Source organism: Bradyrhizobium sp. KZN70725 (assembly GCF_055264925.1).
In genome coordinates, this window is record NZ_JBUYWT010000055.1 from 1 (window position 1) to 53805 (window position 53805).

At 64.3% G+C, this 53805-nt stretch carries 56 protein-coding genes, 1 tRNA gene, 2 pseudogenes and 2 riboswitches; of the genes and pseudogenes, 32 read left to right on the top strand and 27 right to left on the bottom strand.

Annotated elements, in window-relative coordinates; translation table 11 throughout:
• A pseudogene (locus ACZBJS_RS34005) lies at positions 1 to 93 on the top strand (IS5/IS1182 family transposase); the annotation flags it as partial.
• A 125-nt stretch (positions 94 to 218) separates the two neighbouring features.
• Here the strand turns inward: ACZBJS_RS34005 and ACZBJS_RS34010 are convergent.
• Both ACZBJS_RS34010 and ACZBJS_RS34015 read right to left on the bottom strand, forming a co-directional pair.
• A complete protein-coding gene (locus ACZBJS_RS34010; RefSeq protein WP_141341161.1) occupies positions 219 to 734 on the bottom strand; it encodes a hypothetical protein in 516 nt (171 codons plus the stop codon).
• 155 nt (positions 735 to 889) lie between these two features.
• On the bottom strand, positions 890 to 1204 hold the full coding sequence (locus ACZBJS_RS34015; protein WP_057019070.1) for a hypothetical protein: 315 nt from the start codon (positions 1202 to 1204) through the stop codon (positions 890 to 892).
• 87 nt (positions 1205 to 1291) lie between these two features.
• Here ACZBJS_RS34015 and ACZBJS_RS34020 point away from each other — a divergent pair, with 87 nt between their 5' ends.
• The gene (locus tag ACZBJS_RS34020) at positions 1292 to 1561 is read left to right on the top strand and encodes a hypothetical protein (protein WP_316398887.1); all 270 of its coding nucleotides are present in this window, start codon (positions 1292 to 1294) and stop codon (positions 1559 to 1561) included.
• A 4-nt stretch (positions 1562 to 1565) separates the two neighbouring features.
• On the opposite strand, the gene ACZBJS_RS34025 is transcribed toward ACZBJS_RS34020, so the two are convergent.
• Entirely contained in the window at positions 1566 to 2096 is a 531-nt protein-coding gene (locus ACZBJS_RS34025; protein WP_316398886.1) for a gamma carbonic anhydrase family protein, read from the bottom strand.
• A gap of 192 nt (positions 2097 to 2288) precedes the next feature.
• Positions 2289 to 2618, bottom strand: a complete 330-nt coding sequence (locus ACZBJS_RS34030; RefSeq protein ID WP_028336117.1) for a DUF6949 family protein — start codon at positions 2616 to 2618, stop codon at positions 2289 to 2291.
• A gap of 219 nt (positions 2619 to 2837) precedes the next feature.
• Between ACZBJS_RS34030 and ACZBJS_RS34035 the strand changes: the two genes are divergently transcribed.
• Positions 2838 to 3548, top strand: coding sequence for a hypothetical protein (locus ACZBJS_RS34035; protein WP_316398885.1), 711 nt, complete (start codon positions 2838 to 2840; stop codon positions 3546 to 3548).
• A gap of 118 nt (positions 3549 to 3666) precedes the next feature.
• Here the strand turns inward: ACZBJS_RS34035 and ACZBJS_RS34040 are convergent, their stop codons facing one another.
• Positions 3667 to 3879, bottom strand: a complete 213-nt coding sequence (locus tag ACZBJS_RS34040; RefSeq protein WP_021077729.1) for a DUF3126 family protein — start codon at positions 3877 to 3879, stop codon at positions 3667 to 3669.
• A 193-nt stretch (positions 3880 to 4072) separates the two neighbouring features.
• The gene (gene cysE / locus ACZBJS_RS34045) at positions 4073 to 4900 is read right to left on the bottom strand and encodes a serine O-acetyltransferase (RefSeq protein ID WP_076830155.1); all 828 of its coding nucleotides are present in this window, start codon (positions 4898 to 4900) and stop codon (positions 4073 to 4075) included.
• 196 nt (positions 4901 to 5096) lie between these two features.
• Here cysE and ACZBJS_RS34050 point away from each other — a divergent pair.
• A pseudogene (locus ACZBJS_RS34050) lies at positions 5097 to 6473 on the top strand (hypothetical protein); the annotation flags it as partial.
• Positions 6474 to 6476: 3 nt separating this feature from the next.
• On the opposite strand, the gene ACZBJS_RS34055 reads toward ACZBJS_RS34050, so the two are convergent.
• Together ACZBJS_RS34055 and ACZBJS_RS34060 are read right to left on the bottom strand one after the other, a co-directional pair.
• A complete protein-coding gene (locus ACZBJS_RS34055) occupies positions 6477 to 7229 on the bottom strand; it encodes an alpha/beta fold hydrolase (RefSeq protein ID WP_076830251.1) in 753 nt (250 codons plus the stop codon).
• A 58-nt stretch (positions 7230 to 7287) separates the two neighbouring features.
• Positions 7288 to 8421 (bottom strand): hypothetical protein, encoded by a 1134-nt coding sequence (locus ACZBJS_RS34060; RefSeq protein ID WP_316398884.1) that lies wholly within the window; start codon positions 8419 to 8421, stop codon positions 7288 to 7290.
• 234 nt (positions 8422 to 8655) lie between these two features.
• Here ACZBJS_RS34060 and ACZBJS_RS34065 point away from each other — a divergent pair, with 234 nt between their 5' ends.
• Complete coding sequence (locus ACZBJS_RS34065; protein WP_018272338.1) at positions 8656 to 8901, top strand: zinc-finger domain-containing protein; 246 nt, start codon at positions 8656 to 8658, stop codon at positions 8899 to 8901.
• Between the two features lie 7 nt (positions 8902 to 8908).
• Positions 8909 to 10111, top strand: a complete 1203-nt coding sequence (locus ACZBJS_RS34070; protein ID WP_316398883.1) for an FAD-dependent monooxygenase — start codon at positions 8909 to 8911, stop codon at positions 10109 to 10111.
• 39 nt (positions 10112 to 10150) lie between these two features.
• On the opposite strand, the gene ACZBJS_RS34075 is transcribed toward ACZBJS_RS34070, so the two are convergent.
• On the bottom strand, positions 10151 to 10585 hold the full coding sequence (locus ACZBJS_RS34075; RefSeq protein WP_016843796.1) for a hypothetical protein: 435 nt from the start codon (positions 10583 to 10585) through the stop codon (positions 10151 to 10153).
• Positions 10586 to 10809: 224 nt separating this feature from the next.
• On the opposite strand from ACZBJS_RS34075, the gene ACZBJS_RS34080 reads away from it, so the two are divergent.
• Together ACZBJS_RS34080 and ACZBJS_RS34085 are read left to right on the top strand one after the other, a co-directional pair.
• Positions 10810 to 10896, top strand: a tRNA-Leu gene (locus ACZBJS_RS34080).
• Between the two features lie 168 nt (positions 10897 to 11064).
• Positions 11065 to 11385: a hypothetical protein gene (locus ACZBJS_RS34085; protein WP_316398882.1), complete on the top strand. Its 321-nt coding sequence runs from the start codon at positions 11065 to 11067 to the stop codon at positions 11383 to 11385.
• A 277-nt stretch (positions 11386 to 11662) separates the two neighbouring features.
• On the opposite strand, the gene ACZBJS_RS34090 is transcribed toward ACZBJS_RS34085, so the two are convergent.
• Positions 11663 to 13282, bottom strand: a complete 1620-nt coding sequence (locus ACZBJS_RS34090; protein WP_057019080.1) for an ABC transporter substrate-binding protein — start codon at positions 13280 to 13282, stop codon at positions 11663 to 11665.
• A gap of 265 nt (positions 13283 to 13547) precedes the next feature.
• Between ACZBJS_RS34090 and ACZBJS_RS34095 the strand changes: the two genes are divergently transcribed.
• The 10 genes from ACZBJS_RS34095 to ACZBJS_RS34140 all read left to right on the top strand — a co-directional run bounded on the left by ACZBJS_RS34095 (position 13548) and on the right by ACZBJS_RS34140 (position 26240).
• The gene (locus tag ACZBJS_RS34095; protein ID WP_026192961.1) at positions 13548 to 14678 is read left to right on the top strand and encodes a M20/M25/M40 family metallo-hydrolase; all 1131 of its coding nucleotides are present in this window, start codon (positions 13548 to 13550) and stop codon (positions 14676 to 14678) included.
• A gap of 92 nt (positions 14679 to 14770) precedes the next feature.
• Positions 14771 to 14877, top strand: a riboswitch (glycine riboswitch).
• Between the two features lie 3 nt (positions 14878 to 14880).
• Positions 14881 to 14995, top strand: a riboswitch (glycine riboswitch).
• A 65-nt stretch (positions 14996 to 15060) separates the two neighbouring features.
• Entirely contained in the window at positions 15061 to 16419 is a 1359-nt protein-coding gene (locus ACZBJS_RS34100) for a D-amino acid dehydrogenase (protein ID WP_141341168.1), read from the top strand.
• A gap of 160 nt (positions 16420 to 16579) precedes the next feature.
• Complete coding sequence (locus ACZBJS_RS34105) at positions 16580 to 17521, top strand: ABC transporter permease (protein ID WP_028336105.1); 942 nt, start codon at positions 16580 to 16582, stop codon at positions 17519 to 17521.
• A gap of 3 nt (positions 17522 to 17524) precedes the next feature.
• Positions 17525 to 18412 carry an ABC transporter permease gene (locus tag ACZBJS_RS34110; protein ID WP_229190462.1) on the top strand — a complete coding sequence of 296 codons (888 nt, stop codon included), beginning with the start codon at positions 17525 to 17527 and terminating at the stop codon, positions 18410 to 18412.
• Positions 18413 to 18553: 141 nt separating this feature from the next.
• Positions 18554 to 20203: an ABC transporter ATP-binding protein gene (locus tag ACZBJS_RS34115; RefSeq protein ID WP_253639501.1), complete on the top strand. Its 1650-nt coding sequence runs from the start codon at positions 18554 to 18556 to the stop codon at positions 20201 to 20203.
• 211 nt (positions 20204 to 20414) lie between these two features.
• Entirely contained in the window at positions 20415 to 21935 is a 1521-nt protein-coding gene (locus ACZBJS_RS34120; RefSeq protein ID WP_316398881.1) for a M81 family metallopeptidase, read from the top strand.
• A 6-nt stretch (positions 21936 to 21941) separates the two neighbouring features.
• Positions 21942 to 23114 carry a M20 aminoacylase family protein gene (locus ACZBJS_RS34125; protein ID WP_016846360.1) on the top strand — a complete coding sequence of 391 codons (1173 nt, stop codon included), beginning with the start codon at positions 21942 to 21944 and terminating at the stop codon, positions 23112 to 23114.
• Positions 23107 to 24525 carry an amidase gene (locus tag ACZBJS_RS34130; RefSeq protein ID WP_316398880.1) on the top strand — a complete coding sequence of 473 codons (1419 nt, stop codon included), beginning with the start codon at positions 23107 to 23109 and terminating at the stop codon, positions 24523 to 24525. The genes ACZBJS_RS34125 and ACZBJS_RS34130 overlap by 8 nt, the downstream gene beginning before the upstream one ends.
• A gap of 141 nt (positions 24526 to 24666) precedes the next feature.
• Positions 24667 to 25557, top strand: coding sequence for a crotonase/enoyl-CoA hydratase family protein (locus tag ACZBJS_RS34135; protein WP_316398879.1), 891 nt, complete (start codon positions 24667 to 24669; stop codon positions 25555 to 25557).
• Positions 25554 to 26240 (top strand): alpha/beta hydrolase, encoded by a 687-nt coding sequence (locus tag ACZBJS_RS34140; RefSeq protein ID WP_316398878.1) that lies wholly within the window; start codon positions 25554 to 25556, stop codon positions 26238 to 26240. Before ACZBJS_RS34135 ends, ACZBJS_RS34140 begins: the two co-directional genes overlap by 4 nt.
• Here ACZBJS_RS34140 and ACZBJS_RS34145 read toward each other — a convergent pair.
• The 4 genes from ACZBJS_RS34145 to ACZBJS_RS34160 all read right to left on the bottom strand — a co-directional run bounded on the left by ACZBJS_RS34145 (position 26237) and on the right by ACZBJS_RS34160 (position 29685).
• Positions 26237 to 27163 carry a ketopantoate reductase family protein gene (locus ACZBJS_RS34145; RefSeq protein WP_316398877.1) on the bottom strand — a complete coding sequence of 309 codons (927 nt, stop codon included), beginning with the start codon at positions 27161 to 27163 and terminating at the stop codon, positions 26237 to 26239. The two genes, ACZBJS_RS34140 and ACZBJS_RS34145, sit on opposite strands and share 4 nt — an antisense overlap.
• 129 nt (positions 27164 to 27292) lie before the next feature.
• Positions 27293 to 28270 carry an NADPH:quinone oxidoreductase family protein gene (locus tag ACZBJS_RS34150; protein ID WP_316398876.1) on the bottom strand — a complete coding sequence of 326 codons (978 nt, stop codon included), beginning with the start codon at positions 28268 to 28270 and terminating at the stop codon, positions 27293 to 27295.
• On the bottom strand, positions 28270 to 28881 hold the full coding sequence (locus ACZBJS_RS34155; RefSeq protein WP_316398875.1) for a 2-hydroxychromene-2-carboxylate isomerase: 612 nt from the start codon (positions 28879 to 28881) through the stop codon (positions 28270 to 28272). The genes ACZBJS_RS34150 and ACZBJS_RS34155 overlap by 1 nt, the downstream gene beginning before the upstream one ends.
• Before the next feature lie 99 nt (positions 28882 to 28980).
• Positions 28981 to 29685 carry a glutathione binding-like protein gene (locus ACZBJS_RS34160; protein ID WP_316398874.1) on the bottom strand — a complete coding sequence of 235 codons (705 nt, stop codon included), beginning with the start codon at positions 29683 to 29685 and terminating at the stop codon, positions 28981 to 28983.
• A 99-nt stretch (positions 29686 to 29784) separates the two neighbouring features.
• Here ACZBJS_RS34160 and ACZBJS_RS34165 point away from each other — a divergent pair, with 99 nt between their 5' ends.
• Entirely contained in the window at positions 29785 to 30807 is a 1023-nt protein-coding gene (locus ACZBJS_RS34165; protein WP_316398873.1) for a methionine synthase, read from the top strand.
• A gap of 16 nt (positions 30808 to 30823) precedes the next feature.
• On the opposite strand, the gene ACZBJS_RS34170 is transcribed toward ACZBJS_RS34165, so the two are convergent.
• From ACZBJS_RS34170 to ACZBJS_RS34180, 3 genes are all read right to left on the bottom strand, one after another.
• Entirely contained in the window at positions 30824 to 31447 is a 624-nt protein-coding gene (locus ACZBJS_RS34170) for a hypothetical protein (protein WP_057019091.1), read from the bottom strand.
• A 153-nt stretch (positions 31448 to 31600) separates the two neighbouring features.
• Positions 31601 to 32128, bottom strand: a complete 528-nt coding sequence (gene gpt, locus ACZBJS_RS34175; RefSeq protein ID WP_057019092.1) for a xanthine phosphoribosyltransferase — start codon at positions 32126 to 32128, stop codon at positions 31601 to 31603.
• A gap of 6 nt (positions 32129 to 32134) precedes the next feature.
• Entirely contained in the window at positions 32135 to 32887 is a 753-nt protein-coding gene (locus tag ACZBJS_RS34180) for a competence/damage-inducible protein A (protein WP_057019093.1), read from the bottom strand.
• A gap of 225 nt (positions 32888 to 33112) precedes the next feature.
• Here ACZBJS_RS34180 and ACZBJS_RS34185 point away from each other — a divergent pair, with 225 nt between their 5' ends.
• The 4 genes from ACZBJS_RS34185 to ACZBJS_RS34200 all read left to right on the top strand — a co-directional run bounded on the left by ACZBJS_RS34185 (position 33113) and on the right by ACZBJS_RS34200 (position 37285).
• Complete coding sequence (locus ACZBJS_RS34185; RefSeq protein WP_168856780.1) at positions 33113 to 34531, top strand: circularly permuted type 2 ATP-grasp protein; 1419 nt, start codon at positions 33113 to 33115, stop codon at positions 34529 to 34531.
• A 170-nt stretch (positions 34532 to 34701) separates the two neighbouring features.
• On the top strand, positions 34702 to 35646 hold the full coding sequence (locus ACZBJS_RS34190) for an alpha-E domain-containing protein (RefSeq protein ID WP_016846373.1): 945 nt from the start codon (positions 34702 to 34704) through the stop codon (positions 35644 to 35646).
• Positions 35647 to 35829: 183 nt separating this feature from the next.
• On the top strand, positions 35830 to 36672 hold the full coding sequence (locus ACZBJS_RS34195; RefSeq protein WP_168858053.1) for a transglutaminase family protein: 843 nt from the start codon (positions 35830 to 35832) through the stop codon (positions 36670 to 36672).
• Positions 36673 to 36859: 187 nt separating this feature from the next.
• Positions 36860 to 37285: a carboxymuconolactone decarboxylase family protein gene (locus ACZBJS_RS34200; protein ID WP_076830207.1), complete on the top strand. Its 426-nt coding sequence runs from the start codon at positions 36860 to 36862 to the stop codon at positions 37283 to 37285.
• Between the two features lie 30 nt (positions 37286 to 37315).
• Here ACZBJS_RS34200 and ACZBJS_RS34205 read toward each other — a convergent pair whose 3' ends face one another.
• The 3 genes from ACZBJS_RS34205 to pdhA are packed head-to-tail and all read right to left on the bottom strand — an operon-like array spanning position 37316 to position 40453.
• Entirely contained in the window at positions 37316 to 38413 is a 1098-nt protein-coding gene (locus tag ACZBJS_RS34205) for a dihydrolipoamide acetyltransferase family protein (protein ID WP_057019098.1), read from the bottom strand.
• Positions 38414 to 38433: 20 nt separating this feature from the next.
• The gene (locus ACZBJS_RS34210) at positions 38434 to 39414 is read right to left on the bottom strand and encodes an alpha-ketoacid dehydrogenase subunit beta (RefSeq protein WP_316398310.1); all 981 of its coding nucleotides are present in this window, start codon (positions 39412 to 39414) and stop codon (positions 38434 to 38436) included.
• Entirely contained in the window at positions 39407 to 40453 is a 1047-nt protein-coding gene (gene pdhA, locus ACZBJS_RS34215) for a pyruvate dehydrogenase (acetyl-transferring) E1 component subunit alpha (protein ID WP_082653940.1), read from the bottom strand. Before pdhA ends, ACZBJS_RS34210 begins: the two co-directional genes overlap by 8 nt.
• Positions 40454 to 40674: 221 nt before the next feature.
• Here pdhA and ACZBJS_RS34220 point away from each other — a divergent pair, with 221 nt between their 5' ends.
• Positions 40675 to 40893, top strand: a complete 219-nt coding sequence (locus tag ACZBJS_RS34220) for a hypothetical protein (RefSeq protein WP_057019099.1) — start codon at positions 40675 to 40677, stop codon at positions 40891 to 40893.
• Positions 40894 to 41245: 352 nt separating this feature from the next.
• Positions 41246 to 41539 carry a GYD domain-containing protein gene (locus tag ACZBJS_RS34225; RefSeq protein WP_026192964.1) on the top strand — a complete coding sequence of 98 codons (294 nt, stop codon included), beginning with the start codon at positions 41246 to 41248 and terminating at the stop codon, positions 41537 to 41539.
• A gap of 188 nt (positions 41540 to 41727) precedes the next feature.
• On the opposite strand, the gene ACZBJS_RS34230 is transcribed toward ACZBJS_RS34225, so the two are convergent.
• Complete coding sequence (locus tag ACZBJS_RS34230) at positions 41728 to 43338, bottom strand: ABC transporter substrate-binding protein (RefSeq protein ID WP_463439802.1); 1611 nt, start codon at positions 43336 to 43338, stop codon at positions 41728 to 41730.
• A gap of 300 nt (positions 43339 to 43638) precedes the next feature.
• On the opposite strand from ACZBJS_RS34230, the gene ACZBJS_RS34235 reads away from it, so the two are divergent.
• Both ACZBJS_RS34235 and ACZBJS_RS34240 read left to right on the top strand, forming a co-directional pair.
• A complete protein-coding gene (locus ACZBJS_RS34235) occupies positions 43639 to 44400 on the top strand; it encodes a proteasome-type protease (protein WP_057019101.1) in 762 nt (253 codons plus the stop codon).
• Between the two features lie 12 nt (positions 44401 to 44412).
• Positions 44413 to 45174, top strand: a complete 762-nt coding sequence (locus ACZBJS_RS34240; protein ID WP_316398308.1) for an SDR family oxidoreductase — start codon at positions 44413 to 44415, stop codon at positions 45172 to 45174.
• 345 nt (positions 45175 to 45519) lie between these two features.
• On the opposite strand, the gene ACZBJS_RS34245 is transcribed toward ACZBJS_RS34240, so the two are convergent.
• Entirely contained in the window at positions 45520 to 46743 is a 1224-nt protein-coding gene (locus tag ACZBJS_RS34245) for an MFS transporter (RefSeq protein ID WP_316398307.1), read from the bottom strand.
• A gap of 116 nt (positions 46744 to 46859) precedes the next feature.
• Here ACZBJS_RS34245 and ACZBJS_RS34250 point away from each other — a divergent pair, with 116 nt between their 5' ends.
• The gene (locus ACZBJS_RS34250; RefSeq protein WP_316398311.1) at positions 46860 to 48116 is read left to right on the top strand and encodes a NupC/NupG family nucleoside CNT transporter; all 1257 of its coding nucleotides are present in this window, start codon (positions 46860 to 46862) and stop codon (positions 48114 to 48116) included.
• Between the two features lie 107 nt (positions 48117 to 48223).
• On the opposite strand, the gene ACZBJS_RS34255 is transcribed toward ACZBJS_RS34250, so the two are convergent.
• Entirely contained in the window at positions 48224 to 48454 is a 231-nt protein-coding gene (locus ACZBJS_RS34255) for an MGMT family protein (protein ID WP_076830218.1), read from the bottom strand.
• 348 nt (positions 48455 to 48802) lie between these two features.
• Here ACZBJS_RS34255 and ACZBJS_RS34260 point away from each other — a divergent pair, with 348 nt between their 5' ends.
• Positions 48803 to 49075 (top strand): hypothetical protein, encoded by a 273-nt coding sequence (locus ACZBJS_RS34260; protein WP_316398306.1) that lies wholly within the window; start codon positions 48803 to 48805, stop codon positions 49073 to 49075.
• 48 nt (positions 49076 to 49123) lie between these two features.
• Here the strand turns inward: ACZBJS_RS34260 and ACZBJS_RS34265 are convergent, their stop codons facing one another.
• Together ACZBJS_RS34265 and ACZBJS_RS34270 are read right to left on the bottom strand one after the other, a co-directional pair.
• A complete protein-coding gene (locus ACZBJS_RS34265) occupies positions 49124 to 49534 on the bottom strand; it encodes a response regulator (protein WP_463439803.1) in 411 nt (136 codons plus the stop codon).
• A 5-nt stretch (positions 49535 to 49539) separates the two neighbouring features.
• Entirely contained in the window at positions 49540 to 49929 is a 390-nt protein-coding gene (locus ACZBJS_RS34270) for a response regulator (protein WP_316398304.1), read from the bottom strand.
• Positions 49930 to 50153: 224 nt separating this feature from the next.
• On the opposite strand from ACZBJS_RS34270, the gene ACZBJS_RS34275 reads away from it, so the two are divergent.
• Entirely contained in the window at positions 50154 to 51281 is a 1128-nt protein-coding gene (locus ACZBJS_RS34275) for an HWE histidine kinase domain-containing protein (RefSeq protein WP_463439804.1), read from the top strand.
• Positions 51282 to 51595: 314 nt separating this feature from the next.
• Here ACZBJS_RS34275 and ACZBJS_RS34280 read toward each other — a convergent pair whose 3' ends face one another.
• A complete protein-coding gene (locus ACZBJS_RS34280) occupies positions 51596 to 52162 on the bottom strand; it encodes a cupin domain-containing protein (RefSeq protein ID WP_057019108.1) in 567 nt (188 codons plus the stop codon).
• A gap of 99 nt (positions 52163 to 52261) precedes the next feature.
• Positions 52262 to 52552: an usg protein gene (locus ACZBJS_RS34285; RefSeq protein ID WP_026192965.1), complete on the bottom strand. Its 291-nt coding sequence runs from the start codon at positions 52550 to 52552 to the stop codon at positions 52262 to 52264.
• Between the two features lie 395 nt (positions 52553 to 52947).
• Here ACZBJS_RS34285 and groES point away from each other — a divergent pair, with 395 nt between their 5' ends.
• The gene (groES, locus tag ACZBJS_RS34290) at positions 52948 to 53262 is read left to right on the top strand and encodes a co-chaperone GroES (RefSeq protein ID WP_021077770.1); all 315 of its coding nucleotides are present in this window, start codon (positions 52948 to 52950) and stop codon (positions 53260 to 53262) included.
• A gap of 45 nt (positions 53263 to 53307) precedes the next feature.
• On the top strand, positions 53308 to 53805 hold a 498-nt coding region (locus tag ACZBJS_RS34295; protein WP_463439805.1), incomplete at its 3' end, for a TCP-1/cpn60 chaperonin family protein.

Sequence of the window (53805 nt, forward strand, 5' to 3'; positions counted from 1 at the left end):
CAGTTCCGCCGCGTCGCAACCCGCTTCGAAAAGACCGCCCGAAATTACCTGGCCGTCGTTACTCTCGCAGCCATCGTCTTATGGATGCGATAAATGTCCACACCACCTAGTGCGCGACAGACAACGCGGCGGCCGGGCATCGAAACGCCGGCCGCGCCGATCATTGCAAGACCATCAGCATGGCGAGCGAACGGACCGGCCATGCGCGAGCGAATGGCTCAATTGCAAACCTGCACCGGCCGAACGCGCCAGCCATACGGTGTCATCACGCCGCGGCGCACGACGTAACAGCCGCCGTAACCGTAGCCGTAGCCATCGTCATAGCCGTAGCCGGCGTAGTATGGATTGCCGTAGTAGCCGTCATAGTAATCGTAGGCGCCATAGCCCAGCCCGAAGCCGACCGCTGCCGCCGCGAGCGGATAGCCCCAGCCGCCGCCCCAGCCGCGCCGATAGTAACCGCCGTTCCAGCCGCCACCACGCCAGCCTCCGCCGTGCCAGCCGCGGCCGGCCCAACCGCCGCCGCCGATCGCAGCCGACCGGAAGCCACCGCCTCCGCCCATCGCCCGGAATGCAGCGCCGCCGCCGTGGAAGCCGCCAAATCCGCCACCGCCGCGGAAGCCGCCGCCACCATGAAAGCCGCCGCCACCGAAGCCACCGCGTGCCGACGCAGCATCGACGGTGAACAGACCGACCGAGGCCGTCGCCAGCAAGGCAATCATCGTTTTACGCAACATTACCCGTTACTCCTCTTTTCAAAGGCTTTGTTTTCAAGCCTCCTCCGCCGCGTCCTGCGTATGCTAGCTCAATCTAGGACCGCGGTTTCTACCGCGCGCCTATGTCGCGCTCACATCTGCGCGACCCGCGTTCATCAAAGCACGGCCTTCAGAAGTTAACAGCCGCGGCAGATGCCTTTCGTACGGCGCTCGACTTTTTCGTTCTCGTCGGCGATGGCCTTGTCGACGCTCTCGGTCGTCGTTGCCGATCCGGTGGTAACGCCTCTGCCGGTATTGGGGCCGCCGGAGGATTGCGCGGTCCCGGCGCTGTTGGTCCCGGCCGGCGGCGACGTGGCTTGCGGCGATGTCGGGCTGGCTGACGAAGGGCTGCCGGTCCCGGCGCCGCTCCCGGTACCTTGGGCGACGGTAACCGCGGGCGTCAGCACAATCGCGATTGTCGCGAGCGCGGTGGTGACAGATAATTTGCGCATGGCAATTCTCCCTTGCGGACGTCAACGAGTCCGCAAAACGCCGGTTCCCGCAGGCGTTGGAGCAATACAGTTTGGGAGCAATGCAATTTGCGCAAGCTGATCGAGTTTGACGACGACACTTTCGACAAGCTGAAGCAACTCGGGCGCGACCGGATGGCGACCTTGCAGGAGCTCGCCGACGAAGCTTTCGCCGACCTGCTCAAGAAGCACGGCATTCCGATCGACCTGAAGGATGCACTGCGCAAGAGCGCAAGACTTCAGGAGGCAACGAGACTACAGGCAACGAGACCGCAAGACGCAGCGAAGCCTCGCACCGCCGCACCGAACGCCGCGCGCAAGCGCGGCCGCAAGCGCTGAGGCCTCAGCCGATCTTCTTCAGTCCCGTTTTGTATTGCGGGCCCCTGATGGCGTAGGACTTCGCCGGCCGCGACAGCGCTTCGGCCTGCGCCGCGTCAAGCGTACGCACCACACGCGCGGGCGCACCGATGATCAGGGAATTTTCCGGAAACTCCTTGCCCTCGGTGATGACGGAGCCGGCACCGACCACGCTGCCGCGCCGGATCCGCGCGCCGTTCATCACGATCGATCCCATCCCGATCAGCACGCCGTCTTCCAGCGTGCAGCCGTGCACGATCGCATTGTGGCCGATGGTGACGTTGTTGCCGATGCTGAGGGGAAAGCCGGGATCGACGTGCAGGGTGGAATTGTCCTGGACGTTGGAGCCCTCGCCGATCTCGATCCACTCATTGTCGCCGCGCAGCACGGCGCCGAACCAGACGCTCGCGGCGGACTTGAGGCGGACCTTGCCGATTACCACGGCATTGTCGGCGATGAAGTAGCTGCCGTCGGGGGGAAGATCGGGCGCCTGCCCGTCGAGTTCGTAGATCGCCATTGAGGTCTCCCTGGAGCGTTTTCGAGCGAAGTGGACACCGGTTCGCGTGAAGAAAACGCGTCGAAACGAAAATCCAGAGCTTCGGCTTCTGATTCAATCAGAACCGAAGCCCTGATCGCAGGAGACCTTGGCACGACGGCCGACATGGTTTCAAGCAAGCGCGACCGTGATCGGCCGCGGATCATGATCGGATCAGGCCAGCACGCCCGCAGCGCGCAGCGTCATCACGAAGAAGGTGCCCGACATCAGGCTCCAGAAGCCGGAGATGACGGTTGCCATCATCACGAATTCGAAGCGGCGGCGCTCGATGCGCGCCCCGCGCAGCGTGTTGCGCATGATGATGAACGGTGCGGCGAAGACGAGGAACGGGACCGCGGCGAAGGTCTTCGGCGCCGCGCCCTCCTGCAGCAGACCGAAACCGGCCGGGCGCTCCGCCATCGCCTGGTAACCGTTGGCCAGCGCGCCCGCGAGCGCGAAACCGATCAAGAGCGAGAACAGGGAATTCAAGGTATCGGGCGACATCGGAACTTCCGCTACGCAACAGGCCACCCGCCCTGCTTCGCAGAATTGGCAGCCTGCCGCCACATCATCCTTAAGGAAAGGTTAACCGGACACATCAGGCGCGGCGTTTGCGCATGGCCATTCGGTCCCGGATTCCATTGGAATCGTACGGAAATTCCCCGCTACGTGGCATATTCGGCAGATGATTCGGCCACTCCCGACCTGATCTCAGCCTCGCTCATGACGCTTCTCTCGACCGCCCAGCATCTCGCCCGCGACACCCGCCGCAACCCGCGCGCGCATCTCGTTCCGATCATCGCCTCGGCGGTGATCGCGGCGGGCGCGGTCGCGCTTGTCGCCTATCTGCTGTGGCCGACCTACACGACCATCCCGCCGAGCGATCCGTCGCGGCTGCCGGTGAGCGTCGGCGGCACGCTGTTCAACGTGCCGACGATGGCGGTGCGCATGAAGATCCAGCGCCACTCCGGGCCGCAGGAGCGCGTCGATCTGAGCTTCCTCTATCCGTCGCTGGACGCGCCCGCCGCGCCGAAGCACTACAGCGCCGATACGGTCGATGACAAGGTGCAGCCGATCGACAGGATCTTCGTATCGATCGCGGCGCACCACGATTCACTCGCGCCGGACATGCGCCTGCGCACGATCTATCCGCGCTATCTCGACGAGCGCGCAAACATTGATGACGGCCTGACGGCGCGCGCGTTCCGCGACGGCACGCCCTATGGCGGCGAGGACCTGTTCACCGCGAGCGAGCCGCAGCTGACCGCGCGCTGCACGCGCGACACCTCGACGCCCGGCATGTGCCTGAGTGAGCGGCGCATCGACGGCGCCGACCTGATCTTTCGCTTTCCGCGCAGCTGGCTCGCGCAGTGGCGCGACATCGCCACCGCGATGAACCGTCTCTCCGCGCAGATGCACAACGCGAAGGGATGACACTGTCATTGCAAGCGGAGCGACGTGTCCGCGAAGGATGGTCGCTCCAGCGCAAAATCGCTCTGCAATTTTGTCGCGAGTTCGTCGTAACGACGTGTGAAGGCGAGGCTGTTCCGCCTTACTCGGCCAGATCCTCTTCCAGGATGGCCATCTGGAACTGGAACGAGCGATCATCGTCCTCGTCGTCGACGAACAGCACGCCGATGAACTCCTCGCCGATATAGACCTCGGCCGAGTCGTCCTTCTTGGGCCGCGGCACCACGCGGATCTTGGGATTGCTGAACACGCGTTTGAGATACGCGTCGAGCTTCCTGACTTCCTGAACGTCCACGGCCGTCTCCAATCGGGTCGATGATTTTCGGGGGAGTTTTAGGACGAGACGGCAAAGATCGCCAGAGCCTTTTCAGGCTTTGGCGACGTGATGTTGCGCACACGACTCTCGTTTTGTGCTTTGTGGCGTTTTCTTCACGCGAACCGGCGCCCACTTCGGTCAGGAACGCGCCGCGATCAGAAAGCGAGTGAAATCAAAGCCCGATCGCGCCGAGCATCTGGTCCATGGTGCGCGACGGCTCGGCACAGCCGGCCTCGCCGACGATTTTCGCCGGCACGCCCGCGACCGTGACGTTGTGCGGCACCGGCTTGACCACGACCGAGCCGGCCGCGATGCGCGCGCAATGACCGATCTCGATATTGCCGAGGATCTTGGCGCCGGCGCCGATCAGCACGCCGTGGCGGATCTTCGGATGGCGATCCTCGTTCTCCTTGCCGGTGCCGCCGAGCGTGACGCCATGCAGGATCGAGACATCGTCCTCGATGACCGCCGTCTCGCCGCAGACGAAACCGGTGGCATGATCGAGGAAGATGCCGCGGCCGATCCTGGCGGCCGGGTTGATGTCGGTCTGGAACACGGCCGAGGAGCGGCTCTGCAGGTAGAAGGCAAAATCCTTGCGGCCCTTCTGATAGAGCCAGTGCGCGAGACGGTGGGTCTGCAGCGCGTGAAAGCCCTTGAAGTAGAGCAAGGGATCGATGAAGCGCGAGGTCGCCGGATCGCGGTCATAGACGGCGACGAGATCGGCGCGGAACGCGTTGCCGATATCGGGCTCATCGCGCAGTGCCTCGCCATAGGTCTGGCGGATCAAGTCGCCCGACAGCGCGGCGTGATCGAGCCGCTCGGCAATGCGATGGACCACCGAATCTTCCAGCCGCTCATGATGCAGCACGGTCGCATAGATGAAGGATGCGAGTTCCGGCTCGCGCCGCAGGATGTCCTCCGCCTCGCCGCGGATTCGATCCCAGATCGGATCGAGCGCCGCAAGCTTGCCTCCCTGCGGATTGACCTGATGAACTGCCATAGCTGCTCTCGCAATTCGGTTGTTCTGATGTGCGTTATAGCACGATGGACCCAGCGCGTCCCGGGATGGCTCAGTACGGTAAACCCCAGCCGAACACCCCCGGGCCGGCGTCTAGGGGAATTGGTCGGGATTTTGCCGAAATCAAGCCGTGCTTCTGCAACTATTGGCGGATTTCGTCCCCCGTGTGGTTTTGGGCATGGTCGGCCCCAATAAAAGGGGGAAAATCATCAATACCCGGAGTTTAGGTGCCCGCCTGACCGATGCACGGTCGGTCTGGATCGCGACCATTGCCATCCCCCTCCTGCTGCTCGCCCCTGCCTTCTGGAACGGCTATCCGCTGCTCCAATGGGATACCGGCGGCTATCTGGCGCGCTGGTATGAGGGTTACCTGGTGCCGAGCCGGTCCACGGTATTCGGCATCTACCTCCATGTCGGCGAGACATCGGATTTCTGGCTCAACCTCGGCATCCAGACCCTGGCGACGCTGTGGATCCTGCAACTGACGCTGCGCGTGCTCGGCCTCGCCCGGCCGGTCCGGCTGATCGCGATCTGCCTCGCGCTGATCGCAACCACCGCCTTGCCCTGGCTGGACAGCATGCTGCTGACCGACATCTTCGCCGGCCTTTCGGTGCTCGCGCTCTTCATCCTGATCCTGCACGGCGAACGGATCTCGACGCTGGAGAAGGCGGTGCTGTTCGGGTTCATCGCGTTCTCGGCCGCCACGCACAGCGCGACGCTGGCGGTGCTGCTCGGCCTGTGCTGCGTCGGCTGGATGCTGCGTCCATGGCTCGGGCAGCGCATCCCGTTCGCGGGCCTCGTGCAAGGCAGCCTGACCACCGTCGCCGGCGCGGCGATGCTGCTGGCGGCGAACTTTGCGCTGTCCGGACAGCTGGCCTGGACGCCCGGCGGCTATGGCGTCGCCTTCGGCCGCATGCTGCAGGATGGCATCGTCGCGCAATACCTGCACGATCATTGCGCGACGGAGAAGCTAAAGCTCTGCCCCTATCGCAACGAGTTGCCGCCGACCGCGGACGACTTCCTGTGGGGCCACAGCATGTTCAACACGCTCGGCCGCTTCAAGGGACTGAATGACGAGATGGGCACCATCGTGCTGCGCTCGCTGGCCGAATATCCGGAATGGCAGGCAAAGGCGGCGCTGACGGCAACCGCCGACCAGCTCATGCACGTCGCGACCGGTGAAGGCACCAATGGCTGGATCCCGCATACCTACGGCATCATCGAGCGCTACATTCCCAAACAGGTCCGGCCGATGCGCGCGGCGCGGCAGCAACGCTGGCATCTCGACTTCACCGCGATCAACCGCATCCACGTGCCGGTCGCGCTGGGCTCGATGCTCCTGGTCGTCATCCTGTTCGGCCGCGGCCTGTGGCAGCGGCGGCTCGACGATCTGACGCTGCTGGCGGGCACGGTCACGCTCGCCCTGCTCGGCAATGCCTTTGTCTGCGGCGTGATCTCGGGACCGCACGACCGCTACGGCGCGCGCATGGTGTGGGTCGCGACCTTCGTGGTGCTGATCGCGGCCGCGCGCGCCTTCGCCAGGGATGAAGCCGACGATCTATTTTCGCCGCGACAGGAAATCGGTGACCCCGGTCTTGTAGACCTTGTCGCCGACCGCCCGCATGTGATCGCGGTTCGGAATGTCGAGCACCTCCGAACCCGGAATGATCCGGCCGAGCGCTGACGCCGAGCCCGCAATCTCGTCCTTGCTGCCGACCGCGATCAGAACCGGCACGCGGATGCCGGCCGCCTCCTCGCGCGTCATCAGGCGGCGCGAGCCGCGCAGGCAGGCGGCGAGCGCGCGGCGGTCGGAGCGGGTCTGATCGGCAAAGGCGCGGAAGGTACGGCCGACCGGGTCGGTGACATCGTCGAGCGACGGCGCCTCCAGCGCCAGCGCGACCGCCTCGCCGGGGCCGCCGCCCTCGATCAGTCCGATGCCGATCCCGCCAAGGATCGCCGAGCGCACCCGATCGGAATTCTCTCGCGCCAGGATCGCGGTCATCCGCGAGCCCAGCGAATAGCCCATGATGTCGGCGCGCGCGATTCCGAGATGGTCCATCAGCGCAATCACGTCGCCGGCCATGGTCGCGATCTCGTACTGCGCGGCATCGTAGAGCTTGGCGGATTCGCCGTGGCCACGATTATCGAGCGCGATCACCCGACGGCCGGCCTTGACGAGATCGGACACCCAGGTCGGGTAGATCCAGTTGACGTTCTTGCTCGAGGCAAAGCCGTGCACCAGCACGATCGGTTCGCCCGCGCCTTCGTCGATAAAGGCAATTTCAACATCGCCGTGATGGAAACTCGGCATCATCCATTCCGTTTGTTCTTGGGATTTGCGATTGGCGATCGGACAGGCGACCGCAAGCCTAACCCTGGGCGGGCATACTCGCCAAGGTAGCCTGAGCGGCCATCTGCTGCTTCAGGCGCAGCGCCTTGCTTCGTCTGAGCCACCAGGCGGTGGCCCGTTCGGTGGTGGCCTTGATCGACGACAGGAAGCCGAACAGCGCCAGCAGCGCGCCGAACAGCCACATGGTGAGATTGAATGCGCCGGCCGCCAGCAGCAGCGCGCCGCGGCCGAGCAGCTTCAGGATCGCGCGGGTCTGGCCGCCCTTGACCTCGGCTATCCGCGCCGCCCGCGCGATCTCCCTCGGATTCTCGGCGACCTTCAGCGTATCCCGCGCAGCGCGAACCCCGGCCGCCTCGCCGATGCGCCCGACGTCCTTGGCGACGCGCACCAGCGCGCCGGCCTTCTCGGCGCGGAAGGCCGCGCGGATCGCGGTTGCGGTTTGCACCGGCCGCAGCACCGAGCCGGATGCGACCGCCTCGCGCAGCGCCGGCTGGTCGACCACCTCGCGGGTCGAACGCCCGGCCCATTCGATCATCCCCTCGCTCAGCCGTCCGGCCTTGCGCGTATCCTTGACCAGCGTCAGCCCGGCGCGCAGCGGCCCGGCGCCGCCGACCGACACATAGGTGGCCGCGGTCACCGCGAGCCCGGCGGCCGCGAGGCCGAGCACCAGCTGGTCGGTGTCCTCGCCCATCACGAGGTGCTTGCCCTCGCGCACGACGTCCCGGACATCACCGAATACGAACAGGTCGCCGGCGACCGTGCCGGACAGGCTTGCGACATCGTCGGCATTGCCGGTCACCAGGCCGGTGGCGAACCCCTTGGCGTAATGCATGCTGGATGATTGCTCGGCGCGCGCGTCATCGACGCGCTTGGTGAGATCGTCACCAAGTGCGATGCTCTTCTCGCCGGCGAGTTCGACAAAGCTGGCCGCAAGGTCGGCATCGCCGGAAGCCAGTGCCGCCTCGATATTGTCCGCGATCAACGCCGGGTTGTTGCGCAGCACGGAATTGAGCCTGATGTCGGCGAGCGCAGCGGGATCGTCCCGCGCCGCCAGCACGGTGCCGGCGTCACGGGCGTGCGGCCAAATAGCCGCGCCCACGGCAGCACTTGCTGCCACGCCGACCACCGCCAAGCTGACGCGCACCCGATTCATTCCGATAAAACCTCTAGTTTTATTCGCCTTGGAGATAGTGTGCCGTTTTTGCGACACAACGGCTCCGACCAAAGGAGGGCTTCTCTGGGACGACAAGATTGTGTCGAATTTGCATGAGCAAATGAGCCATCGGGGCTCTAGGAATCAACTGTTCCCGCCAGTATGGTGCGCGGCATTTCGCGATGCCGCATGCTGTTGATTGCGTCTGCCCATCGTTGCCATCAAGGTGAGAATATGTCCGACCACGTCGTCCCGCACTTCCATAACGATGCCGGTGTCTCGGTGATCGAAATCGGATCGCAGGAGTTCATGTGCGTCGGCGCCAACCCGCCGTTCGACCATCCGCACGTGTTCCTCGACCTCGGCAACGACAACGAGATTATCTGCCCGTACTGCTCGACGCTTTATCGCTTCGCATCCGACCTCGCGGCCGGCGAAGCGCGGCCGCCGGAATGCGTGCTGAAAGACAAGGTCGCCTGACCGCTCCGTGGCGCTGACGCGAACCGTCATCGTTGCGGGCGCCGGGATCGGAGGACTGACGGCGTCGCTGACACTGGCGGCACAGGGCTTTCGTGTCGTCGTGCTGGAGAAGGCCGAACGGCTCGAGGAAGCCGGCGCCGGCATCCAGCTCTCTCCCAATGCCAGCCGCATCCTGGTCGAGCTCGGGCTCAAGGAACCGCTTGCGCGGCGCGCGGTCACGCCTGAATCCGTCAACATCCTGAGCGCGCGGGCCGGTGGCGAGATCGCACGGATGCCGCTTGGCCAGGCCGCCGAGTTCCGCGCCGGCGCACCCTATTGGGTGATCCACCGCGCCGATTTGCAGGCCGCGCTGCAGGCCGCCGCGAGCGACCATCCCGATATCGATCTGCGGCTCGGCTGCCAGTTCGAGGATGTGACCAAGCATGCGCGAGGCCTCACCGTCGTGCAACGCCGCGGCAATTCACGGCAGGAGGAATTGGCCGTCGCGCTGATCGGCGCCGACGGCATCTGGTCGTCGGTGCGCGGGCATTTGTTTCCGGATGCACAGCCGCAATTCTCCGGCCTGATCGCCTGGCGCGGCACGCTGGACGCCACCGCCCTGCCGCGTGAATACACCGCACCGCGCGTGCAGCTCTGGATGGGACCGGACGCGCATCTCGTCGCCTATCCCATCTCGGCCGGACGCCAGATCAACGTGGTCGCGATCGTATCGGGCACCTGGAACCGGCCGGGCTGGAGCGAGCCCGGCGACATCAACGAGATCAAGGGTGCATTCGCCACCGCGCGCTGGCCCGCGACGGCGCGGATGCTGATCGGCGCGGTCGACGGCTGGCGCAAATGGGCGCTGTTCACCCTGCCCGACATCGGCCGCTGGAGCGAAGGCGCGGTGACGCTGCTCGGCGATGCCGCGCATGCGATGCTGCCGTTCGCCGCGCAAGGCGCCGGCATGGCGATCGAGGATGCGGCCGTGCTCGCCAAGGCCTTGAGCGACAGCACCGGGGAAAACACCGCGGGCATTCCCGCCGCGTTGACGCGCTACGCACGGGTGCGACGCGGGCGCGTGCTGAAAGTGCAGCGCCTGGCGCGACAGCAGGGCCGCATCTATCATTTGCGCGGGCCGGCGGCGATCGCGCGCGATCTGGCGATCCGCGCCATCGGTCCGGAGCGGATGCTGGCGCGGCAGGACTGGATTTACGACTGGCGCGCCTGAGCTCGGCCAATCACGACCGACCCGTCTGGAAACGCCGGCTTAGTGGACGAGGCCCCGTGGCGCGCGCGGGCCCTTCGCCGCCGGCGTGGGGGCAGCGGGGGCAGCGGCCGCAGGCGTGTCCGGCGTGCTTTCATGGCACCTGCCTTTGCGCCAGGCCTCATCCGCCAGCTTCTGCTGGGAGTGGATCGAGATCAGCTCGTTGCGATAGACCATCTCGGAGACGACAGTACCGCCGACGCCGGTCTCCGCCTTGGCCATCAATTTTTCCTGATCCGCCGCGCGGGTCTTGAGATTGCTGCGCTCGTTCTCGAGCTGCTTGCAATCATAAAGCTCGTACTTGGCGGGATCGGCGAATGCCGACGGTACGGTGTCGCCGATTTGCGCGCAGCCGGAAACGCCCGCGGCCGAGGCGAGCAGCGCGATGACGGCCGCCGCGCGCGACAGCTTCAGGCGGCGTGGGAAACGAACGGACATTCAGCTTTCTTAACCGGACAGTGTTGAGATTGCCTAAAGCAGCCACCGGTGTCCGGATTGAGGCTCAATCGCGGCGGCGCGCTGCTTATCCCAATGCCCGGCCGCCGAGGCAAATGGAATTGCGGGCCGCCGCTTAAGCCTTTGAAAGCTCACCTGTTAGCACCGGATAATGACAATTCCACTCCGCGCCCAAACGCGCTAGAAATCGACGCGCCTGGCGCAACGCGGACGTGGCGGAACTGGTAGACGCAAGGGACTTAAAATCCCTCGATGGCAACGTCGTGTGGGTTCGAGTCCCACCGCCCGCACCAACCTTCGCATGCCACGCGCACCCGAGCGGGCCAGCGTCGTGTTTTCCGGCTGTGGCGCAGTTCACACACCGCGGTCGCTGTCTGTCGTAGTCTTGCCCGCATTGGAAATTCCGGCCGCGGATTTTCGCGGCTGTTGCATTTCGAAATCAATTTTGGTCGGAGGCGGCGATGGAGATTGCAAACTGCAATCGGATTGCGAAGGGCAATCGGATTGCCAGCGAAACGGCGCGCGATCATGGTGCCTTTACTCTCCAGCATGGCGACGATGCGGCTCATTGCAGCAACGGGCTCGATGCACAGAAATTCCGCGACGCTGCGCCCGACGACCGCGCGATCTACCGGCGATGGATCCGCGGCGCGATCATGGTGTACGGACTGCTCGCGTTTGCCGCTGGAGCGGCGGTCTGGATGAGCGGAACCGGCATCGGACCGACGCAGCTCACGAACCTGTCGAGCCCGAGCAGCATGAGACCAGATCACGGCGATTAGCGGTCGCCGGTTCGGAACCCGTGCACTGCGTATTCGTTGTCATGCCGCAATTGGAGCATGACGATGCCGAACGACGATCCATCCGCGCAGCGCGCAACCGACCAACCCGATCAGCGCAAGGAGCGCCCCTCCCCGCCGCAGCACGCACCACAAGGCGGACCACCGCTCAGCGACGGATTGGAGCAGCTCCGCGACAGCCACACCTGACACGCGACAGCGCGAAAAGAAAATGGCCGGGACAAGTCCCGGCCATTTGTTTTTGCGTCAAGCCGCAAGCTTACTCGGACTTGTCGATATTCCAGAAGATCGGCGTCGCCGGGCCGTCGAGCACACCGGTCAGCGACTTCCGCCACGCGCTCGGAATGGTGTACTGGCCGAGCGGAACGTAGATCACCTGATCGTAGGCCTCGGTCTGGATTTCCGCGGCGATCTTCTTCTTTTCCTCAGCCGAGCCGGCGCGCGCGAACTTGTCACGCAGCTCCTCGATCTTCGGGTCTTCGGCCCAGCCGAACCAGCCGCCATTCTTGCCGCGACCGGTGATCGACGCGTTGACGATCGGATCGGAAACGTCGGCCGCGACCCAGTTGGTGAAGAACATGTTCCAGCCGCCTTCCTTCGGCGGCTTCTGGCTGGCGCGGCGGGTCACCACGGTCTGCCAGTCCGTGGCCTGCAGGTCGACCTTGAAGCCGGCCTCGCGCAACTGCTGCGCAGCCACGACCGGTTGGGCTTTCAACGTCGTGACGTCGCCCGGCGCCATGATCACCACGGGGGTGCCGTCATAGCCGGATGCGGCAAGCGCCTTCTTGGCTTCCGCCAGGCCGTTGCCCTTCACCAGCGTTTCGGCCCCGACGTCGGTCTCGAGCGGCGTGCCGCAGACGAAGAAGGCGCCGCAGATCCTCTGGTACTTGGCGTTGCCGACCAGCGCGTCGAGCACGTCCTTCTGGTTCATCGCCAGGAACGCAGCCCGGCGCACCTTCGGATTGTCGAACGGCGGATAGAGGAAGTTCATGCGTCCGAGGGTCTGGAAGCCGAACTTGTTGAGGACGTCGATCTTGAGATCCGGATTGGCTTCGAGCACCGGCAGCATGTCGAACGGAAGGTTCTCCATGAAATCGATGTCGCCGGATTGCAACGCGTTCACCGCGGTCTGCGCATCGGCCATCGTGACCCACTCGACGCGGTCGACCTTGACCACCTTGCCGCCTGCGGTCCAGCTCGCCGGCTCCTTGCGCGGCACGTAGTCCTTGTTCTTCTCATAGACCGCCTTCACGCCCGGCTGGAATTCCGCCTGCACGAATTTGAACGGTCCGGAGCCGATCTGTTCCGGGATCGGCTTGTCCGGCGGCGTCTCGGCCAGACGCTTCGGCATCATGAACGGCACGCGCGATGACGGCTTGCCGATCGATTCCAGCACGAGGCCGTAGGGTTCCTTCAGCTTCAGCGTGATGGTCTTGGCGTCGGTCGCCTCCAGGCTCGCGACGAAGTCCATCAGCTTCTGGCCCATGCCGTCGACCTTGCCCCAACGCTGCAGCGAGGCGACGCAGTCTTCCGCGGTGACCGGCGCGCCGTCGTGCCACTTCAGACCGTCGCGCAGCGTGAACGTGTAGGTCAGCTTGTCGTCGGAAACCTTCCAGTCCGCCATCTGCGGCTGGATCTTGAAATTGGAATCCGTCGCCAGCAGCGTGTCATAGATCATGTAGCCATGATCGCGGGTGATGTAGGCCGTGGTCATGATCGGATCGATGACGCGCAGATCCGAGTGCATCACCGCGGTGATGGTCTTGCCCGCGGCCATCGCCTGCGGCGCGAATGACAATTCCTGCGGCGCGAACGACAGCGCGAGCGCCGTCAACGCGGCCGCTAGCGTGCGGTGTTTCCAACGCGAGATAGGGAACATGCAATCTCTCCTGACGTGTAACTGGTCAAAGCCGGCTTATTCGTTATGCATGTGGTTCGTTATTTAGGCGAACTAACATGCTGTATGGCTTGTGAAATCGAGACTTGCACCAAGCGCCAAGCGCGTCAATCGGTTTCAGGTCGCATCGGACGTACACAAACGAATGAGGCCGCGCGCCAGATTTTGGCTTTACAAAATCGTCGGCTGAGATTTTCGTAACGCGCGCGCGATGCCGGCGCCGTCAGAACAACAAGAGAGAACAACGATGAACCCCGCCAATCTCCCCTTTGATTCCGAAACGATGCTGCAGGGCCTGCGCAGCTGGGTGGAATGCGAAAGCCCGACCTGGGACGCCGCCGCGGTCGAACGCATGCTCGATCTCGCCGCCCGCGAGATGGCGATCATGGGTGCGACGATCGAGCGCATCGCCGGACGCCAGGGCTTCGCGGGCTGCGTCCGCGCCCGTTTTCCCCATCCGAAACAAGGCCAGCCCGGCATCCTGATCGCCGGCCATCTGGACACCGTTCACCCCGTCGGCACCATCGAGAAGCTGAAGTGGCGGCGCGAAGGCAACAAGTGCTTCGGGCCGGGCATCTTCGACATGAAGGGCGGCAACTACCTGTCGATCGAGGCGATCAGGCAATTGGCGCGCGCCTCCTTTACGACTCCGCTGCCGATCACCGTGCTGTTCACCCCCGACGAAGAGGTCGGCACGCCGTCGACGCGCGACATCATCGAGGCGGAAGCCGCGCGCAACAAATATGTGCTGGTGCCGGAGCCCGGCCGTCCGAATAACGGCGTCGTCACCGGCCGCTATGCGATCGCGCGCTTCAACCTGGAAGCCACCGGCAAGCCCAGCCATGCCGGCGCAACGCTGTCTTCCGGCCGCTCCGCGATCCGCGAGATGGCGCGGCAGATCATCGCCATCGACGGCATGACCACCGAGGACTGCACCTTCTCGGTCGGCATCGTGCATGGCGGCCAGTGGGTCAATTGCGTCGCGACGACCTGTACCGGCGAAGCGCTCAGCATGGCCAAGCGCCAGGCCGATCTCGACCGTGGCGTCGAGCGCATGCTGGCACTGTCGGGCACCGCCAACGACGTGACCTTCAAGGTGACGCGCGGCGTCACCCGCCCGGTGTGGGAGCCCGATGCGGGCACCATGGCGCTCTATGAAAAGGCAAAAGGCCTTGCTGCAGCGATGGGTCTCGATCTGCCGCACGGCAGCGCCGGCGGCGGCTCAGACGGCAACTTCACCGGCGCGATGGGCATCCCCACGCTCGACGGCCTTGGCGTTCGCGGCGCCGATGCACATACGCTCAACGAGCACATCGAGGTCGACAGCCTCGCCGAACGCGGCCGCCTGATGGCGGCACTGCTGGCGACGCTGGACTGACATCGATTTGCACTGCACAACACGTTGGCACTGCCGGATCGAAATTTAGCCTTGTCCATTTTTGAGGCTTCGCCTACGGTCCGGCCGTCCAACGCGACGATGCGGGAGAGATCGAAGCGACAACAATCGTGTTGTTGGCTTCGGCGCCGACGGAGCAACCGCCCCGGAAACTCTCAGGCAAAAGGACTGTATCGTCAGGACGATCTGGAGAGAGACGAACATGGCCGCACATCAAGGGCCATGACGTCCACCGAAGGGGATAGTTCGCTTCTGGCCACAGCCCGATGCGGATCAAGCTCTCAGGTACCGTGACAGATGGGGCGCCGATGCCGGTTTCACCGGCGGTTCGGCGACTCTAACCCACGGGAGCCTGACAACTATCATGCCACACATCGCGATCATCGGCGCCGGCATCACCGGCGTAACGACGGCCTATGCCCTGCTTGAACGCGGCTACAAGGTGACTGTCCTCGACAGGCATCGCTACGCCGCGATGGAAACCTCGTTCGCCAATGGCGGACAACTCTCCGCCAGCAACGCCGAGGTGTGGAACAGCGCCGCGACCATCCTCAAGGGGCTGCGCTGGATGCTGAGAAGCGACGCGCCGCTGCTGATGAACCCGAAGCCGAGCTGGCACAAATATTCCTGGATCGGCGAGTTCGTAGGCCACATCACGCGCTATCGCGGCAACACCATCGAGACCACGAAGCTCGCCATCGAAGCGCGCAAGCATCTGTTCTCGATCGCAGAGCGCGAAAACATCGCCTTCGATCTCGAACGCCGCGGCATCCTGCACGTCTATCACGACAGGGCCGGCTTCGAAGCCGGCCTCAAGGTCAACACGCTGCTGCAGCAAGGCGGGCTCGACCGCCGGCCGGTGACCCCGGACGAGATCCGCGTCATCGAACCCGCGCTGCAGACAACCTGCTATGGCGGCTTCTTCACGCCGTCGGACGCGACCGGCGATATTCACAAATTCACGCGTGGGCTTGCCGACGCCTGCATCCGCCGTGGCGCGAGCTTCGTCCATGAAGCCGACGTCGACACGATCGCACACGGCGATGACGGCTTCCGCATCGGCTGGAACGAAGCTGCTTCACATGATGCTGCGGTCGCGACGCGCCAGCAGCTACAGGCGGACGGGATCGTGATTTGCGCCGGCGTGGCGAGCCGCCACTTCGCCAGCCTGCTCAACGACCGCGTCAATGTCTATCCGGTGAAGGGCTATTCGATCACGGTGCAGCTCGATGCGCCGCAAAGCCGGAATGCGGCCCCAACCGTCAGCCTGCTCGATGAAGCTGCGAAGATCGTCACCAGCCGGCTCGGCGCCGACCGCTTCCGCGTCGCCGGCACCGCCGAGTTCAACGGCTTCAACCGCGACATTCGCGCCGATCGCATTCAACCGCTGGTGGACTGGGTGCGGCATCATTTCCCGGAGATCGACACGTCGAAAGTCGTGCCATGGGCGGGCTTGCGCCCGATGATGCCGAACATGATGCCGGTGGTTCGCGCCGGACGGATTCCGGGCGTGTTCTACAATACGGGCCACGGTCATCTTGGCTGGACACTGTCGGCGGCGACGGCGCAGATGGTGGCCCAGGCGATCGACGATTGGCGCGACCTCGACACGCCGCCGATGGCGCCGACGTTCGGTGCCGGGCTCGACGTGCCCGCCGACGCGCGCAAAGCTGAAATCAATCCACCTTCCAGTGGACTGCTTCAAACTTCACCGGAGGAATAATCGCGGCCAACAGGACTGATTAGCTGCACCGCAAAATCCGCAGCACCGATGGCATGGGACTTGCTCAAGTTCTACCGTGAGTCTGCTACCATCTGTGCTACGGTCTGGTGTGCAACGGTCCCGCTGGGGACTTCATCGACCACAACCCAACGGATCAAATTTGCTCGGATATCTGCTTCGCCGCATCCTCGCCGCCATTCCCGTGATGGGCGTGGTGGCTCTGTTCGTGTTCCTGTTGCTGCGGCTGACGCCGGGCGACCCGGCCGCCATCCTCGCCGGCGACAACGCGACTCCCGAACAACTCGAACGCATTCGGACCTCGCTTGGTCTGAACGAGCCGATCTACATCCAGTTCTACACCTGGATCGCCAAGTTGCTGCACGGCGACCTCGGCGTCTCCCTGATCTCGAACAAGCCGATCCTCGAAATGATCGTCCCGCGCCTCGAGCCCTCGATCTCGGTCGCGCTGGCCACCATCATCCTCTCGATCCTGGTGGCGGTGCCGCTCGGCGTGATCGCGGCGTGGAAGCACGGCACCTGGATCGACCGCTTCGTGATGGGGCTTTCCGTGCTCGGCTTCTCGGTGCCGGTGTTCGTCATCGGCTATGTGCTGATCCAGATCTTTGCGATTGATCTGCGCTGGGTTCCGGTACAGGGCTTCAAGAGCATCTCGGCCGGCTTCGGTCCGTTCTTCCAGCGCCTCATCCTGCCGACCTGCACACTCTCCTTCATCTATGTCGCGCTGATCGCACGCATGACGCGGGCCTCGATGCTCGATGTGCTCGGCGAGGATTACGTGCGCACGGCGCGGGCCAAGGGCATCGGCGAGACCGGTGTGCTGCTGCGCCATGCGCTGCGCAACGCCGCCGTGCCGGTCATCACGGTGATCGGTTCCGGCTTCGCGCTCTTGATCTCCGGGGTCGTCGTCACCGAAAGCGTGTTCAACCTGCCCGGCATCGGCCGCCTCACCGTCGATGCGGTGCTGGCGCGCGACTATCCGGTGATCCAGGCGATGATCCTGTTGACGTCAGGTATCTACGTCGCGGTCAATCTGTTGATTGACCTCGCCTACACCCTGCTCGATCCTCGTATCCGGTACTGAGCAATGGCGATCGAAACCCTTCCCGAATCCTCGCTTCCCGTCACCCGGCCGTTCCGCGTCAAGTTCGGCTTCCTGACGTCGACGCCGATCATCGCGATTGCGACGATCAGCCTCGCCCTCATCATCCTGATGGCGATCTTCGCACCGCTGCTTGCGCCGCATGATCCTCTGCTGCTGACGCCGTCGCAGCGGCTGAAGCCGTCGAGCGCGCAATATCTGCTCGGCACCGACGCCTATGGCCGCGACCTGTTGTCGCGCATCATCTACGGCGCACGGATCTCGCTGGTGATCGGGCTCGGCGCCGCCGTCTGCTCGATCGCCATCGGCCTTCTGATCGGCCTCGTCGCCGGCTTCTTCCGCTGGGTCGATGCGGTGCTGATGCGCGTGATGGACGGCTTGATGGCGATCCCCGCCATCCTGCTCGCGATCGCCGTGGTGTCGCTGTCGGGCGCCAGCATCTGGACCGTGATGGTCGCGATCACCATCCCCGAGATCCCGCGCGTGGCGCGGCTGGTGCGCTCGGTGGTGCTGACCGCACGCGAGGAACCTTATGTCGAGGCCGCGATCTCGCTCGGCACCAGCCTGCCGAAGATCATGTGGCGGCATTTGATGCCGAACACCATCGCGCCGCTGATCGTGCAAGGCACCTATGTCTGCGCGTCCGCGATCTTGACCGAGGCGATCCTGTCGTTCCTCGGCGCCGGCATCTCGCCGGAAACGCCGACATGGGGCAACATCATGGCCGAGGGCCGCGCCTATTTCCAGGTCAAGCCGTCGCTGATCTTCTGGCCGGGGCTGCTGCTCTCGATCGCCATTCTCAGCGTCAACCTGATCGGCGACGCCGCCCGCGACGCGCTCGATCCCCGCATGAAGCAGCGTGAGGGCAAGTGACGGCTTCAGCTCTTCTGAAGCCGTCATTCCGGGGCGATGCGAAGCATCGAACCCGGAATCTCGAGATTCCGGGTCTGGTGCTGGCGCACCATCCCGGAATGACAGTGGGTAAATTCCTTCGCAGCGCCAAGAGACCCTGACATGACCAACGTCGTCCTCGACATCAGCAATCTCGTCGTCGGCCTCGGCCGCAAGGCGGATGCGCATCGCATCATCGACGACCTCTCGCTGCAGGTACGTGAAAGCGAGACGCTGTGCCTGGTCGGCGAAAGCGGCTCGGGCAAGTCGGTGACATCGCTCACCGTGATGGGCCTGCAGCAGAAAGGCACGCTGGTGCCGTCTGGCGGCAGCGTCAAACTGGTCGGCGAGGAACTGCTCACCGCCAGCGACCGGCGGCTGCGGCAACTCCGCGCCACGCGGATGGCGATGATCTTCCAGGAGCCGATGACCGCGCTCAATCCCGTGGTGCCGGTAGGCCGCCAGATCGACGAGGTGCTGCGCGCCCACACAGATCTCGATGCCCGCGCACGGCGCCAGAGGATTTTGGCGATGATGGAGCATGTGCGGCTGCCGGACGTGGAGCGCATCTTCTCCTCCTACCCGCACCGCCTCTCGGGCGGTCAGCGCCAGCGCATCATGATCGCGATGGCGCTGGTGCTGGAGCCGAAGCTCCTGATCGCGGACGAGCCGACCACCGCGCTCGACGTCACCACCCAGAAGCAGATCCTCACCTTGATCCGCGACCTGCAACGCGATCACGGCACCGCGGTTCTGTTTATCACCCACGACATGGGCGTGGTGGCCGAGATCGCCGACCGCGTCGCGGTGATGCGGCACGGCCGCCTGGTCGAAACCGGCCCGCTGCAGGACGTGCTGCGCAATCCGAAGATGGAGTACACCCGCAACCTCCTGTCCTCGGTGCCGAGCCTGGTGCCGCGCGCGCCGCGCCCGGAGACGACCGAGCCCGTGGTGCTGGAAGCCAACGAGCTCAGCAAGGTCTACCGGGAGCGGTCGCTGTACGGCAAAGCCCGCGAGGTCGCCGCCGCCAGCAACGTCACGCTCACTCTGCGCAAGGGCCGCACGCTCGGCATCGTCGGCGAAAGCGGTTCCGGCAAGTCGACGGTGGCGCGCTGCATCGTCCGCCTGATCGATCCGACCTCGGGCGGGGTACGCCTCGCCGGCCGCGAGATCTCCGACCTGTCGCGCCGGCTGTTGCAGCCGCATCGCCAGAAGATCCAGATCATCTTCCAGGACCCCTACCGCTCGCTCAATCCGCGCGTCACCGTCGGCGAGAGCATCGCGGAAGGCCCGGTCAATTACGGCATGCCGCGCAAGGACGCGCTGGCGCGGGCGCGCGAGCTGCTCGAGCTCGTCCATCTGCCGCCCGACGCGATCTCGCGCTATCCGCACCAGTTCTCCGGCGGCCAGCGCCAGCGCATCGCGATCGCGCGCGCGCTGGCGCTCGATCCCGACGTGCTCGTCGCGGATGAGGCGGTGTCCGCGCTCGACGTCTCGGTGCAGGCGCAGGTTCTGGATCTGCTTGACGAAATCCAGCGCCGGCTGGGCATCGCGCTGCTGTTCATCACGCATGATTTGCGCGTCGCCGCACAAATCTGCGACGACGTCGCCGTGATGCAGCATGGCCGCGTCGTGGAACAGGGACCGGCCGCCGAGGTGCTGACCAATCCGCAGCAAGCCTATACCCGCGCGCTGCTCGATGCGGCGCCCGGACGCGGCTGGGACTTCGCCAACTTCCGCCCCGTTTCGGAAGGCATTGTGGCGACGGCCTAGGTCTTTAGCCTCAAGCCTTTCCGCCCACAGGGCATGCAAATCCGCTGGTGCTCCCCGGCTTGCGCTGGGCGCGACGACACGCTTAACGTCGCGCGCTAGAGCGTGGCCCTGAAGGTGGACGCCGGTCTTCCCCGGAGATCACGCTCCAACCAACGAGATGAGATCATGACGCGCGTCGTTATGATCGAAGAAACGTATCGAGACCGACTTGATGACCCGCATTGCCGTTGGCGGCTTCCTGCACGAGACCAATACCTTCGCACCGACGAAGGCAACCTATGACGATTTCGTGCATGGCGGCGGCTGGCCGTCGATGACGCATGGCGCCGACGTGCTCAAGGTCATGCGCAAGATCAATGTCGGCCTCGCCGGCTTTGTCGAGGCGGCGGAAGCCAATGGCTGGGAGCTGGTGCCGACGATCTTCGCCGCGGCGAGCCCGTCGGCGCATGTCAGCAAGGATGCGTATGAGCGGATCGTGACGGAAATGGTCGACGGCATCGCTGCGGCCGGACCGATCGATGCCGTCTATCTCGACCTGCACGGCGCCATGGTCACCGAGCATTATGACGACGGTGAAGGCGAAACGCTGGCCCGCGTGCGCAAGGCGATCGGCAACGACCTGCCGCTGGTGGCGAGCCTCGATCTGCATGCGAATGTCTCGCCAAAGATGATCGAGCATGCCGATGCGCTGATTGCCTACCGCACCTATCCGCATGTCGACATGGCCGAAACCGGCCGCGCCTGCGCCCGGCATCTGGCGCTGATGCTCAAGTCCAGGCAGCGCTTCGCAAAGGCGTTCCGGCAATTGCCGTTCCTGATCCCGATCAGCTGGCAATGCACCAACGACCAGCCGACCAAAGGCATCTATCAGAAGCTCGCCGCTCTCGAGAGCGACGCGGTGCCGACGCTGTCGTTTGCGCCGGGCTTCCCGGCCGCCGATTTCAGGGATTGCGGGCCGAGCGTATTCGCGTACGGCCGGACCCAGGCCGATGCGGATGCCGCCGCCGACAAGGTCGTCGCCCTGGTCGAGAGCCATGAGGACGATTTCGACGGCCGGATCTATTCGCCCGACGAAGGCGTGCGGCTGGCGATGGAACTGGCGAAATCGGCGAGCCGGCCGATCATCATCGCCGACACCCAGGACAATCCCGGCGCCGGCGGCGATTCCGACACCACCGGCATGCTGCGCGCGCTGGTGCGCAACAAGGCGAGTGCCGCAACCGGCGTGATCTACGACCCGCAATCCGCGAAGGCCGCGCACACCGCCGGGGTCGGGGCATCAGTCACGCTCGAGCTCGGTGGCAAGTCCGGCATTCCCGGCGACGCGCCATACCGGGAGACTTTTGTCGTCGAGCAGCTCTCGGATGGAAAATTCGTGGCTCCCGGTCCCTATTTCGGCGGCCGCGACATGGACATGGGCCCCTCGGCCTGCCTGCGGGTCGGCAACGTGCGCGTCGTGGTCGGCTCCTACAAGGCCCAGCTTGCCGACCAGGCGATGTACCGCTATGTCGGCATCGAGCCGACGGCACAGAAGATTTTGGTCAACAAGAGCTCGGTGCATTTCCGCGCCGATTTCGAGCCGATCGCCGAGAAGCTCTTGATCTGCGCCGCCCCCGGCGCGATGCCCGCCGATACCGCCACGCTGCCGTGGAAACATTTGCGTCCCGGCATTCGTATCAAGCCGAACGGCCCTACTTTCACACCCACCTCCCCATCACGCACAAACGGATAGAGAGCCATGCCGACCATTGAGCGCATCGACAGTTTTGCCGACGAACTCACCGCCATCAGACGGGATCTGCATGCACATCCCGAGATCGGCTTCGAGGAGGTCCGCACCTCGGGCATCGTCGCCGACAAGCTGACGAGCTGGGGCATCGAGGTGCATCGCGGCCTCGGCGGCACCGGCGTTGTCGGTGTGCTCAAGGGCAAGGGCAACGGCACCAAGAAGATCGGCCTGCGCGCCGACATGGACGCGCTGCCGATGGAAGAGAACACCAATTTGAAGTGGCGTTCGACCATTCCCGGCCGCTTCCACGGCTGCGGCCATGACGGCCACACCACGATGCTGCTCGGCTCGGCGCGCTATCTCGCCGAGACCCGCAATTTCGACGGCACCGTGCATTTCATCTTCCAGCCGGCCGAGGAAGGCCTCGGCGGCGCCCGCGCCATGATCAAGGACGGCCTGTTCAAGCAGTTCCCCTGCGACGAGGTCTATGGCCTGCACAACGCGCCGGACCTCAACCATGGCGAGATCGCGATCCTGCCGGGCCCGGCAATGGCCGCAGCCGACTTCTTCGACATCAGGATCCAGGGCTACGGCGCGCATGGCGCGATGCCGGAGCGCTCCAAGGACGCGGTCGTGATCGCAATGACGCTCGGACAGGCGTTGCAGTCGATCGTCAGCCGCAACGTCGATCCGCTGCAGGCTGCGGTGCTGTCGATCACGCAGATCCATTCCGGGTCGGCGTACAACGTCATTCCCGGCGAAGCCTGGATGTGCGGCACGGTGCGCTGCTTCTCCGACGAGATTCGTGAGCTGATCCGCAAGCGCATGCGCGAAATCTCCGCCGGCTTTGCGGCGGCATATGGCGCCGAAATCTCGGTCGAGATCCGCGACGGCTTCAGCGTGCTGGTGAATCAGGAAGAGCAGTCCCGCGTGGTCGAGGAAGTCGCGCGCACCGTCGTCGACCCCGCCAAGGTCATCACGCGCTCGACGCCGAAGATGGGCAGCGAGGATTTCGCCGACATGATGCAGGCCATTCCCGGCGCGTATTTCTGGGTCGGCCATGACGGCTCCGTGCCCGTTCACAATCCCGGTTACGTTCTCGACGACAAGATCCTGCCGATCGGCGCCAGCATGTTCGCCCGCATCATCGAGAAACGCATGCCGGCAGGTGCGCATGCATAAGCCCAAAGGGGACGCCATCACGTCGCTGCACGATCTCTCCGCCGTCGACCTGCTCGCCGGCTATCGTGCCAAGCAGTTCTCGCCGTCCGAGGTGCTGGAGGAAATCATTTCCCAGGTCGCGACCTGGGAGCCGCACATCAAGGCGCTGTATTTGTACGACCCGGAAGGGGCGCGGAAGGTCGCCAGGACCTCGACCGAGCGCTGGCAACAGGCCGAGCCGGCGGGCACGCTCGATGGCGTTCCCGCCACCATCAAGGACAATGTCGCGACCAAGGGGCAGCCGACGCCGCTGGGCGCGGCGAGCGTCAAGCTGGCGCCCGCGGAGAAGGATGCACCGCCCGCCGCGCGGCTGCGCGAGGCCGGCTGCGTGATCTTCTCCAAGACCACGATGCCGGACTACGGCATGCTGTCGTCGGGCCTGTCCTCGTTCCATCCCCTGACCCGCAATCCCTGGGATGTCAGCAAGAACCCCGGCGGCTCGAGCGCCGGCGCGGGCGCGGCAGGTGCTGCCGGCTACGGTCCCTTGCATCTCGGCACCGATATCGGCGGCTCGGTGCGGCTGCCGGCCAACTGGTGCGGCCTCGTCGCATTGAAACCGAGCCTCGGCCGCGTGCCGATCGACCCGCCCTATGTCGGCCGCGTCGCCGGTCCGATGACCCGCACCGTCGACGACGCCGCGCTGATGATGAGCGTATTGTCGCGTCCCGATCGCCGCGACGGCATGAGCCTGCCGGCGCTCGAGGTGAACTGGAAGGCGCTGGAGAAGTCGCCGCGCAAGCTGCGCATCGGGCTGATGCTCGACGCCGGCTCCGGCCAGAAGGTCGAGAAGGAGGTTCGCGAAATCGTCGTCAAGGCGGCGAAGGCGTTCGAATCCGCCGGCGCCGTCATCACCGAGATCGACGGCATCCTGACGCCCGAGATGCTCGAAGGGCTCGACAATTTCTGGCGCGCTAGGACCTGGGACGAGCTGTCGAAACTGTCGCAGGCCGACCGCGGCAAGACCCTGCCCTACATCCTCAACTGGGCAGAAGCCGGCGCAAAGCTCTCCGGCGTCGATGTGGTGCGCGGCTTCAACATGACGATGGCGATCCGCGCGGCCGCCGCGAAATTGTTCTGCGAGGTCGACTACGTGGTCTCGCCGGTATCGCCGGTGGTGAACTTCCCGGCCGAGTTCGCGGCGCCGCTCAACGACCCCGCAAAGCCGTTCGAGCACATCTGCTTTACCGTGCCGTGGAATATGTCGGAGAACCCGGCGCTGTCGATCAACGCCGGCTACGACAAGAAGGGCTTTCCGATCGGCGTCCAGATCATCGGCCGCCGCTTCGACGACATCGGCGTGCTCGGCATGGGCAAGGCGTTCGAAGGCCTGCGCGGCCCGCAGAAGCCGTGGCCCGCGCCGCCGAAGAAGTAAAGCAGCGCCTCAACGCAAGTCGGGATGCGCGGGGCCAAGCCTGCGCATCCCTCTTCTTCACAAGGGATGATTGCCGGGTTAACTGGATGGAGACGCGCGCCAGCGCCGTTCATTCAAGAAAACCGAGAGGAAATCATCCCCATGGCGTATGAGACGATCAAGTACGAGGTCGCCGAGCATATCCTGACCATCACGCTGAACCGGCCCGACAAGCTCAACGCCTTCAACGCCACGATGCAGCGGGAGCTGATCGACGCGTTCGACAAAGCCGACAAGGACGACGATGTCAGGGCCATCATCGTGACAGGTGCGGGCCGCGGCTTCTGCGCCGGCGCCGATCTTTCCTCCGGCGCCAACACGTTCGACCGCGATGCGCGGCGCGGTCCGGTCAAGCGCAATGCCGACGGCAGCGTCGACTACAGCGACCCGCAGGTGCGCGACGGCGGCGGGCAAGTGACGCTGCGCATCTTCAAGTGCCTGAAGCCTGTCATCGCTGCGGTGAACGGCCCGGCGGTCGGAATCGGCGTCACCATGCAGCTTGCGATGGATATCCGCATCGCCTCCGACGCCGCGCGCTTCGGCTTCGTGTTCTCCCAGCGCGGCATCGTGCCGGAGGCCGCATCGAGCTGGTTCCTGCCGCGCATCGTCGGCATCTCGCAGGCGCTGGAATGGTGCTATTCCGGCCGCGTCTTCCCGGCGCAGGAAGCGCTCGCCGGCCGGCTCGTCAGCAAGGTGGTGCCGCCGGACGATCTGCTGCCGACCGCGCGTGCGCTCGCCAAGGAGTTCGCGGCCAAGACCGCGCCGGTGTCGGTGGCGCTGATCCGCCAGATGATGTGGCGCATGATGGGCGCCGACGATCCGATGGAGGCGCACAAGGTCGACAGCCGCGGCATCTATGCCCGCGGCCGCTCCGACGACGTCAAGGAAGGCGTGGTGTCGTTCCTGGAGAAGCGCCCCGCGCAGTTCAAGAACAAGGTGTCGTCGGACATGCCCGATTATTTCCCGTGGTGGCAAGAGCGCGACTATAAGTGAGCGACCGGCGTCAAGCGGCGTCCACACTTGACGGCGTCGTCCTGCTGCACGGCATCAGCAGGACGGCGCGCTCGTTTCGCAGGATGGAGCTGACGCTGAGGGCTGCCGGCTTTGCCACCCTCAATCTCGACTATGACAGCCGGCGCAAGCCACTCGACGTGTTGGCCCAGGACATCCGCCCCTCGCTCGATCGGTTCGCAGAGAGCCTCGACGGCTCCGTGAACTTCGTCTGCCATTCCATGGGCGGGCTTCTGGCGCGCGTCTATCTGGCAAGGCATCGCCCGGCGCGGCTCGGCCGCGTCGTGATGCTGGGCACGCCGAACGGCGGCAGCGAGATCGCCGACCGCCTGAAGAACCTCGCGGCTTATCGCGCCTATTTCGGTCCGGCCGGCCAGCAGCTCGTCACCCGCCGCGATGCCGCGACCAGCGCGCTGCTGCCGCCGATCGACTATTCCGCCGGCATCATTGCCGGCAACCGCTCGGTCTATCCGATCACCTCCATGGCCCTGCCGCGGCCGCATGACGGCCGGGTGTCGGTTACCAACACCAGGCTCGAGGGCATGGCCGATCACATCGTGATCCGCACCTCGCATCCCTGGCTGGTGCGCAACAAGGAAGCGGTCGCGCAGACCATCGCGTTCTTGCAAGAAGGCAAATTCAGCACAAATCGTCAGGTGGACTAGGCGTGGGCGTTACCCATCCTGTGCAGCTTGAGCATGGCATAGACCGCATTGTTGGCTGGCGTAGGAATGCCAAGCGGGCGGGCGAACTCCACCACCTTTCCGGCGAGCCAGTCGAGTTCGAGCCGGTTGCCGCGTTCGAGATCGTGCAGCATGGAAGCCTTGAAGGTGGGCGGCGAGGCTTCCGCGAATCTCATTCGGTCCTCGGCAAAATTCTCCGGAATGGGAACGCCCCTGGCACGGCCGACCGCCACCACCTCGCTCATCAGGCTGTAAAAGAACGCTCGCGTATCCGGGTCGGCCAGGATCGGCCCCAGCGGCTGGCGAGTCGTTGCGGTCGCGCCTGATAGTCCGACGAGGAATACAAATTTCTGCCAGCGCTCGCGGTCAATCCCGTCGGACACCGAGATGTCGATGCCGGCCGCTTGAGCGGCGTCGGCAAAGGCCTTGAGGCCGTCATCGGGCTTACCGTCGGTTCTGCCGCAGACCATGCGCGCGAACTGGCTCGTGTGGGTGACGACGCCAGGCGCGGACAGCACTGTAGCAATGTAGGCACTTCCGGCGACCACATTGTCGGCGCCGAGAATCGGGGCGATCCTCTCGGCGCTATCGACCCCGTTTTGCAGCGGGATCACCCGGGTGCGCGGTCCGACCAGGGGGAGAGACAACCTGGCTGCCGTCTCGCTGTCCCAAAGCTTGACGGCGAACAGCACGATATCGACCGGGCCGACCGTGGCAGGATCATCGGTCACGTTGGGTTCGGGCAAATGAAGATTGCCGAGCACACTCTCGACCTTGAGACCGTTTTTCCTGATCGCCTCGAGGTTGGAGCCGCGTGCGATAAAGAACACGTCGTGCCCTGCCGCAGCCATACGTGCTCCGAAATAACCGCCGAGGGCACCGGCCGCCATCACAGCGATACGCATGTCATATCCTCCCCCCTGCAACGACACTCAGCCGGCAGAGGATATCACGCGACGGACCCGGGTTCGATTCCCTGAACGTCAGGCCCATCGCGTCATTTGGTTGCACTGTAGAATTTGGACGCTGTGGATTCACGGCCTCGTCAGCAGCGCCACACGCCCGATCGCCTTGCGCTCGATCAACAGCCGCATAGCCTTCGCATAGTCTTCCAGCGGCAGCCGATGCGAGATATTCGGCCGCACCCGGCCGGCCTCGGCCCATTCGCTCAGCGCCTTGAACCTGACCTCGCCGAGCGCGGGATCCTTGCGCACCGCCTCGCCGGCGCGAACGCCGAGCACGCTCGCGCCCTTGATCATCAACAGATTGGTGCGGGCAAGACCGATGCCGCCGGTGAAGCCGACGACGAGAATCCGCGCGCCCCAGTTGATGCAGCGCATCGAGTTCTCGAACACCTCGCCGCCGACAGGATCGAACACGACATCGGCGCCGCGACCGTCGGTGAGGCGCTTGACCGCATCGCGGAACGGCTCGCGCGCATAGAGCACGAGATGGTCCGCGCCGCGCGCCTTGGCGATCGCAAGCTTGTCCTCGCTCGAAGCCGCGGCGATCACGGTGGCGCCGAGCAGCTTGCCGATCTCGACCGCGGCAAGTCCGACGCCGCCGCCGGCGCCATGCACCAGCAGCACCTCGCCCGGCCTGATCTGCCCGCGATCGATCAGCGCATGATAGGCGGTGCCGTGCGCGGCCAGGAAAGTCGCGCCTTCCGCGTAGTCGAAAGTCGACGGCACCGGCACGAGCTGCGACGGCGTTGCAACCGTCTCGTCGCAATAGGCGCCGAAGCGCATCTTGACGATCACCTTGTCGCCGACGGCGACACCGGATGCTCCATTGACCTCGACGACGTCGCCGGCGGCTTCCGACCCCGGCGTGAACGGCAGCGGCGGCTTGAGCTGGTACTCGCCCGCGGCCATCAGGATGTCGGGAAAGTTGATCCCGGCGGCCCGGATCGCAACCCGCACCTGGCCCGGCTGCAAGGGCACCGAGGCAAAGTTCTCGAGCTGCAGACGCTCGGGCGGGCCGAGCCCGCGGCAAACGACGGCTTTCGGCATCAGGCGGCCCGCGCCTTGAGGCGTGCCAGCGCCTCGCGGATCAGCGGCAAGCGGTCGTTGCCAAAATACATGTCGGTCTTGTCGAGATAGATCGTCGGCGAGCCGAAGCCGCCGCGCGCCATCACCTCCTCGGTGTTGGCCTTGAGTTGATCCTTGATCGCCTGGTCGCCGATGCCGGCAAGGAATTGCGCCGGATCGATCCCGAGTTTGGTGCAGATCTCGGTCAGCACCGCATCCTGCGAGATGTCCTTGTCGTCACCCCAATAGGCCTCGAACACCGCGCGTGCGAACGGCACCATCTTCTCGTTGCCGAGAAGGATGCAGCCGCGCATCGCCTTGACGCTGTTCACCGGGAATACGGTCGGCGGCATCTTGATCGCAAGGCCGGCCGAACGCGCCCAGTCGGCGAGATCCTTCTTCATGTAGCGCGCCTTCAGCGGCACCGGCTTCTCGCGCTGCGCGTAGACCGACGGATTGACGGTGTTGAAGATGCCGCCGACCAGGATCGGCCGCCAGGCGATCGGAGCGTCGAACTCCTTCGCGATCGGCTGGATGTTGTGCCAGGCGAGATAGGTCCACGGACTGGAGCAGTCGAAGAAGAATTCGATCATGGCGTTTCCCTTTGTCTTTTCCACATTCATTCTCGTCATTCCGGGATGCACCGCAAGGCGCAGGGCTCGCGACTGTGTCGCGCCGCGGAATAACGGGCATCATTTCTTCTCGACCAATTCCTTCGCACGCTGGCCAAACATGTTCTTGCGTGATTCCTCGTCAAACGGCTCCTTGACGAATTTTCCGATCGCAAGCCCCGCCTGCACCTGCGGGCGGGCGCGCACGGTGGCGTACCAGCGCTTGATGTTCGGGAAATCGTCGAGGGTAAAACCCTGCGCCTTGTGGGTCATGGTCCAGGGGAAGCAGGCGATGTCGGCGATCGAATAGTCGTCGCCGGCGATATAGGCGCCGGTCCTGCCGAGCTGGCGGTCGAGCACGCCATAGAGCCGCGCGGTCTCGTCGCGGTAGCGCTCGATCGCGTAGGGAATCTTCTCGGCCGCATAGAGCGCGAAATGGCCGTGCTGGCCGAGCATCGGCCCGAGGCCGCCGATTTGCCACATCACCCATTGGATGACGTTCGACCGCGCACGTAGCTCCCTGGACAGGAAACGGCCGGCCTTGTCGGCGAGATAGATCAGGATCGCGCCGGTCTCGAACACCGAGAACGGCCCGCCGCCGTCGGCAGGCGCATGGTCGACGATGGCGGGGATCCGGTTGTTCGGGCTGATCGCCAGGAATTCGGGCCGAAACTGCTCGCCGGCGCGGATGTTCACCGGGATCACCTTGTAGGGCAGCCCCAGTTCCTCCAGCATGATCGAGATCTTCCAGCCGTTCGGCGTCGGCGCGTAGTGCAGATCGATCATCGGCGTTCTATTCCCCGTCACAAAGACTTTTGTTGTTCTGTACCTCCACCTTAGGACATGGCACACAAGCGCTCAATCAGAACCCAACAGGAGGCACCCATGCTGTTTCCAACCACGATCGCAGGCTCGCTGCCGAAGCCGGAATGGCTGGCGGAGCCGAACATGCTGTGGGCACCCTGGAAGTCGGAGGGCACCGAGCTCGCCCGCGCCAAGCGCGATGCCACGGTGCTTGCGGTCAAGCTGCAGGAAGATGCCGGCGTCGACATCGTCACCGAGGGCGAGCAGGCGCGCCAGCATTTCGTGCACGGCTTCCTGGAGCGGATCGAGGGCATCGATTTCGCCCACAAGGTCGAGATGGGCATCCGCAAGGACCGCTATAAGGCGATGGTCCCGCAGGTGGTCGCACCGCTGCAGCTCAAGGGGCGCGTCCACGAGAGCGAGGCCCGTGCGGCCCGCGCGCACACCAAGAACCGGCTGAAATTCACCATGCCCGGCCCGATGACGATCATCGATACCATCGCCGACAAGTATTACGGCGATCGCGTGAAGATGGCCTTCGCTTTCGCCGAGCTTTTGAATCAGGAGGCGAAGGCGTTGCAGGCCGACGGCGTCGACATGATCCAGTTCGACGAGCCCGCCTTCAACGTCTACATGGACCAAGTGCGCGACTGGGGCATCAAGGCGCTGGAGCGCGCCGCCGAAGGTCTGACCTGCGCCACCGCCGTGCACATCTGCTACGGCTACGGCATCAAGGCCAACACCGACTGGAAGCAGACGCTTGGCGGCGAGTGGCGGCAATACGAGGAGACGTTTCCCGTCATCGACAAGAGCACGATCCAGCAGGTCGCGATCGAATGCCGCAACTCGAAGGTGCCGATCGAACTGCTGGCGGCACTCCCCGGCAAGATCGTGCAGGCCGGCGTGATCGACGTCGCCAGCGACGAGATCGAAACCGCGGAGGACGTCGTCAAGGTGATCGAGGCGGTCGCGAAGCACGTGCCGAAGGGCAACATCATCGCGACCACCAATTGCGGCATGGCGCCGATGCGGCGGGACATCGCGGAAGCCAAGCTGATCGCGCTGGGCGCCGGTGCCAAGCTGGCGCGGCAGCGGCTGGCGTAAGGATGACGCCGGCCAATCAACCCAGAACGGCCATCGCGCTCGGATGCAACACCGGCCGGTAGCCGGCCTGGAAGGCGCGCAACGTCGATGGCGGCGTCAGCAGCATGGCCGGCTCGGGTACGTCGGCCCGGCTGTAACCGGCGAACGACCAGCGCAACGTGGCGCCGTCGGCGACGAGGTAGCTCTCCCCGCTCGCCTGCACCATCGTCCCGTCGGGCAAGTCGCGCAATCGCATCGGCAGCGGATGCAGCCGCTTCTTGCCGCGGTCGAGCCGCTCGGCGTGCAGCACCGCATCCATCGCCTTGGCGCTGAGATCGCTTACGCCGTTGCCCTGCTCCCAGCAGCTGCGAAACCGCTTGGCATCGTCACGGCGGCAGTAGAAGCAGGGCCGGTGTCCGGCCGCGAACGCGGTGGCCTCATCGAGGAAGAACAGCTCGGTCCAGCTCTGCCGGCTCATCACCTCGCGCCGCCGTCCCCTGAACTCGCAGACGCAGGTGAGCCACGCCGGGCTCGACCAGCGCTTGTTCAGCAGCGTGCGCGTCGCCGGATCGTGGATGATGCCGCGATTGCCGGTGAAGGTGCCGCGATGGTCGGTCGCGACGATGTCGCCGGTGGGCGTGACGCGGTTTTGCAGGGGCATGTTTCTTACTTCCCCCTCGCCCCGCTCTTGCGGGGAGAGGGTTGGGGTGAGGGGCTTGTCCGCAAAGATAGTGAGAGATGAACTCGCGGTGACTCCCCCTCACCCGATCGCTCCGCGATCGACCTCTCCCCGCAAGCGGGGCGAGGTGACTCCTCACGCCGCCCCGTCGCGGATCGGCGGCTGGAACGACAGCGCGGTATCCCAGGGAAAGTAGATCCAGGTGTCCTGCGACACCTCGGTGATGTAGGTGTCGACCAGCGGCCGGCCCTTCGGCTTGGCGTACACGGTCGCGAAATGCGCATCGGGCAGCAATTGGCGCACCAGCCTGCCGGTCTTGCCGGTATCGACGAGGTCGTCGACGATCAAGAGCCCCTTGCCGGTGCCGCCGCCGAGCTTGGCAGTCTGCTCCGAAATGCCCTTGAGCACTTTCAGGTCGCCCTGCTTGTCGTGGTCGTAGCTGGCGACGCAGACGGTATCGATCACCCGCAAGCCGAGCTCGCGCGCCACGATCGCCGCGGGCACCAGCCCGCCGCGGGTGATCGCGATCACCGCTTGGAACGGGCCGACCTCATTGAGCCGCCAGGTCAGCGCCCGGCAGTCCCGATGGAATTGATCCCACGAGACCGGAAACGGCCTGCCGGCTCGCTCCTGTGCACTCGGTTCGGAATTTCGTTCAGCCATATCGTCTCAACCCGCCGGCTTCTTCTGCGCGGCCTGCACTTGCTTCAGCATCTCCTTCACCGCGATCATCGCCGCGGCGAGCTTTTCCGGATCGCGCGAGCGGACCACGAGATTGGTGTTCGGCTTCTGGTTCTCGTCCTGGAACGGATAGCTGCCGATGATGGTGTCGGGATTGGCTTCCGCGATCGCCCGCAGCGGGCCGCCGATGTCGCCTTCCCGCGCATCGGCCCTGACCGAATCCGACAGCATCCGCACGCCGGACTTCAGGGTCGGCGCCACGATGTCCATCATCGCCTGCATGATGCTGGGGATGCCGGCCATCACGATGACATTGCCGAGCTTGAAGCCCGGCGCCAGGATGGTCGCGCTCTGGATCAGCTCGGCGCCGTCGGGCACCCGGGCCATCCGCAGCCGCGCCTCGTTGAGGTCCTGCTCGCTCCAGCGCTCCCTGAACCGCGCCACCACCTCGGGGTGATGATGGATATCGACCCCGAACGCCTTCGCCACGCTGTCGGCGGTGATGTCGTCATGGGTCGGCCCGATGCCGCCGGTGGTGAACACGTAAGCGTACCTATGCCGCAGCGCATCAAGGGCGGAGACGATGTCGGCCTCGTCATCGGCGACGACGCGGACTTCCTTCAGGTCGATGCCGATGTTGGTCAGGTATTCGGCGATGAAGCCGATGTTCTTGTCCTTGGTCCGGCCGGACAGGATCTCGTCGCCGATCACCAATATCCCCGCCGTGACGATCTCGCTCATGGTCTCATTCCCTAACTTGATCCCCTGACATTGCCGATCCAATGCCTTGATGTCACGGGGTTTTGCCGCCGAATTAAGCAGACCTCAGCCGGTTTTTCGGGCAGGCCTTCCACCTCACCCATAGCAAATGCCGCAAGCCAATGCATATCGCGCTGGCCCGCCCCTTGCTACCATCCCATCAAGTCATGCACTGTGTCACAGGGCTTGGGAGGGCAGTCGGGCTATATGGCAGTCGCGTTCGACGAGATGAATGGCCTCGGCGAGGATCTCCGCCCGGCCTACCAGGAGCTCTCCCGCTGGCTCAAAGAGACGCCGCCGGATGCGCTCGAATATCGACGCCAGGAAGCGGAGCTGCTGTTCCGCCGGATCGGCATCACCTTCGCGGTCTATGGCGATGCCGAGGCCCAGGAGCGGCTGATCCCGTTCGACGTCATCCCCCGCATCATGTCGGCGACCGAATGGACGCTGCTGGAGAAGGGCCTCAAGCAGCGCGTACTCGCGCTCAACATGTTCTTGAAAGACATCTATCACGGCCGCGACATCCTGCGCGCCAACGTCATCCCCGAGGACCTGATCTTCCAGAACCCGGTGTTCCGGCCGGAGATGAACGGCCAGGACGTGCCGCACGACATCTACGTCCACATCGCCGGCATCGACATCATCCGCACCGATCCCGACAATTTCATCGTGCTGGAGGACAATGCGCGCACGCCATCCGGCGTGTCCTACATGCTGGAAAACCGCGAGATCATGATGAGGTTGTTTCCGGACCTGTTCGCGCGGCACCGCGTCGCGCCGGTGGACCGTTATCCGGACGAGCTGCTGTCGGCGCTGCGGTCGGTGGCGCCGCACAGCGCCTCCGCCGAGCCGACAGTCGCGCTGATGACGCCCGGCGTCTACAACTCGGCCTATTACGAGCACTCCTTCCTCGCCGACAAGCTCGGCATCGAACTGGTCGAGGGGCGCGACCTCATCGTCAAGAACGACGAGGTGTTCATGCGCACCACCGAGGGGCTGAAGCGGGTCGACGTGATCTACCGCCGCGTCGACGACGATTTTCTCGATCCCCTCACCTTCCGGCCGGACTCCGCGCTCGGCGTCCCCGGGCTGATGTCGGCCTACGCCGCCGGCAACATCACGCTCGCCAATGCAGTCGGCACCGGCATCGCCGACGACAAGGCGATCTATTCCTACATGCCGGACATCGTAAAATTCTATCTCAGCGAGGAGCCGATCCTGAAGAACGTGCAGACCTGGCGCTGCCGCGAACCGCAGGATCTGTCCTATGTGCTCGACAACCTCGCCGACCTCGTCGTCAAGGAGGTGCACGGCTCGGGCGGCTACGGCATGCTGATCGGCCCCGCCGCCACCAAGGCGACGATCGAGGCGTTCCGCGACAAGCTCAAGCGCGAGCCGGAAGGCTTCATCGCCCAGCCGACGCTGGCGCTGTCGACCTGCCCGACCTGCACCGACAAGGGGCTGGCGCCGCGTCATGTCGACCTCCGCCCGTTCGTGCTGACCGGCTCCAGCCACACCACCATCGTGCCCGGCGGGCTGACCCGCGTCGCGCTAAAGGAAGGCTCGCTCGTCGTCAATTCGAGCCAGGGCGGCGGCACCAAAGACACCTGGATACTGAGTGAGTGATTTGAAGCCAAACGCGCTGCGCGAGCCCTCCCTCCCCCTGCAAGGGGGAGGGTCGGGGTGGGGGTCGGCCGCATACGCCGAATGGAGAGAAAACCCCCACTCGCCGCTGCGCGTCGACTTCCCCCTTTCAGGGGGAGGTGAAACACGTTTCGCCTTGTAGGGACTATCGCATGCTGTCGCGCACCGCCGAAAACCTGTTCTGGCTGGCCCGTTATGTCGAACGCGCCGAATATTTGGCGCGCACCATCGATGCGACGTTGCGCGTCACCGCGCTGCCCGCGGCCTATGTCGGCAAGACCAATGAGTGGGATTCCGCACTGCTCACCGCCGGCGTCGGCGCAAGCTTCTACGATCACTATGAGGAAGCCGACGAGCGGAACGTCATCGAGTATCTCTCCTTCTCGTCGGAAAATCCGTCCTCGATCAAGAACTGCATCGAGGCGGCGCGGCTCAATTCACGCTCGGTACGGACAGCGCTGACGTCGGAGATGTGGGACACCATCAATTCGGCGTGGATCGAGCTGCAGGCGGTCTGGAACAAGGGTCCCGCCAACCGCGAGGAGCTCGCCAAATTCCTGCGCTTCGTACAGGAGACCTCGCTGCGCTTCGACGGCTCGGCCTACCGCACCATGTTGCGCAACGACGCCTACTGGTTCTCGCGGCTCGGGGTCCATCTCGAGCGCGCCGACAATACCGCGCGGATTCTCGACGTGAAGTATCACATGCTGTTACCCGAGGAGGAGCATGTCGGCGGCCCGCTGGATTACTACCAGTGGACCTCGATTCTGCGCTCGGTGTCGGCAACGACCGCCTATCACTGGGTCTACCGGGAAACCCTGAAGCCCTGGCTGATCGCCGACCTGTTGATCCTCAACGATACGCTGCCGCGCTCGCTTGCGAGCTGCTACAGCAACCTCGTGCGCAACCTCGACCAGATCGGCGTCGCCTATGGCCGCCAGGGCGCCTCGCAACGCCATGCCCGCGGCATCAGGAACCGGCTCGAGCACAGCAACATGGACGATATCTTCCAGCACGGCGTGCACGAATTCATCCAGGAGTTCATCGCGGACAACTCACGGCTCGGTGAGATCATCACCAAGCAGTACCTGATCTGACCGGTTTTGAGGCAAAATCTCGTCATGGCCGGGCAAAAGCGCGAAGCGCGTCTTTCGTGACGTAGGTGACCGCCATCGACATCTTGCTTTCGCGGCCGATTAGGAAGAAACACGTGGGTGCCCGGGAAGGGTCCGGGCATGACACTCCTGCCCTGAAAAAACCGATTGAACACCGGTTGAGCCATGCGCCTGCGGATAGCCCACACCACCACCTATCGTTACGAGCCGGCGGCCTCGGGCGTGATCCAGATTCTGCGGATGACGCCCGGCAGCCATGACGGCCAGTATGTCGCGGATTGGCAGATCGACGTCTCGACCGATTCCCGGCTCGACACCCATGAGGACGCCTTCGGCAACGTCACCCATGTGCTGACGCACGGCTCGATCGCCGACCTCACGATCCATTGCGAGGGCCTGATCGAGACCCAGGATACCGGCGGCGTGCTGCGCGGCAGCGACGAGCGGTTTCCGCCGAGCCTGTTCCTGCGTCCCACACCGCTGACCGATCTCAACCCGGCAATGACGGCCATCGTGCGCGAGCTGCGCGCGGAAGCCGGCGCCGACGTGCTCGGTTTCCTGCACGCGCTGATGGTGCAGATCTACGAGCACATGACCTTCGACGAGGACCCGACCAACAGCGCCACCTCGGCCGCCGAGGCGTTCGCGCTGAAGCGCGGCGTCTGCCAGGACTACGCGCACATCCTGATCGCCTGCGCGCGCGCCGGCGGCGTTCCGGCGCGGTTCGTCTCCGGCCACTTCCTGCGCTCCGACGGCATGGTCAACCAGCAGGCCGGCCACGCCTGGGCCGAGGCCTTCGTGCCCGATCTCGGCTGGATCGGCTTCGACGCCGCCAACGGCATCTGCACCACCGACGCCCATGCCCGCGTCGCGATCGGCCTCGACTATCTCGGCGCCGCCCCGGTCCGCGGCACCCGCTATGGCGGCGGCAACGAGACGCTGACGGTCGCGGTCAAGGTCGACCAGGCCGGCCGCCCCGGACAGTGGCAGAGCCAGACGCAGTCGTAGCGCTGATCCCTCTCCGCGTCCGTCATTGCGAGCCAACGGGTCGCGCGAACGCGCGCCCGATGACAGGCTCCGGGAAGCAATCCATCTGATCGCTTGCGGAGGCATGGATTGCTTCGCCGCTTCGCTCCTCGCAATGTCCGCAGGGGTGCTATGATCGCTGCTTCAAACCACACCAGCGGGACAAGCAATGGCCACCGTAAAACTGCTTTCCGACGACGAGCTCTCGGCGGAAGCACGCGCCGTCTTCGACGACATCCGCAAGACGCGGAACTCGGACTTCGTCAACAATTTCTGGCGCGCGCTGGCGCATGATCCGAAGACCCTGCGGCGGACCTGGGAGAGCATCAAGGAGGTGATGGCACCCGGCGCACTCGACCCGAAGGTCAAGGAGATGCTCTACGTCGCCGTCTCGGTGGCCCACGGCTGCAGCTATTGCATTCACTCGCACACCGCGAGCGCCCGCGCCAAGGGCATGACCGACGCCGAATATCAGGAAATGCTGGCAATCGTCGGCATGGCCGCCGAGACCAACCGGCTGGTCACGGCGCTCGGCGTGCCGGTCGACGAGGCCTTCCTCGTCGATGCACCTGCGGGACGAAGCCAGGAGCCGTGACGCTCCTGCCTGTCTCGCGGATGAGTGATGTCACGAAATGCGCTCAACGTCGGATTTGAGGACAACCAGGAAACGGGCAGCTTCGCCGCCCGTCACCACCCGATGATCGAAGGTCAGCGATAGCGGCAGCGTGCGTCGGACCGCAACCTGCCCCCGAAGCGCGACCACGCGCTCCGAAATCCGCCCGGCGCCGACGATCGCCGTCTGCGGCGGCACGATGATGAGATTGGCAAACCGGCCTCCGATCATTCCGAAGTTCGACAACGTGATCGTCGCACCGCGCAGTTCCTCCGGGGGTATCGCGCGCGCGATTGCGTCGGCTCGCAGACGGTCGAGTCCGGCCCGCAGGTCCGACACGCTCCGCTCCGCGACATTGCGCAGCACGGGAACGATCAGGCCGCCGCCGGTGTCGACGGCGATGCCGAGATCGATGCGCTCGATCAGGCGCCGTTCTCCCGTATCGGAATGATACCAGGCATTGAGCGCGGGCTCTGCCTTGCAGGCAGCGGCGATCGCCCGCGCCAGGCGGATTGTCACGTCCTCGCCCTGCCGCCAATCGTCGATGTCGGCCTCATCGGTGACCGTCGCGGGGACGATTTCCGCATGCGCTGCCGTCATGCGTTGGGCCATCGCGCGGCGCAAGCCGCGCAGCGGCTCGGCGGGTCCGCTGTGAGACATCCGCTTCGCCGCCCTCTCAACATCGGCCCGCGTGATGGTGCCGCCGGGCCCGGTCGCCTCGACGAGATCGAGCGCGACGTCAAGCTTGCGCGCAAGGGCGCGCACTGCCGGAAACACTTGGGCTCCCTGCCCGCTGGGCGGCGAAGCAGTTGCTGGCGCCGGCCGTTGCTCGCCGGTGTCGAGTTCGCCCACAATCGTGCCGGTGTCCTGCCCGGCGTCCTCGGCAAACTCGACGAGCGGCGCGCCGACCTTCACGATATCGCCCTTGGCACCGAACAGGCGCGCGATGCGTCCGCTCGACGGCGCCGGTATCTCGACCACCGCCTTGTCGGTCTCGACCGAAACGAGCGGCTGATCGGTCACGACGTGATCGCCCTCGTTGACGTACCAAGTGACGATCTCGGCTTCTTCAAGACCTTCACCAAGGTCCGGCAACGTGAACTGGCGCATGGCACAAGGTCCGTCGGTGTTCAGTTGTACTGTTGCGCCTTTCGGGCTGCGGTCACGATGCGTCCGACCGACGGCATGTAGCGTTGCTCGAGGCGGGCCATCGGAATGATCGTGTCGTAGCCGGTGACGCGGGTCACGGGTGCGAGCAGCGAGGACAGTCCGCGCTCGGCGATCATGGCCGCGATCTCCGCCCCAAATCCGCCGGTGTGCGCGGCCTCGTGCACGATGACGCAGCGCCCGGTCTTTGTGACCGACCTGAGCACGGTGTTTTCATCGTAGGGCTTGAGCGTGGCGAGGTCGATAACCTCGGCAGCGATGCCCCCGTCGGCGAGCGCGTCCGCTGCGGCCATCGTTTCCTTCAGCATCGCACCCCAGCTGATCAGCGTGACGTCGCGACCTTCCCTCTCGACAAAGGCGCGATCCATCGGCAAGGCTTCGCCGTTGTCCTCGACCTCGCCTTTCACGGCGCGGTACAACCGCGTCGGCTCCAGGAACACCACCGGATCGGGATCGCGGATCGCGGCGAGGAGAAGTCCATAGGCGCGCTCCGGCGACGAAGGCACCACGACACGCAAGCCCGGAATGTGGGCCAGCATCGCCTCGGTGCTTTCGGAATGATGCTCGGGCGCGCGAATGCCGGCACCATGCGGCGTCCGCAGGACCATCGGACAAGTGAGCCGTCCCTGGGTACGGTTGCGCAGCCGTGATGCGTGGTTCACCAGCTGATCGAGACAGGGATAAATAAATCCCATGAACTGGATTTCGCCCACGGGCTTCAGTCCCTGCGCGGCCATACCGACGCAAAGCCCGCTGATCAGGAGTTCGGCAAGCGGCGTATCGAGGACGCGCTCCGGACCGAAGCGCTCCTGCAAGCCGACGGTCGCGCGGAAGACGCCGCCATTGACGCCGACATCCTCGCCGAGCACGACCACATCGGGATCATCCGCCATCGCGCGGCCGAGCGCCAGATTGATGGCTTCGACCAACGTGAGTTCAAGCATCGTCCTCTCCTGCAAGTTCGCGACGCTGCGCGGCATACGCCTCGGGCAGATCGGCATAGAGGTTGTCGAACATGGTTTCTGCTCGGCGTGGCGGCGTCTTCAGATAGCGCTCCACCGCCGCCTCGATGCGCTCATGGCACTCGGCGGCAAGCCGCTCCTCATCCGCCTTGGTCCACATCTTCTGACCCACAAGATAGGACCGGAGGCGCGCGATCGGCTCTTCCTTCCAATGCGCCTGGACTTCTTCGGCCGAACGATAGCGCAATGCATCATCTGACGTCGTGTGATCGCCGAGCCGATAGGTGACCGCTTCGATGAAGTGAGGGCCCTTGCCGTCGCGGGCAGTGGCAATGGCCTCCTCGGCCGCGGCACGCATCGCCACCACGTCACTCCCGTCCACCTGCTCGCCGCTGAACCCGGCGCCGATGGCCTTCTGCGCCAGCGTCTCGGAACCCGTCTGCAGACGCAACGGCACCGATATGGCCCATTGATTGTTGGTGGCGACGAACACGAGCGGCAATTTGTGAACGCCGGCGAAATTCATGGCCTCGTAGACATCGCCTTTCGAGGTGGCGCCGTCGCCGAACATGCAGACGGCCACGCGCGGCTCCTTGCGCAACTTCAGGGCGTAGGCAACGCCGGCGGCATGCGGCGCCTGTGATCCGACGGGAACGCAGAACGGGAAATCGTGCACCGGACCGGAGAATTGATTGCCGCGTTCATCGCCGCCCCAGAACAGCAGGATCTCCTCCAGCGCGACGCCACGCCAGAGCAACGCGCCGTTGTCGCGATAGGAGGGCAACAGAACGTCATCCTCCCGCATCGCACTCGCAATCCCGACCGACACCGCCTCCTGGCCGAGCGAAATGGCATAGGTTCCCAGCCGACCGGTGCGCTGCAATGCAACAGCCTTTCGGTCGAACAGACGCAAGAGCACCATCGACCGGTAAAGTTCGACCAGCAGCTTGGCATCGGTGGCGAAGGCAGGAAGCGGCCGCTCTATCGAGCCATCGGGCGCGAGGTAATTGCGGCGGCGCACCTCAAAGCGCGCAATGACGGGGAGCTCTTCGTTTGCTCTTTTGCTGGCCACGCGCTCATTCCTGGAGCGGTTCTGCCTCCCACATTCAGTTATTTGGTGTTAGGGCCGCGACGATGCAATACCGTGGCAGCATCGCTCTTGGCGCACGCGTCAGCGGCCGGGTCGTGATGATCGATCGACAGGATCCGTGGAACGGCGCCGCGACTGCGGTATAAGAGAGCATGGCAAATGGTCAGGTTGTCCTCGTAACAACTGCGCCGTTGGACGGCGGCCCGCCTGTTCGCTCGGTCTTCTTCGTGGCTGAAGGAGACGCGGCAAAGGCCACGGCAATTATTGCGGACATGATGGCCCCGAATGAAACGGTCGAAGCGTGGGGGCCGCTTCCCGAAGCAGCTGTCAAGGCGCTCGGGTTGAAACCCGGTGACTACACCCACAGCTGACTTGCATCGGATAGCTGCCCGGCGCGCGAAGGTCTGCGGCCGCATCCTTGCGCAGAGGGTGTGATCTTGACGCGGCGCCCTCGCTTACGCGAGGCCACCGCGGTCCCGATCACAACGCGGGGAGCCCTCTTTCTCGAGCAAGGGACATGGCGTAATCTGCAGCGAGCTGCCCTTGGACGGGACGGGCCGACGTCGCCGTTTGAAGGAACGGGCAGCGGTCAGGCCGTCGGCAGGCATCGCAGTCTGAAAGCAGCGCCTGCCTTATGTGGCGCTCCCTCAACTTCAACATGAAGCAGGTTGGCCTGCCGCGCGCGCGGCAGACAAGGGCAGTGCTCAACCCTTGGAGGACGACATGGCGACATTCATATTGAGGATCGACTGGACCGACCAGGGAATTCGTAATGTCAAGGAAGCTCCCAAGCGCAGCCGAGCGGCGAAAGAACTCGCCAAGACTCTCGGTGTCGAAATCAAGGAGGTCTATCTCACCTCCGGCGAGCATGACATCCTTCTCCTCGCCGAAGCACCGCTCGGCGACAACATCACAAAGCTCGCGCTTGCCCTCAGCTCTCTGGGAAACATACGCACTTGCACCTCACGGGCCTGGCCGGAGGCGGAGTGGACCAAGCTGATATCCGAGCTCCCGTAGCTACGTCGGATATCCCGATGGATCTCTGCGCGGCCTGACTGACGGGCGCCGTCGCAGACTTGCCCCGGCGATCGGCGCGGGAGTGCGCGCATGCGCAGGACCAGCCGCGGCTTTGGTCGTGTGAATAAATAAGGATACGAAGCGCACGAGGGCAACGGCACACGTCGTCGCCGGCGGGCCACCACGCGCTACTTATCCAGCCAGACATCCTCGAAGCGCAGATTGTTGTACTGGCTGTTGTCGTGCGGATGGAAATTCTTCACGTAGGGCTGCCAGCAATTGCCGGCCGATGAGTGCAGGATAACCGGCCGCGCGGCGTCGTCGACCAGCAGGTGCTCGATGTCGAACACGATCTTGCGGCGCTTGTCCTTGTCGACCTCGCGCGACTGCGCCGCCAGCAGCTTGTCGACCTCGGCGTTGCAATACTGGGTGTAGTTGCGCTCGGAGTTGCAGGAATAGTTCTCGACCAGATTGCCGTCGGGATCGTCGACGCTGACGCCGGTGACATTGAGGCCGATGGTGTAGTCCTTGCGCTGCAGCCGCGAGTACCAGCGCGGCGTGTCCAGAATGTCGAGCTCGGCCGTGATATAGATCTTCTTGAGCTGGTCGGCGAGGATCACCGCCGGGTCGCGATAGGTCGGCAGGTTCCGGGTCTGGATCTTGATCGACAGCGGCTTGGCGTCGCTGTAGCCGAGCTTCTGCATGATCGCCTGCGCCTCGGCGAGGTTCTTCCCGGTATCGGGACCGTAACCCATCAGCGTCGACAGGATCTCCGGCGGCATGCCCCACTCGCCTTCGGGCTTGGCCTGCATCGCGCCCCCGAGCCGCCCGCTGCCTTCGAACAGGATGCTGTTGAAGGCCTTCCGATCCAGCGCCAGCGACATCGCCTTGCGGATATCCGGATTGTCGAACGGCGGATTGACGCGGTTGACCAGAAGATTGATCTGCAGATTGGTCGACGTCATCTCGCAGATCGCGTTCGGCGCCCGCGCCTTGACGTCCTTCATCAGGGGAATGCTGACGTCGGACGGAAACGTGATGTCGTAGTCGCCGGTCGCGAACGCCAGCATGCGGGTGGCGCGGCTATCGATCGAGCGCACCGTGATCTCGTCGAGATACGGCCGGTCCTTCTTGAAGTAATCGGGGTTACGGACCAGACGGATAGAGTCGCCGCGCCGGAACTCGACGAACTTGAACGGCCCGGTGCCGACCGGCTTGGTGCGCATCACCTGCTGCGGCACGTGGCAGGGATAGACAACCGAGAAGGCGCTGGCGAGCAGCGCCAGCAGGCCGGGCTGCGGCTCGGTCAGCTCGAAGGTCGCCTCATCGTCGCCATTGATGCTGACATCCCTCAGCTTCGAGTACCAGACCTTGCGCGGATTGCGCTTGAAGTCCGGTGTTTTGACGTCTTGGGTCTCGCTCTTGCCGATCAGCATCCGCCAGGTGCACTGCACGTCCCTGGCCGTGAACGGCTGACCGTCATGCCACTTCACGCCGTGCCGCAGCTTGAAGGTAAGCTTTGTGTTGGTCTGGTCCCACGACCAGCTCTCGGCGAGATCGGGGATCACGGTGTCGATGCTTTCGTGCACCTTGGCCGGATCGAACACCACGAGGTTGTTGAAGACGGCCGCGAACGGCATCACCGAGGCGATGGTGGATTCCTCGAGCAGCGAGGTCGAGGGCGGGTTGTCGTTGTGATAGAGCCGCAGGGTGCCGCCCTTCTTCTGCGCCGATGCAGGGCTCGCGGCCATCGCGGCGATGCCCAATGCCACAATGCACGCGGCCAGTTTGAACGACATTCCCGCCTCCCGAAATTTCTTGTTGTCGTCGGTTGCAGGCAGTCGAGCACAACACCCCGCCCCCCGCAACGACGCAAGGCGAAGATCATTGCCGGCTGCGCGCCACGCAGAGCGAGACCGGAATGCTCGCGACCTCGATGGCCGGAACAGGGCACCCGGACGGACCACCGCCGGGACCGGCGGCCCCGACCCGTGCGACCGGCCATCGCACGTCCCGTCACGGGGAATTGGGGTTGGATGCATCCCCGAAATTGGCTACTAGTTTCCCGCCGAGAAACTCGGACCGTCTGAGGGCTTTAAATGACCTATTGCTGCGGAATTCTGGTGCGCGACGGGCTCGTCATGATCGCCGATACCCGCACCAATGCCGGCCTCGACAACGTCTCGACCTTCCGCAAGCTGCACATCTTCGAAAAGCCTGGCGACCGCATCATGGCGATCGCCAGCGCCGGGAATCTCGCGATCAGCCAGTCGGTGCTGTCGACCCTGACCGAGGGCATGGAAAATCCGGACACCGGCGAGCTCGAGACGCTGATGAACGCCCCGACCATGTTCCAGGCGGCGCAGCGGATCGGCCGCGCCATCCGCTCCGTGCACGCCACCGAGGGCGACGCGCTGCGCGCCGAGGACATCTCCTTCGACGTCTCGTTCCTGTTCGGCGGCCAGATCAAGGGCTCGCGGATGCGCCTGTTCATGGTCTACACCGCCGGCAACTTCATCGAGTGCACCACCGACACGCCGTACCTGCAGATCGGCGAGCACAAATACGGCAAGCCGGTGCTCGACCGCGCCATGCATTACGACGTCGAGCTCTACGAGGCGCTGAAGACCGGGCTGATCTCGATGGATTCGACGATGCGCTCCAACCTCGGCGTCGGCCTGCCGATCGACGTGCTGGTGGTGCGCACGGACGCCTGCGAGGCCGACCTCAACCACCGCATCGAGGCCGGCGAGCCCTATTTCCACGACCTGCGCTCACGCTGGTCGGCGGCGCTGCGCGCGGCGCACCAGAACATTCCACGGCCCCCCTACAAGAACGAAACCGAAGCAAAAACCAAGTAAGAGGAAACTCGGATGACTGAGGCAACCAGCAAGATCGCACTCGTGACCGGCGCCGGCACCGGCGTCGGACGCGCCGCGTCGCTCGCTTTGATGGACAAGGGCTACACCGTGGTGCTCGCCGGGCGCCGCATGGAGATGCTGGAAGAGACCGCCAAGCTCGGCCCCGCCGGCAAGAGCCTGTGCGTTTCGGCCGACATGGCCCATCCGGCCGCGATCGCAGCCCTGTTCGACAAGGTGAAGGCGACCTATGGCCGGCTCGACGTTCTCTTCAACAACGCCGGCATGGGCGCGCCGCCGGTGAACTTCGAGGATCTGCCGCTCGAGCAGTGGCAGGCGGTGGTCAACACCAACCTCACCGCGCCGTTCCTGTGCACCCAGCACGCCTTCCGCATCATGAAGGACCAGAAGCCGCGCGGCGGCCGCATCATCAACAACGGCTCGATCTCGGCGCATGCGCCGCGGCCGTTCTCGGCCGCCTACACCTCGACCAAGCACGCCATCACCGGCCTCACCAAGTCGTCCAACCTCGACGGCCGCATGTATGACATCGCGGTCGGCCAGGTCGATATCGGCAATGCCGCGACCCCGATGACCGACCGCATGGTCAACGGCCCCGGCGTGCTGCAGCCGGACGGCACCACCAAGCACGAGCCGCGCATGGACGCCAAGGCGGTCGGCGACGCCGTGGCCTACATGGCCGGCCTGCCGCTCGACGCCAACGTGTTGTTCATGACGGTCATGGCGACCAAGATGCCGTTCGTCGGCCGGGGCTGATCTTCTCCTCCCTGCTTGCGGCAGGACCCTCACGACGCCCGGCCGGGCTTGTCCCGGCCGGCCGTCGCCGGGCGCGCCGCCAAATTATCGAAAACAACCCCATGCAAAGGAGCCGGCAGCTGCCGGCGTTCGACACGGCAACTTGACACGTCGGGCAAATCAGCGATACTTTTCCATTATTCCGAAATCCTGCAAGTGGCCTCGCTCCGGGGGCTATCACATCCGTTGCAGCCGGAGCCGATTCCGTCATTGCGAGGAGCGTCAGCGACGAAGCAATCCATATCTCGGCATGCGGTGAGATGGATTGCTTCGCTTCGCTCGCAATGACGGGTGGAGCGAAAGCCCCTACTCCAGCTTCTCGACGTCCCGCAGCGTCGGGAACAGCTTCATCCAGAGCAGCGCGACCGCGACCGTGGCGACGCCGCCAAGCACGGCCGACGGCACGGTGCCGAGCAGCGCCGCGGTGACGCCGCTCTCGAACTGCCCGAGCTGGTTGGACGCGTTGATGAACAGGAAGTTCACCGCGCCGACGCGGCCGCGCATCTCATCGGGGGTGGCGAGCTGCACCAGCGAGAAGCGGATCACGACGCTGATCGTGTCCGCAGCGCCGAGCACCGCGAGCGCCAGCGCCGACAGCCACAGCCAGTGCGACAGCGCGAACACCACCGTCGCGACGCCGAACACGATCACCGCCTGGAACATGCGCATGCCGACGCGGCGGTTGATGGTGTGCCGCGCCAGCACCATCGTCATGAGCAGCGCACCGACCGCGGGCGCGGCGCGCAGGATGCCGAGGCCGAGCGGGCCGGCTTGCAGGATATCGCGCGCATAGATCGGCAGCAGCGCGGTGACGCCGCCGAACAGCACCGCGAACAGGTCGAGCGAGATGGTGCCGAGGATCGCCGGATTGCTGCGAACGAAGGTAACGCCGGCAAACAGGTCGTCCGACGCCCCGCCGTTCTTCACCGGCGCCTGCTGCAGCCGGCCGATGCCGCCGGTGAGCAGCGCGCCGAACAGCCAGAACACCATCATGATGCCGTAGGGCGCGCCCGGCATCAGGGCATAGGCGAAGCCGCCGAGCGCGGGTCCGGTGATGGTCGCGACCTGCGCCGCGCCGCTCGAGATCGCGGTCGCCCGCTGCAGCGAGCCTTGCGGCGCGATCAGCGGCAACAGCGCGGCGGTGGCCGGACTCTCGAACGCGCCGGCGATCCCGAGCACAAAGGTCGCGACGAAGATCTGGATCTCGGAGATGGTACCGGCAAAGGTGCTTCCGGCGAGAAACAATGCGGTCAGCGCCTCCGCGATCCGGCAGGCCTGCACCACGCGCTTGCGCTCGAAGCGGTCGGCGGCGTGGCCGGCGACGAACACCAAGAGTGCCGTCGGCAGAAACTGCACCAGTCCGACCATGCCGAGGTCGAACGCGCTGCCGGTCAGATCATAGATCTGCCAGCCGATCGCCACCGCGCCGATCTGGCTGGAGAAGCGCGACAGGCTGCGCGACGACAAGAAGAACAGGAAGGGTCTGTGGCCGAGCAGATCGCGGGCGCCGGCCGGCGTGGCGGAGGACATGGATGATTGCGTGGCCGAGCGCCTGCAACTTGTCAATGGATACGAGATGAACGCGCAACAGCATTGCGCTGCGCGAGGCCCCTGCCCATAATCCCGCGAGAGTTCTTGGGGGCATGATGCTGCAGTTGCAATCGGCGTTCGGCGTGGTGGCGTTGCTCTTGATCGCCTGGGCGCTGAGCGAGAATCGCCTGAAGGTGTCGCTGCGCCAGGCGGCGATCGGGCTTGTCGTCACGATCGTCACGGCTCTGGTGCTGATCAAGGTGCCGCTGGTGACGCAGGCCTTCGGCGCGATCAATGACGCCGTCGGCACCATCGCCGCCGCGACGCGCGCCGGCACTGCCTTCGTGTTCGGCTATGTCGGCGGCGGCCCGGCGCCGTTCGATCCCAAGGCGCCCGGCTCGGATTTCATCCTCGCCTTCCAGGCGCTGCCGATCGTGCTTGTGATGAGCGTGCTGACGACGCTGTTGTTCTATTGGCGCGTGCTGCCGCCTGTCGTGCGCGGCATGGCCTGGATCCTGGAGCGCACGCTCGGCGTCGGCGGCGCGGTCGGGCTCTCGACCGCGGCCAATATCTTCCTCGGCATGGTGGAAGCGCCGCTCTTCATCCGCCCCTATCTCGCACAGCTGACGCGCTCCGAATTGTTTCTGGTGATGACCGGCGGCATGGCCGGGATCGCCGGCACGGTGCTGGTGCTGTATGCCACGCTGCTCGCGCCGCTGATCCCGGATGCGGCCGCGCATTTCGTCATCGCCTCGGTGCTCGGCGCGCCGGCCGCAATTTTGGTGAGCCTGATCATGGTGCCGGAGACGTTGGACAAGCGCACCGGCGGATCGCTCGACAATCCCGATATCCAGGTGTCGTCGACGATGGACGCCATCGTGAAGGGCACGGCCGCCGGGCTCGAGCTCTTGATGAACATCATCGCGATGCTGCTGGTGCTGGTCGCGCTGGTGTATCTGGCGAACGCGATCATCGGCCTGCTGCCGGAGATCGGCGGCGCGAAAATCTCGCTGCAGCGCCTGCTCGGCTACGTCATGGCGCCGGTGTGCTGGCTGATGGGCCTGCCCTGGCCGCAGGCGATCACGGCGGGAAGCCTGATGGGCACCAAGACCGTGCTGAACGAGCTGATCGCCTATGTCGACCTGTCGAAGCTCGGCCCCGACGCGCTCGATCCGCGCTCGCGGCTGATCATGCTCTACGCGATGTGCGGCTTTGCCAACTTCGCGAGCCTCGGCATCATGATCGGCGGCCTCGGCATCATGGCGCCCGAGCGGCGCGACGAGATCAACGCGCTCGGGCTGAAGTCGATCGTCTCGGGCACGCTGACGACCTGCCTGATGGGCGCGATCGTGGGGATGCTGACGCAGCCGTAGTCGCAGTAGCCCGGATGGAGCCAACGGGTCGCGCGAACGCGCGCCCGATGACAGGCTCCGCGCAATCCGAGGCGGTGCTGACGCGGTGAAGCTTCCTGTCAAGCGGATTATTGTTGGGCCGGCCGGCGGCGCGGACGCACGTAGCCGCGCATTGAGCCGTCGCTTGCAATAACGCGATGACAGGGGATCGATGGGTCGTCATTCGTGCGCATTATGGCACCAACCGCGCGTGCAGCCTTCGGATTGCCGGCTTTAGCAGCGACAGCTTTGTACGTCATAGCCTTCCCCTTTGGGATCTTGCGCACGATGTCGCGGACCTTATCTGAAAAGGTTTTCATAGATCGAGTGTAGCAGATTTCTCAGAGGGTTTTCGCCATTTTACTTGCGGTTGGACGAGCGCGTCGCGTTGGCACGGAAGATTCGACCGGACGTGCCGGTGTTTAGTTTCGAAGTGCGCGCCGCCGTCTTAACATTGCGGGGCAGCTATTGGCCCCTAGCGTCGTTTGCCGCGCAGTGCCGGCGTGGACGCAAACGGAGCATTGCGGACATCGACCGGCGGCTCCGCCCGATGCGATTCGACGTGAATGACCCGCTGTGGACATTGCCATACTTCTGAGGTGACTTTATCCGCTGACCCCCATAGTTCAGCCGAGGAGAATTGTCGGGTCTCGCGAGGACCGGAATGGATGTCAGAGTTCGCCTTAGCCGAAACCAGATATGCTCTGAGCGGCGAGGTCAATATCGCCTGTCAAGTGATGGGTGAAGGACCTATCGACATCATCATGGTTCTTGGTGGGTTCTCGCGCGTCGATTTTCAGCCAGCCTTTGCGCGTGTCACTACATTCGACAAAAGGGGCGACGGACTATCCGACCGGATTCCGATGCTCCTTCCCTTGAGCAACGTATGGACGACGTTCGCGCCATCATGGATACAACAATTGGCGCATCACAAGCGGTGATCATGGGAATTCCGAAGGCAGCGCGATGAGCGCACTGTTTGCAGCCACCTATCCTGCGCGGGTATCGCGGCTGGTGATTTTCGGCGGCTTCCGGGTCGCGAGCAGTTGGCGAATGTGATCCAACACGGGGCGATAATTCAGCTTCTTCGCTGCCTGCGGGCCTTCCTCGCAAAGGTCACCCGCGAGCGCGAGGACGTTGCCGACCGTCGCGCCCAGCATTGTCTTCACAGTTGGGTAGTTGCTCCGTATCCACGCAGAAAGAGCAAACCCAGAGCCGGTGGGGCCGCCTACGTCGATCAGGGCGACTTCGATACAGTGATTCCCGCCTTCGAGGCATTCACGTGCCTCATCGTGTTGAGTTGCTTCCATCACGCGATAGCCGCACTCACGAAGGTACTCCGCCAGCGGATGGCGCACGAGCACGTCCTGCTCGACGATCAATACAGTTGTTGCTTGCATGCTTACTACAGCGCCGGGCCGAGCATCTCCGCGATCAGCATCGCGATCTGCTTGGGATCGTGGGGCTTGCTGATGAACCTACCTACGCGGCTCGCTGCGCTCTCCAATTCTGTGCTTCCAGAGGCAACGAGGATAAGGAGCATCGGTTGCATGACGCGGATCTTCCCAGCCAACTCCAGACCATCAAGGGTTCCGGGCATCCGGATATCGGTTATCAGCGCGTCAATCCGCTCGCCTGATGAGATGTAGTCCATCGCGTCATCGGCGGTCCTCGCCTCAATAACCTCAAACCCCGCGCCTCGAAGCTGCTCAGCTACGTCAAATCGGATGAACCATTCGTCCTCCACGAACAAAACCCTGATCCGTTCGCTCTTTTGCTGCGCTTGGGGGACCATCGTTGGCTCCTCGGATGCTGGTCAGCCAATTACAGAGGGGCACAACGTTCCAAGCCATTGAGTTCTTTTGCTAATTTGGCGTCATGGCGGGAACATTCTCGGCCGACCGCCGACCTACAGCGGCGGTTGATGACTGCTTATGGCCCGTTGCGACAGCTCGTTATGCCCATCTCGTCGTTGCTCTGTTGACATCAGGGTTTCGTGGGCCATTGTTCCCGATTCCAATGTTTGCTTTGTTGATCGCCATGGGCACTGTTCGAGAAGTAAAAGGCGATTTTCCGCGGGCTGAGGGCGAAGCTGCCGCACTCATCCGGTCTTTCGACTGGTCCAGCACCAGCTTGGGACCAATCGTTGGGTGGCCAACGCACCTCAGGAGCGCGGTGAGCCTTATGCTGCCCGCCAAAGCACAAATCGTGCTGTTTTGGGGAGCCGAATTTGTCGCTCTCTACAACGACGCCTATGCTCCTACGATAGGTCAAAAGCATCCAAAGGCACTTGGGCGACCAGCACGCGATAATTGGGCCGAGCTGTGGGACGATTTAGGACCGCTTCTCAGGCGCGTCCTCGACACCGGCGAAACAGTCTTCGCGAAGGACCGCCCCTTCTACATTGAGCGGCACGGCTACCCAGAGACAGTTTATTTCGACATCTCGTATTCTCCAGTTCAGAACGAGGCTGGCGAAACTGGCGGTGTACTCTGCATCGTTAGTGAGACGACCGAACGTGTAATTGCGCAAGAACGCCAACGGTTGCTCGCTCGGGAAGCAAACCATCGCGTAAAGAACATGTTTGCCGTTTTCCACGGCATCATAAGTCTGAGCGCTCGGTCAGCCAGAACTCCGCAAGAGATGGCTCAATCGTTACGAGGCCGTCTCGACGCTCTAATGCAGGCCAAGGACCTAATCCGTCCTGGAATCATGGGTACGGAGGCGCATAGCGAGCGAACGACGGTGGGAGACGTGGTGCGAACGGTCTTGCGGCCGTATGAAGATGACGCGTCCAGCGAACGCATCATGGTAAGAGGACCAACTGTCCCCGTGGGTGCTATGGCCGTTACAAGCCTCGCACTCGCGCTGCATGAAACCACTACGAATGCGGCCAAGTATGGGGCGTTGTCGGAACCAACCGGTTCAATAAACATCGCATGGGACACGCAAGGTGGGGACTTGCATCTTGAATGGGAGGAGACAGGCGGCCCAGTGATTGTTGCTGCGCCTTCGGCAAAGGGTTTTGGGAGTGTGCTTGCGGAGCGCAGCATTGCCGCTCAACTGGGCGGCAAGGTGGAATATGATTGGTTACCGAGCGGGCTCAGGTTAAGGGTTTCGATTCCTTTGGATCGTCTTGCAGTCTGATTGCGGGGATAGTCTGTTTCGGGCTACTTGACGCCGCTCCTCCAATAGCGCCGACAGAATAACTGTTGGTGGTCTCATTCACTTTGGAACGTCGGCAGTTGGCCCATCGCGACATCTTGCGTTGCCGCACGAACTTGGTCGCTATCGGGACAAAGCGGACGAAGAGAGTCACGCCGACGGTTTTATGGGTACACGGCCTACCTACTAGGAAATCGCCATGCCCGGGCTCGACCCGGACATCCATCGACCAGGAGAATCTTTCGAAGCGAGCTGGATGGCCGGGTCAAGCCCGGCCATGACGGCCGCGAAAAAGCCTAAGCCTTCAACTCCACCGTCTTGAACTCGGCCGGCAGGATCACCTCCAGCAGTTCGACGTCGTCGGAATAGTCCAGGATCATGTGCCGGATGCGTGGCGGCTGGGTCCAGGCGCTGCCTTGCTGCATCAGCGTCTCGCCCTCGCCTTCCATGTAGGTCTTCACCCAGCCCTTGAGCACATAGACCATCTGGAAGTCGACATCGTGGAAGTGCAGCTTCGACACTTCATCGGGATTGCACGGTCCCTGCAGCCGGATGACGTGCGCCTGGGCGAGACCATGCGACGCGGCTGATATGCCGAGGTCGCGGTACTTGGCGTAGGCGCGCAGCCCGTCGGCCTTGAAGTCCTCTTCGCGGTGATGGCTGATCGCGACGCGCTGCTTCGGCCGCGCCTTGGTCGCAGCTTTCGGCGCGCTCTTCTTGGCCGCCGAGACGCGGCCTTTCGACTTGATGGTCTTGCGCGCGGACGATTTCGCGGACGTCTTCTTGGCGCCTGCGCCAAGCCCCGACCATTTCTTCTTCACCGCGGTCTTGGCTGCCGATCTTGATGCCGTCTTCTTGGCCATTGTTTCGCCTCCCGTCTTTTTGTGAGGAGAGAGGCTAACACAAGTCGCGCGCCGCGAGGCGAGCAAAGGCGCAGAGCCGCGCCCTGCTACGTTTGCTGATCAATGCAGCCGGAACACGCCGTCGACGGCACGCAGCTCGGCCGGCTTAACCAGCTTGGAATGCGCCACCGTCACCGAAAACAGCGGGCCTTCGAGCTTCGCCTGCCAGAACGCGAGGAAATCCTGCAGCGCCGGAAATTTCGGAAACAGGTCGTAGTTCTGCCAGACATAGGTCTGCAGCAACGAGGGGTGATCCGGCATCCGATAGAGGATTTGCGCCGTCGTCAGCCCGTACCCCAGCAACTGCTTCCGGAAATCGTCGGAAACAACCCCACCAACTCGCGAGACCATGCCAACCTCCTGTGACGGAGCGCATTCACGTGGTGGCCGACCTCCCCCGCCGGACCACCGGCAATGGATGCGCTCACATGAGAGAAATGTGACGCACGCGACTAACCCATCTCAAGCCTAAATGTTTAATAGGTTGTTGAAATTTCTTGCGTTGGCAGCAGCTTACCGCATCTGCTAATAGCCCCGGCAACCCCTCTTGGGCGGCATTAAGGATGCCGAAATGATCTCGGCATCCTCTTGGCAGGCGGCACTCACGAGTGCCAATTTTTCTGCTAGAGGCACTTGCCCGCCGCCAAGGCTTGGCCTATCTCCTGCCCAACCAGTCTGGCACTCGCTGGACTGGACTGCTAACTCTCCAAAAATCTACAGTATCTACAAATGTTTAGGAGGACTGCATGAAATTCCGTCCGCTTCACGACCGCGTCGTGGTTAAGCGTATCGACGCCGAAGAGAAGACTGCTGGCGGCATCATCATTCCGGACAGTGCCAAGGAAAAGCCCTCCCAGGGCGAAGTCATCGCCGTTGGCCCGGGCGGCCGCGATGAAGCTGGCAAGCTGATCCCGATCGACGTCAAGGTCGGCGACCGCGTCCTGTTCGGCAAGTGGTCGGGCACCGAGGTCAAGATCGACGGCGAAGACCTGCTGATCATGAAGGAAAGCGACATCATGGGCGTGCTCGACGTCCCCGCTTCCAAGAAGAAGGCGGCCTAAGCGCCTCCCTCCCTCCCAGGTTAAATCTCTCAAGGAAAAACTCAGATGGCAGCTAAAGAAGTCAAATTCTCCGTCGAGGCGCGCGACAAGATGCTGCGCGGCGTCGACGTTCTCGCCAACGCGGTGAAGGTCACCCTCGGTCCGAAGGGCCGCAACGTGGTGCTCGAGAAGTCGTTCGGCGCGCCCCGCATCACCAAGGACGGCGTCACCGTCGCCAAGGAGATCGAGCTCGACGACAAGTTCGAGAACATGGGCGCCCAGATGGTGCGCGAAGTCGCCTCCAAGTCCGCTGACGCGGCCGGCGACGGCACCACCACGGCGACCGTGCTCGCCCAGGCGATCGTGAAGGAAGGCGCCAAGTCGGTCGCCGCCGGCATGAACCCGATGGATCTGAAGCGCGGTATCGACCTCGCGGTCGAAGCCGTCGTTGCGGACCTCCAGAAGAACTCGAAGAAGGTCACCTCGAACGAGGAGATCGCCCAGGTCGGCACCATTTCGGCCAACGGCGATGCCGAGATCGGCAAGTTCCTCGCCGACGCCATG

Excerpts from the sequence above, each read along its gene's own strand:
- ACZBJS_RS34010 (WP_141341161.1), bottom strand. The coding sequence starts at position 734 with ATGTTGCGTAAAACGATGATTGCCTTGCTGGCGACGGCCTCGGTCGGT.
- ACZBJS_RS34015 (WP_057019070.1), bottom strand. The coding sequence starts at position 1,204 with ATGCGCAAATTATCTGTCACCACCGCGCTCGCGACAATCGCGATTGTG.
- ACZBJS_RS34025 (WP_316398886.1), bottom strand. The coding sequence starts at position 2,096 with ATGGCGATCTACGAACTCGACGGGCAGGCGCCCGATCTTCCCCCCGAC.
- ACZBJS_RS34030 (WP_028336117.1), bottom strand. The coding sequence starts at position 2,618 with ATGTCGCCCGATACCTTGAATTCCCTGTTCTCGCTCTTGATCGGTTTC.
- ACZBJS_RS34035 (WP_316398885.1), top strand. The coding sequence starts at position 2,838 with ATGACGCTTCTCTCGACCGCCCAGCATCTCGCCCGCGACACCCGCCGC.
- cysE (WP_076830155.1), bottom strand. The coding sequence starts at position 4,900 with ATGGCAGTTCATCAGGTCAATCCGCAGGGAGGCAAGCTTGCGGCGCTC.
- ACZBJS_RS34055 (WP_076830251.1), bottom strand. The coding sequence starts at position 7,229 with ATGCCGAGTTTCCATCACGGCGATGTTGAAATTGCCTTTATCGACGAA.
- ACZBJS_RS34060 (WP_316398884.1), bottom strand. The coding sequence starts at position 8,421 with ATGAATCGGGTGCGCGTCAGCTTGGCGGTGGTCGGCGTGGCAGCAAGT.
- ACZBJS_RS34065 (WP_018272338.1), top strand. The coding sequence starts at position 8,656 with ATGTCCGACCACGTCGTCCCGCACTTCCATAACGATGCCGGTGTCTCG.
- ACZBJS_RS34075 (WP_016843796.1), bottom strand. The coding sequence starts at position 10,585 with ATGTCCGTTCGTTTCCCACGCCGCCTGAAGCTGTCGCGCGCGGCGGCC.
- ACZBJS_RS34085 (WP_316398882.1), top strand. The coding sequence starts at position 11,065 with ATGGAGATTGCAAACTGCAATCGGATTGCGAAGGGCAATCGGATTGCC.
- ACZBJS_RS34090 (WP_057019080.1), bottom strand. The coding sequence starts at position 13,282 with ATGTTCCCTATCTCGCGTTGGAAACACCGCACGCTAGCGGCCGCGTTG.
- ACZBJS_RS34095 (WP_026192961.1), top strand. The coding sequence starts at position 13,548 with ATGAACCCCGCCAATCTCCCCTTTGATTCCGAAACGATGCTGCAGGGC.
- ACZBJS_RS34100 (WP_141341168.1), top strand. The coding sequence starts at position 15,061 with ATGCCACACATCGCGATCATCGGCGCCGGCATCACCGGCGTAACGACG.
- ACZBJS_RS34110 (WP_229190462.1), top strand. The coding sequence starts at position 17,525 with ATGGCGATCGAAACCCTTCCCGAATCCTCGCTTCCCGTCACCCGGCCG.
- ACZBJS_RS34115 (WP_253639501.1), top strand. The coding sequence starts at position 18,554 with ATGACCAACGTCGTCCTCGACATCAGCAATCTCGTCGTCGGCCTCGGC.
- ACZBJS_RS34120 (WP_316398881.1), top strand. The coding sequence starts at position 20,415 with ATGACCCGCATTGCCGTTGGCGGCTTCCTGCACGAGACCAATACCTTC.
- ACZBJS_RS34125 (WP_016846360.1), top strand. The coding sequence starts at position 21,942 with ATGCCGACCATTGAGCGCATCGACAGTTTTGCCGACGAACTCACCGCC.
- ACZBJS_RS34130 (WP_316398880.1), top strand. The coding sequence starts at position 23,107 with ATGCATAAGCCCAAAGGGGACGCCATCACGTCGCTGCACGATCTCTCC.
- ACZBJS_RS34135 (WP_316398879.1), top strand. The coding sequence starts at position 24,667 with ATGGCGTATGAGACGATCAAGTACGAGGTCGCCGAGCATATCCTGACC.
- ACZBJS_RS34145 (WP_316398877.1), bottom strand. The coding sequence starts at position 27,163 with ATGCGTATCGCTGTGATGGCGGCCGGTGCCCTCGGCGGTTATTTCGGA.
- ACZBJS_RS34150 (WP_316398876.1), bottom strand. The coding sequence starts at position 28,270 with ATGCCGAAAGCCGTCGTTTGCCGCGGGCTCGGCCCGCCCGAGCGTCTG.
- ACZBJS_RS34155 (WP_316398875.1), bottom strand. The coding sequence starts at position 28,881 with ATGATCGAATTCTTCTTCGACTGCTCCAGTCCGTGGACCTATCTCGCC.
- ACZBJS_RS34160 (WP_316398874.1), bottom strand. The coding sequence starts at position 29,685 with ATGATCGATCTGCACTACGCGCCGACGCCGAACGGCTGGAAGATCTCG.
- ACZBJS_RS34165 (WP_316398873.1), top strand. The coding sequence starts at position 29,785 with ATGCTGTTTCCAACCACGATCGCAGGCTCGCTGCCGAAGCCGGAATGG.
- ACZBJS_RS34170 (WP_057019091.1), bottom strand. The coding sequence starts at position 31,447 with ATGCCCCTGCAAAACCGCGTCACGCCCACCGGCGACATCGTCGCGACC.
- gpt (WP_057019092.1), bottom strand. The coding sequence starts at position 32,128 with ATGGCTGAACGAAATTCCGAACCGAGTGCACAGGAGCGAGCCGGCAGG.
- ACZBJS_RS34180 (WP_057019093.1), bottom strand. The coding sequence starts at position 32,887 with ATGAGCGAGATCGTCACGGCGGGGATATTGGTGATCGGCGACGAGATC.
- ACZBJS_RS34185 (WP_168856780.1), top strand. The coding sequence starts at position 33,113 with ATGGCAGTCGCGTTCGACGAGATGAATGGCCTCGGCGAGGATCTCCGC.
- ACZBJS_RS34190 (WP_016846373.1), top strand. The coding sequence starts at position 34,702 with ATGCTGTCGCGCACCGCCGAAAACCTGTTCTGGCTGGCCCGTTATGTC.
- ACZBJS_RS34195 (WP_168858053.1), top strand. The coding sequence starts at position 35,830 with ATGCGCCTGCGGATAGCCCACACCACCACCTATCGTTACGAGCCGGCG.
- ACZBJS_RS34200 (WP_076830207.1), top strand. The coding sequence starts at position 36,860 with ATGGCCACCGTAAAACTGCTTTCCGACGACGAGCTCTCGGCGGAAGCA.
- ACZBJS_RS34205 (WP_057019098.1), bottom strand. The coding sequence starts at position 38,413 with ATGCGCCAGTTCACGTTGCCGGACCTTGGTGAAGGTCTTGAAGAAGCC.
- ACZBJS_RS34210 (WP_316398310.1), bottom strand. The coding sequence starts at position 39,414 with ATGCTTGAACTCACGTTGGTCGAAGCCATCAATCTGGCGCTCGGCCGC.
- ACZBJS_RS34220 (WP_057019099.1), top strand. The coding sequence starts at position 40,675 with ATGGCAAATGGTCAGGTTGTCCTCGTAACAACTGCGCCGTTGGACGGC.
- ACZBJS_RS34225 (WP_026192964.1), top strand. The coding sequence starts at position 41,246 with ATGGCGACATTCATATTGAGGATCGACTGGACCGACCAGGGAATTCGT.
- ACZBJS_RS34230 (WP_463439802.1), bottom strand. The coding sequence starts at position 43,338 with ATGTCGTTCAAACTGGCCGCGTGCATTGTGGCATTGGGCATCGCCGCG.
- ACZBJS_RS34235 (WP_057019101.1), top strand. The coding sequence starts at position 43,639 with ATGACCTATTGCTGCGGAATTCTGGTGCGCGACGGGCTCGTCATGATC.
- ACZBJS_RS34240 (WP_316398308.1), top strand. The coding sequence starts at position 44,413 with ATGACTGAGGCAACCAGCAAGATCGCACTCGTGACCGGCGCCGGCACC.
- ACZBJS_RS34245 (WP_316398307.1), bottom strand. The coding sequence starts at position 46,743 with ATGTCCTCCGCCACGCCGGCCGGCGCCCGCGATCTGCTCGGCCACAGA.
- ACZBJS_RS34250 (WP_316398311.1), top strand. The coding sequence starts at position 46,860 with ATGCTGCAGTTGCAATCGGCGTTCGGCGTGGTGGCGTTGCTCTTGATC.
- ACZBJS_RS34255 (WP_076830218.1), bottom strand. The coding sequence starts at position 48,454 with ATGAAAACCTTTTCAGATAAGGTCCGCGACATCGTGCGCAAGATCCCA.
- ACZBJS_RS34260 (WP_316398306.1), top strand. The coding sequence starts at position 48,803 with ATGTCAGAGTTCGCCTTAGCCGAAACCAGATATGCTCTGAGCGGCGAG.
- ACZBJS_RS34265 (WP_463439803.1), bottom strand. The coding sequence starts at position 49,534 with ATGCAAGCAACAACTGTATTGATCGTCGAGCAGGACGTGCTCGTGCGC.
- ACZBJS_RS34270 (WP_316398304.1), bottom strand. The coding sequence starts at position 49,929 with ATGGTCCCCCAAGCGCAGCAAAAGAGCGAACGGATCAGGGTTTTGTTC.
- ACZBJS_RS34275 (WP_463439804.1), top strand. The coding sequence starts at position 50,154 with ATGTTTGCTTTGTTGATCGCCATGGGCACTGTTCGAGAAGTAAAAGGC.
- ACZBJS_RS34280 (WP_057019108.1), bottom strand. The coding sequence starts at position 52,162 with ATGGCCAAGAAGACGGCATCAAGATCGGCAGCCAAGACCGCGGTGAAG.
- ACZBJS_RS34285 (WP_026192965.1), bottom strand. The coding sequence starts at position 52,552 with ATGGTCTCGCGAGTTGGTGGGGTTGTTTCCGACGATTTCCGGAAGCAG.
- groES (WP_021077770.1), top strand. The coding sequence starts at position 52,948 with ATGAAATTCCGTCCGCTTCACGACCGCGTCGTGGTTAAGCGTATCGAC.